Origin of the sequence: Micromonospora sp. NPDC050784 (assembly GCF_044456765.1) — a bacterium.
In the GTDB taxonomy this organism is placed as follows: Bacteria; Actinomycetota; Actinomycetes; order Mycobacteriales; family Micromonosporaceae; genus Micromonospora; species Micromonospora foliorum.
The window spans coordinates 362928-411896 of sequence record NZ_JBITGG010000003.1 but is presented as its reverse complement, the minus strand read 5'-3'; the positions used below and the strand labels follow the sequence as shown (position 1 = coordinate 411896).

At 72.3% G+C, this 48969-nt stretch carries 39 protein-coding genes and 1 pseudogene; 25 read left to right on the top strand and 15 right to left on the bottom strand.

Features of this window, described 5'->3' with window-relative positions:
• The 5 genes and pseudogenes from ACIBD9_RS06335 to ispG all read left to right on the top strand — a co-directional run.
• Positions 1 to 98 (top strand): annotated as a pseudogene (locus tag ACIBD9_RS06335) (ABC transporter ATP-binding protein); the annotation flags it as partial.
• A gap of 94 nt (positions 99 to 192) precedes the next feature.
• Positions 193 to 837 (top strand): Uma2 family endonuclease, encoded by a 645-nt coding sequence (locus ACIBD9_RS06330; RefSeq protein ID WP_396715048.1) that lies wholly within the window; start codon positions 193 to 195, stop codon positions 835 to 837.
• A 43-nt stretch (positions 838 to 880) separates the two neighbouring features.
• Positions 881 to 2092, top strand: a complete 1212-nt coding sequence (dxr, locus tag ACIBD9_RS06325) for a 1-deoxy-D-xylulose-5-phosphate reductoisomerase (RefSeq protein WP_396715046.1) — start codon at positions 881 to 883, stop codon at positions 2090 to 2092.
• On the top strand, positions 2092 to 3342 hold the full coding sequence (locus ACIBD9_RS06320; protein ID WP_396715044.1) for a M50 family metallopeptidase: 1251 nt from the start codon (positions 2092 to 2094) through the stop codon (positions 3340 to 3342). Before dxr ends, ACIBD9_RS06320 begins: the two co-directional genes overlap by 1 nt.
• A gap of 9 nt (positions 3343 to 3351) precedes the next feature.
• Positions 3352 to 4524 (top strand): flavodoxin-dependent (E)-4-hydroxy-3-methylbut-2-enyl-diphosphate synthase, encoded by a 1173-nt coding sequence (gene ispG, locus ACIBD9_RS06315; protein WP_387168204.1) that lies wholly within the window; start codon positions 3352 to 3354, stop codon positions 4522 to 4524.
• 159 nt (positions 4525 to 4683) lie between these two features.
• On the opposite strand, the gene ACIBD9_RS06310 is transcribed toward ispG, so the two are convergent.
• Positions 4684 to 5277, bottom strand: a complete 594-nt coding sequence (locus ACIBD9_RS06310) for a PadR family transcriptional regulator (RefSeq protein WP_387168207.1) — start codon at positions 5275 to 5277, stop codon at positions 4684 to 4686.
• Positions 5278 to 5389: 112 nt separating this feature from the next.
• Here ACIBD9_RS06310 and ACIBD9_RS06305 point away from each other — a divergent pair, with 112 nt between their 5' ends.
• Together ACIBD9_RS06305 and ACIBD9_RS06300 are read left to right on the top strand one after the other, a co-directional pair.
• Positions 5390 to 6730 carry an MFS transporter gene (locus ACIBD9_RS06305; protein ID WP_396715041.1) on the top strand — a complete coding sequence of 447 codons (1341 nt, stop codon included), beginning with the start codon at positions 5390 to 5392 and terminating at the stop codon, positions 6728 to 6730.
• A complete protein-coding gene (locus tag ACIBD9_RS06300) occupies positions 6660 to 7499 on the top strand; it encodes a GNAT family N-acetyltransferase (RefSeq protein WP_396715039.1) in 840 nt (279 codons plus the stop codon). The genes ACIBD9_RS06305 and ACIBD9_RS06300 overlap by 71 nt, the downstream gene beginning before the upstream one ends.
• Before the next feature lie 596 nt (positions 7500 to 8095).
• Here the strand turns inward: ACIBD9_RS06300 and ACIBD9_RS06295 are convergent.
• A complete protein-coding gene (locus ACIBD9_RS06295; RefSeq protein WP_396715037.1) occupies positions 8096 to 8659 on the bottom strand; it encodes a hypothetical protein in 564 nt (187 codons plus the stop codon).
• A gap of 1194 nt (positions 8660 to 9853) precedes the next feature.
• Between ACIBD9_RS06295 and ACIBD9_RS06290 the strand changes: the two genes are divergently transcribed.
• Positions 9854 to 13435, top strand: coding sequence for an ATP-binding cassette domain-containing protein (locus tag ACIBD9_RS06290; protein ID WP_396715035.1), 3582 nt, complete (start codon positions 9854 to 9856; stop codon positions 13433 to 13435).
• A 49-nt stretch (positions 13436 to 13484) separates the two neighbouring features.
• On the opposite strand, the gene ACIBD9_RS06285 is transcribed toward ACIBD9_RS06290, so the two are convergent.
• The 4 genes from ACIBD9_RS06285 to ACIBD9_RS06270 form a co-directional block, all read right to left on the bottom strand.
• Positions 13485 to 14552: an NADH:flavin oxidoreductase/NADH oxidase gene (locus ACIBD9_RS06285; protein ID WP_396715033.1), complete on the bottom strand. Its 1068-nt coding sequence runs from the start codon at positions 14550 to 14552 to the stop codon at positions 13485 to 13487.
• Positions 14553 to 14621: 69 nt separating this feature from the next.
• The gene (locus ACIBD9_RS06280; protein WP_396715088.1) at positions 14622 to 15914 is read right to left on the bottom strand and encodes a dicarboxylate/amino acid:cation symporter; all 1293 of its coding nucleotides are present in this window, start codon (positions 15912 to 15914) and stop codon (positions 14622 to 14624) included.
• 168 nt (positions 15915 to 16082) lie between these two features.
• Entirely contained in the window at positions 16083 to 16766 is a 684-nt protein-coding gene (locus ACIBD9_RS06275; RefSeq protein ID WP_396715031.1) for a DUF998 domain-containing protein, read from the bottom strand.
• On the bottom strand, positions 16759 to 17724 hold the full coding sequence (locus ACIBD9_RS06270) for a glutathione S-transferase family protein (protein WP_396715029.1): 966 nt from the start codon (positions 17722 to 17724) through the stop codon (positions 16759 to 16761). Before ACIBD9_RS06270 ends, ACIBD9_RS06275 begins: the two co-directional genes overlap by 8 nt.
• 107 nt (positions 17725 to 17831) lie before the next feature.
• On the opposite strand from ACIBD9_RS06270, the gene pcaF reads away from it, so the two are divergent.
• The 5 genes from pcaF (at position 17832) to ACIBD9_RS06245 (ending at position 24737) form a co-directional block, all read left to right on the top strand.
• Positions 17832 to 19037, top strand: coding sequence for a 3-oxoadipyl-CoA thiolase (gene pcaF / locus ACIBD9_RS06265; protein WP_396715027.1), 1206 nt, complete (start codon positions 17832 to 17834; stop codon positions 19035 to 19037).
• Between the two features lie 110 nt (positions 19038 to 19147).
• Positions 19148 to 19960 (top strand): SAM-dependent methyltransferase, encoded by an 813-nt coding sequence (locus ACIBD9_RS06260; protein ID WP_396715025.1) that lies wholly within the window; start codon positions 19148 to 19150, stop codon positions 19958 to 19960.
• A gap of 4 nt (positions 19961 to 19964) precedes the next feature.
• The gene (locus ACIBD9_RS06255; RefSeq protein ID WP_396715023.1) at positions 19965 to 22130 is read left to right on the top strand and encodes a putative bifunctional diguanylate cyclase/phosphodiesterase; all 2166 of its coding nucleotides are present in this window, start codon (positions 19965 to 19967) and stop codon (positions 22128 to 22130) included.
• A 166-nt stretch (positions 22131 to 22296) separates the two neighbouring features.
• The gene (locus tag ACIBD9_RS06250) at positions 22297 to 22797 is read left to right on the top strand and encodes a DUF456 domain-containing protein (protein WP_396715021.1); all 501 of its coding nucleotides are present in this window, start codon (positions 22297 to 22299) and stop codon (positions 22795 to 22797) included.
• Between the two features lie 353 nt (positions 22798 to 23150).
• A complete protein-coding gene (locus ACIBD9_RS06245) occupies positions 23151 to 24737 on the top strand; it encodes an amino acid permease (protein ID WP_396715019.1) in 1587 nt (528 codons plus the stop codon).
• A gap of 18 nt (positions 24738 to 24755) precedes the next feature.
• Here ACIBD9_RS06245 and ACIBD9_RS06240 read toward each other — a convergent pair whose 3' ends face one another.
• Positions 24756 to 25901, bottom strand: coding sequence for a PQQ-dependent sugar dehydrogenase (locus ACIBD9_RS06240; RefSeq protein WP_396715017.1), 1146 nt, complete (start codon positions 25899 to 25901; stop codon positions 24756 to 24758).
• A gap of 91 nt (positions 25902 to 25992) precedes the next feature.
• Here ACIBD9_RS06240 and ACIBD9_RS06235 point away from each other — a divergent pair, with 91 nt between their 5' ends.
• From ACIBD9_RS06235 to ACIBD9_RS06210, 6 genes are all read left to right on the top strand, one after another.
• A complete protein-coding gene (locus ACIBD9_RS06235) occupies positions 25993 to 27357 on the top strand; it encodes a glutamine synthetase family protein (protein WP_396715015.1) in 1365 nt (454 codons plus the stop codon).
• 126 nt (positions 27358 to 27483) lie between these two features.
• Positions 27484 to 28830: an aldehyde dehydrogenase family protein gene (locus ACIBD9_RS06230; protein ID WP_396715086.1), complete on the top strand. Its 1347-nt coding sequence runs from the start codon at positions 27484 to 27486 to the stop codon at positions 28828 to 28830.
• 5 nt (positions 28831 to 28835) lie between these two features.
• Positions 28836 to 29603, top strand: a complete 768-nt coding sequence (locus tag ACIBD9_RS06225; protein ID WP_030489498.1) for a 3-oxoacyl-ACP reductase — start codon at positions 28836 to 28838, stop codon at positions 29601 to 29603.
• A gap of 53 nt (positions 29604 to 29656) precedes the next feature.
• Positions 29657 to 30352 carry a gamma-glutamyl-gamma-aminobutyrate hydrolase family protein gene (locus ACIBD9_RS06220; protein WP_396715084.1) on the top strand — a complete coding sequence of 232 codons (696 nt, stop codon included), beginning with the start codon at positions 29657 to 29659 and terminating at the stop codon, positions 30350 to 30352.
• A 47-nt stretch (positions 30353 to 30399) separates the two neighbouring features.
• On the top strand, positions 30400 to 30951 hold the full coding sequence (locus ACIBD9_RS06215; protein WP_396715013.1) for a pyridoxamine 5'-phosphate oxidase family protein: 552 nt from the start codon (positions 30400 to 30402) through the stop codon (positions 30949 to 30951).
• 193 nt (positions 30952 to 31144) lie between these two features.
• Positions 31145 to 34804 (top strand): SpoIIE family protein phosphatase, encoded by a 3660-nt coding sequence (locus ACIBD9_RS06210; RefSeq protein ID WP_396715011.1) that lies wholly within the window; start codon positions 31145 to 31147, stop codon positions 34802 to 34804.
• A gap of 64 nt (positions 34805 to 34868) precedes the next feature.
• Here ACIBD9_RS06210 and ACIBD9_RS06205 read toward each other — a convergent pair whose 3' ends face one another.
• Positions 34869 to 35183, bottom strand: a complete 315-nt coding sequence (locus ACIBD9_RS06205) for an STAS domain-containing protein (RefSeq protein ID WP_396715009.1) — start codon at positions 35181 to 35183, stop codon at positions 34869 to 34871.
• A gap of 95 nt (positions 35184 to 35278) precedes the next feature.
• On the opposite strand from ACIBD9_RS06205, the gene map reads away from it, so the two are divergent.
• Together map and ACIBD9_RS06195 are read left to right on the top strand one after the other, a co-directional pair.
• Positions 35279 to 36136: a type I methionyl aminopeptidase gene (map, locus tag ACIBD9_RS06200; protein ID WP_396715007.1), complete on the top strand. Its 858-nt coding sequence runs from the start codon at positions 35279 to 35281 to the stop codon at positions 36134 to 36136.
• Between the two features lie 114 nt (positions 36137 to 36250).
• On the top strand, positions 36251 to 36964 hold the full coding sequence (locus ACIBD9_RS06195; protein ID WP_396715005.1) for a VIT1/CCC1 transporter family protein: 714 nt from the start codon (positions 36251 to 36253) through the stop codon (positions 36962 to 36964).
• Positions 36965 to 36970: 6 nt separating this feature from the next.
• On the opposite strand, the gene ACIBD9_RS06190 is transcribed toward ACIBD9_RS06195, so the two are convergent.
• From ACIBD9_RS06190 to ACIBD9_RS06160, 7 genes are all read right to left on the bottom strand, one after another.
• Positions 36971 to 37699, bottom strand: a complete 729-nt coding sequence (locus tag ACIBD9_RS06190; protein WP_396715003.1) for a nucleotidyltransferase domain-containing protein — start codon at positions 37697 to 37699, stop codon at positions 36971 to 36973.
• 151 nt (positions 37700 to 37850) lie between these two features.
• The gene (locus tag ACIBD9_RS06185; protein ID WP_396715001.1) at positions 37851 to 38351 is read right to left on the bottom strand and encodes a nitroreductase/quinone reductase family protein; all 501 of its coding nucleotides are present in this window, start codon (positions 38349 to 38351) and stop codon (positions 37851 to 37853) included.
• Between the two features lie 66 nt (positions 38352 to 38417).
• The gene (locus ACIBD9_RS06180) at positions 38418 to 41195 is read right to left on the bottom strand and encodes an FtsX-like permease family protein (RefSeq protein WP_396714999.1); all 2778 of its coding nucleotides are present in this window, start codon (positions 41193 to 41195) and stop codon (positions 38418 to 38420) included.
• A complete protein-coding gene (locus ACIBD9_RS06175) occupies positions 41192 to 41950 on the bottom strand; it encodes an ABC transporter ATP-binding protein (RefSeq protein WP_396714997.1) in 759 nt (252 codons plus the stop codon). The genes ACIBD9_RS06180 and ACIBD9_RS06175 overlap by 4 nt, the downstream gene beginning before the upstream one ends.
• Complete coding sequence (locus ACIBD9_RS06170; protein WP_238662051.1) at positions 41923 to 42525, bottom strand: PadR family transcriptional regulator; 603 nt, start codon at positions 42523 to 42525, stop codon at positions 41923 to 41925. The genes ACIBD9_RS06175 and ACIBD9_RS06170 overlap by 28 nt, the downstream gene beginning before the upstream one ends.
• A gap of 52 nt (positions 42526 to 42577) precedes the next feature.
• The gene (locus ACIBD9_RS06165; protein ID WP_396714994.1) at positions 42578 to 43015 is read right to left on the bottom strand and encodes a ferritin-like domain-containing protein; all 438 of its coding nucleotides are present in this window, start codon (positions 43013 to 43015) and stop codon (positions 42578 to 42580) included.
• Positions 43012 to 43425, bottom strand: coding sequence for a hypothetical protein (locus ACIBD9_RS06160; RefSeq protein ID WP_396715082.1), 414 nt, complete (start codon positions 43423 to 43425; stop codon positions 43012 to 43014). Before ACIBD9_RS06160 ends, ACIBD9_RS06165 begins: the two co-directional genes overlap by 4 nt.
• Positions 43426 to 43694: 269 nt before the next feature.
• Here ACIBD9_RS06160 and rimP point away from each other — a divergent pair, with 269 nt between their 5' ends.
• From rimP to infB, 4 genes are all read left to right on the top strand, one after another.
• Positions 43695 to 44384 (top strand): ribosome maturation factor RimP, encoded by a 690-nt coding sequence (gene rimP, locus ACIBD9_RS06155; RefSeq protein WP_396714992.1) that lies wholly within the window; start codon positions 43695 to 43697, stop codon positions 44382 to 44384.
• Positions 44381 to 45424: a transcription termination factor NusA gene (gene nusA, locus ACIBD9_RS06150; RefSeq protein WP_387174052.1), complete on the top strand. Its 1044-nt coding sequence runs from the start codon at positions 44381 to 44383 to the stop codon at positions 45422 to 45424. Before rimP ends, nusA begins: the two co-directional genes overlap by 4 nt.
• Before the next feature lie 16 nt (positions 45425 to 45440).
• Complete coding sequence (locus tag ACIBD9_RS06145) at positions 45441 to 45773, top strand: YlxR family protein (RefSeq protein ID WP_387174050.1); 333 nt, start codon at positions 45441 to 45443, stop codon at positions 45771 to 45773.
• A 93-nt stretch (positions 45774 to 45866) separates the two neighbouring features.
• On the top strand, positions 45867 to 48887 hold the full coding sequence (infB, locus tag ACIBD9_RS06140; RefSeq protein ID WP_396714990.1) for a translation initiation factor IF-2: 3021 nt from the start codon (positions 45867 to 45869) through the stop codon (positions 48885 to 48887).
• The last annotated feature ends 82 nt before the right edge of the window (positions 48888 to 48969 follow it).

Below are 48969 nucleotides of genomic sequence, written 5' to 3'. Positions count from 1 at the left end.
GTGAGGCGGTGCTGCACCTGCTGCGCCGCCGGATCGACGCGGGTGCCGCCGGAGTGCTGGTCACCCACGAGGCGCGGCACGCGGGCTGGGCCGACAGGCAATCTGTCGCACCCCGTGTGCGATGCCGTGCCCCGCGGGGCTGCGCGACTAGGCTGACCTGAGCAGGATCGTCCGCTGAGGGGGTGAGCCCGGATGGCCCAGGCAGCGTTCGCGCCGGAACCGGCGCCGCAGCACACCGAGCCGTCGTTCGACGTGCTGCGGTGGCACGACGAGCCGTGGACCGCGCAGCTCGCCCTCGACCTGTTGCCGGAGACCAACGGCCCCAAGGTTGAGGTCCTGAGCGGAAGCGTGATCGTGACACCACATGCCGGGTACGACCATCAAGACGCAGAGCTGGGTCTCGCCTATCTCCTCAAGCAGGCGGCCCGTCAGGCGAAGCTGTGGCTCTATCTTGAGACCAACATCGTCTCGGGCAGCGATCTCTTCATCCCGGACATCGTCATCCTCGACGCTCCCGGCGGCGGTCGAACGACGATGGATATCAGGCACGCCGTGCTTCTCGGGGAGATCGTCTCGCCCGGAAACCGGCGCAAGGACATCATCGACCGCCCGCGTGAGTATGCCGCCGCCAGCGTGCCCTTCTTCCTCCGGGTCGACCTGCGCAATCGGGTGCCGACCATCGCGTTGTACGAGCTGACCGAGGGGGAATACCGGCCGGTGGCTGCCGCTGCGGCCGGAACGCGCTTCGTCATGCGGGAGCCGTTCGAGTTCTCCATCGACCCGGCCGACCTGCTCGGGGAGGAAGCGCCGCCAGAAGCGTCGGAGGGGGACGCCTGAGGCTCCCAGCGGGCGTACAGCGGCAGTGGGGAAGAATGGCCTCGTGACTTCCCCCCGCGACCTCGTTCTGCTCGGGTCCACAGGCTCGATCGGCACCCAGGCGATCGACATCGTCCGGCGTAACCCGGACCGGTTCCGGGTGGTCGCCGTGGGTGCCGGCGGCGGCAACGTCGAGCTGCTCGCCACCCAGGCCCTCGAACTGGGCGTCGAGGCGGTCGGAGTGGCCAAGGCGTCCGCCGCGCAGGACCTGCAACTCGCGTTCTACGCCGAGGCGAGCCGGCGCGGGTGGGCCACCGGTGACTTCAAGCTTCCCAAGATCGTGGCCGGCCCGGACGCGATGACCGAGCTGGCCCAGTGGCCGTGCGACATCGTGCTCAACGGGGTGGTCGGCTCGCTGGGCCTCGCTCCTACGCTGGCCGCGCTGCGCGGTGGTCGTACTCTCGCGTTGGCCAACAAGGAGTCGCTCGTGGCCGGCGGCCCGCTGGTCAAGGCCGCGGTGACGCGGCCGGGGCAGATCGTCCCGGTCGACTCGGAGCACTCGGCGCTGGCGCAGTGCCTGCGCTCCGGGACGCGCGGTGAGGTGCGCCGGCTGATCGTCACGGCCAGCGGCGGCCCGTTCCGGGGTCGGCGGCGGGACGAGTTGACGCAGGTCACACCCGAGCAGGCGCTCGCCCACCCGACCTGGACCATGGGGCCGGTCGTCACTATCAACTCCGCCACCATGGTCAACAAGGCGCTGGAGGTGATCGAGGCGCACGAGCTGTTCGATGTGCCCTACGCCGACATCACCGTGATGGTGCACCCGCAGTCGGTGATCCACTCGATGGTCGAGTTCGTCGACGGGTCGACGATCGCCCAGGCCAGCCCACCGGACATGCGGCTGCCGATCGCGCTCGGCATGGGCTGGCCGGACCGGGTGCCCGAGGCCGCCACCGCCGTCGACTGGACGGCCGCGCACACCTGGGAGTTCGCGCCGCTCGACGACGAGGCGTTCCCGGCCGTCGCGCTGGCCAAGGCCGCCGGGGAGACCGGGCGCTGCCGGCCGGCGATCTACAACGCGGCGAACGAGGAGTGCGTGGCCGCGTTCGTGGCGGGCCGGCTGCCGTTCCTCGGCATCGTCGACACCCTCGGTCGAGTGTTGGACGAGGCTCCGGACTTCGACGAACCAGGTACCGTCGAGGACGTGCTCGCGGCCGAGTCGTGGGCACGCGCGCACGCGCAGGAGATCATCGCGGGTTCGGTGGAAGGAGCTTGATGTCGTACCTGCTCGGGGTGGTCCTCTTCGCCCTGGCCATTCTCATCTCGGTGAGTCTGCACGAGGCGGGGCACCTGCTGACCGCCAAGATGTTCGGGATGAAGGTCACCAAGTACTTCGTCGGCTTCGGCCCCACCATCTGGTCGTTCAAGCGGGGTGAGACCGAGTACGGCGTCAAGGGCATCCCCCTCGGCGGCTTCTGCAAGATCGTCGGGATGACGCCGCAGGACGACGACGTCGAGCCGGGCGACGAGTCGCGGGTGATGTGGCGCTACCCGGTCTGGAAGCGGACGATCGTGATGGCCGCCGGGTCGATCACGCACTTCGCGCTCGCCCTGGTCACGATCTGGATCCTCGCCGTCTCCGCCGGCCTGCCCAACCCCGACTTCCCGACCACCGACGCGCAGGCCCGCCAGGAGCCCGCCGTCATCCAGCTCAGTGAGTGCGTCGTTCCGGAGAACGCGGTGCGGGCGTGCACCCCCGCCGACGCGGCCAGCCCGGCCGCCCAGGCACAACTGCGCAGCGGTGACCGGATCACCTCGGTCAACGGCACCCCGATCAACTCCTACGGCGACCTGCTCACCACGCTGCGCGGGCTCAAGCCGGGCGACACCGCGCAGATCGCGTACGTCCGCGACGGGCAGCCGGGCACCACCAGCACGGTCCTCGCGCAGACCCAGCGTCCGCCGCTGAACGACCCCAACGGCGCCGCCGGGCCGGTGGCCGCGCTCGGCGTCGGGCTCGTCCCCAGCACACCCACCCGCGTGACGTACGGCCCGGTCGGCGCCTTCGGCGCCACCGCCGACTTCACCGGTCAACTGGCCGTCGGCACCGCCCAGGCGCTCCAGCGTCTCCCGCAGAAGGTCCCCGCCCTGTGGACCGCCCTCACCGGCGGCGAGCGGGACGTCGACACCCCGATCAGCGTGGTCGGCGCCAGCCGACTCGGCGGCGAGGCCGTGGAGAACAACGCCTGGCTGGTCTTCTTCATGCTCTTCGTGTCGCTGAACTTCTTCATCGGCGTGTTCAACCTGCTGCCGCTGCTCCCGGTGGACGGCGGCCACATCGCCATCGCCTGGTTCGAACGGGCCCGCTCCTGGGTCTACGCGCGGATCGGCCGGGCCGACCCCGGCCGGGTGGACTACCTCAAACTGATGCCCTTCACGTACGCGGTGATCCTGATCGGTGGCGCGTTCACGCTGCTGACCATCGCCGCGGACGTCGTCAACCCGATCACGCTCTTCTCAAGGTGAGTGCCTGAAGTGACCGCTATCAGTCTCGGTATGCCCGCCGTGCCGCCTCCGCCGCTCGCTCCCCGTCGGGCCAGCCGCCAGATCATGGTCGGTTCGGTCCCGGTCGGTGGTGGTGCGCCGGTGTCCGTGCAGTCGATGACCACGACCCTCACCTCCGACATCAACGCGACCCTCCAGCAGATCGCCGAGCTGACCGCGTCCGGCTGCCAGATCGTCCGGGTGGCGGTGCCGTCCCAGGACGACGTCGAGGCGCTGCCCGCGATCGCCAAGAAGTCGCAGATCCCGGTGATCGCCGACATCCACTTCCAGCCCAAGTACGTCTTCGCGGCGATCGACGCCGGCTGCGCGGCGGTCCGGGTCAACCCGGGCAACATCCGGCAGTTCGACGACAAGGTCAAGGAGATCGCTCGGGCCGCGGGGGCGGCGGGGGTGCCGATCCGGATCGGCGTCAACGCCGGCTCGTTGGACAAGCGCCTGCTGGCCAAGTACGGCAAGGCCACCGCCGAAGCGCTTGTCGAGTCGGCGCTGTGGGAGTGCTCGCTGTTCGAGGAGCACGGCTTCCGCGACATCAAGATCTCGGTCAAGCACAACGACCCGGTCGTGATGATCCGGGCGTACCGGCAGCTCGCCGAGCAGTGCGACTACCCGCTGCACCTCGGCGTCACCGAGGCCGGGCCCGCGTTCCAGGGCACCATCAAGTCGGCGGTCGCCTTCGGCGCGCTGCTGGCCGAGGGGATCGGCGACACGATCCGGGTGTCGCTGTCCGCGCCGCCGGTCGAGGAGATCAAGGTCGGCAACCAGATCCTCGAGTCCCTCGGTCTGCGCGAGCGGGGCCTGGAGATCGTCTCGTGCCCGTCCTGCGGGCGGGCCCAGGTGGACGTCTACAAGCTCGCCGAGGAGGTCACCGCCGGCCTGGAAGGGCTCCCGGTGCCGTTGCGCGTCGCCGTCATGGGCTGCGTGGTCAACGGTCCGGGTGAGGCCCGAGAGGCCGACCTCGGCGTCGCCTCCGGCAACGGCAAGGGCCAGATCTTCGTCAAGGGGCAGGTCGTCAAGACGGTGCCCGAGGCGCAGATCGTCGAGACGCTGATCGAGGAGGCGCTGCGGATCGCCGACGAGATGGGCGCCGAGCTCCCCGAGGAGCTGCGCGGGCTGGTCACCGGCCCGACCGTCACCGTGCACTGATCTTCCAGGTGGAAAAGCGGCCGTTCCCCGTGCGGGGAACGGCCGCTGTGCGTTTGTGCTGATCTTGCGTTTTCGCGCTGTGCTGCTCGTGCTGTGCTGCGGCCTGGCGCTGTGGTGCTCGTGCGCTGGTCCGGCCTGGCGCTGCGGTGCAGGCCGGCGTCACTCGGATTCGGCGAGGATCGCGTACAGCTTGCGCCGGGTCTCGTCGAGCACCTGGGCGGCCCGCTCGCGCTGGTCGTCGGTGCCGTTCATCATCACCTGACGCAGCGCGTTCATCGCCTGCGCGCCGGAGTCGCGGATGTCGTGCCAACTGCTCACCGAGCCCTGGGCGACGTCCGCCCACGGCGGGGTCTGCGCGGCCTCGGTGGCCTCCGCCTGACCGGCCTCGGTGACCGTGAACCGCTTCCGCCCACCACCGGACTCCTCGGTGCTGGCGACGATCACGCCCTCGTCCTCCAGTAGCTGGAGGGTGGGGTAGATCGAGCCCGGGCTCGGCCGCCACGCACCGCCGGTGCGGGAGTCGATCTCCTGGATCATCTCGTAGCCGTGCATCGGCCGCTCGGTCAGCAGGGCCAACACGGAGGCTCGGACGTTGGGGCGTCGGCCCCGACCCCGTCCACGGCCCCGGCCGCCCCAGGGGCCGCCGTGTCCGTGCTCGTGGCCATGACCGTGTGGACCGGGCGGGACCGGCGGGAAGCCGAACCCCCGCATCCGGGCCTCGTGCATCGGGTGGTGCTGTCGGTGGAACCTCATCGGGTTCTTCCTCTCGTAGGACTATCGCTGATGCATCAACGATATATCGGCAATGCATCGCCGACAACCCCGATTTACCAAACCGTACGTACGTCTTGTTAGGGTGTCGGTCATGCGCCTGCTACCCCCACCGGGCCCGGCCCGGGTCCTCACCGTCGGCACCCTGGTCAAGACCGTCGGGCGGGGCCTCTGGCTCGTCGCCAGCGCGCTCTTCCTCACCCGGTCGGTCGGCCTGTCGGCGACCCAGGTGGGCATCGGGCTGACCATCTCGGCCCTGGTCGGCGTGCTGGCCAGCACCCCGAGCGGCTACCTGGCCGACCGCGTCGGCCCGCGCGGCGTGCAGGTCGGCGCGCTGTTCGCCGCCGGCACCCTGACCGTCGGCCTGATCGCCGTCCGGTCGTTCCCCACGTTCGTGCTGGTGGGGGCGGCCACCGCGCTCGCCGACGCGGTCGAGCGCGGCGCCCGCGGCGCGCTGATCGCCGGAGCGATCCCGGCCGACCAGCGGGTCCGCACCCGCGCCTACCTGCGAGCCACCACCAACGTCGGGATCTCCGTCGGCGCCGTCCTCGGCGGCTTCGCCATCGCCGCCGACACCCGAACCGGGTACGTCGCGCTGATCCTGGCCGCCGCCGTGGCGTCACTGGCCGCGGCGGTGGTCTTCCTCCGGCTGCCCGCCGTCGCCCCGGTCGCCGCCCCGGCGCAGGGCCCTCGGCTGGTCGCCCTACGGGACCGCCCGTTTCTCGTCTTCACCCTGGTCGACGGGCTGATGTCGATGCACTTCAGCCTGCTCACCATCGCCCTGCCGCTGTGGATCGCCGGCCACACCCGGGCCCCCATCTGGATGATCTCCGCGTTGACGTTGGTCAACACCGTGCTGGTGGTGCTCCTTCAGGTACGCGCAGCGCGTACCGCCGTCACCCTGCCCGGAGCCGCCCGCGCCGCCCGTCGAGCGGGCGTGGCCATCGCCCTGGCCTGCGTACTCTTCGCCGCCAGCGGCGCGCTGCCCACCGCCGGCGCGGTGGGCCTGCTCGGCCTCGGGGCGGTCGCGCACGTCACCGGGGAGCTGTGGCACTCCGCCGCCGGCTGGGGGATCTCCTTCGGGCTGGCGCCAGCGGACGCCCAGGGGCAGTACCAGGGGACATACGGCATGGGCTACGAACTGGGCAAGATGCTCGCGCCGGTGGTGGTGACCACCCTCGCGCTCGGCTGGGGCGTGCCGGGCTGGCTCGTGCTCGGTGCCCTGTTTCTCCTGCTCGGAGCCCTGGTGCCCCCGGTCGTCCGGTGGGCCGGGCGGACCCGGCCGACCAGTGGGCCCGCAGAACCGGGACCGGCCTCGGCACTCGACCGGCGGAGCGGGGGGTCGATCTGGCAGGCTGATAGTCGTGCTGACGGTGCCGGTACGCCAACTGGGGGAATCGGAGCGCCGCGCGGTCGAGCGACTGCTCGACCATGACCCGTTCGCGGGCGCGCAGGTCGCCGAGCGGATCGCCGCGCGCGGACTCTCCTGGTGGCGGGCCGAGGGCAGAATCCTGGGGTACGGGGCCCGCCGCAACCTCGAATCACTCTGCTGGCTCGGCGGCAACCTCACCCCGGTGCTGGCCAGCGAAGCCGCGGTGGCTGCCTTCGCCGACCTGCTCGCCGGCGAGGAACGGCTCTGCTCCTCCATCGTCGGCCGGGCCGACGCCGTCCTCGGGCTGTGGGACCGGCTCTCCGACACCTGGGGGCCAGCACGAGACGTCCGCCCCAACCAGCCACTGCTGGTCACCGACACGCTGCCACCCGTACCGGCCGACCCGGAGGTACGCCAGGTTCGTTCCGGCGAGGTCGACCGGCTCTTCCCAGCGGCGGTGGCCATGTACACCGAGGAGGTCGGCGTATCCCCGCTGGCCGAGGACGGCGGACGCAGCTACCGCCGGCGGGTCAACGACCTGGTCCGGACCGGTCGCGCGTACGCCCGCGTCGTCGACGGCAAGGTTGTCTTCAAGGCCGAGCTGGCCGTGGTGACCAAGCGGACGGCGCAGATCCAGGGCGTCTGGGTGGCACCCGAGTGGCGAGGCCGCGGAATCGCCACCGCCGCCATGGCAGCCGTGGTCCGCGACGCCCTGCTGCGGGTCGCCCCCACCGTCAGCCTGTACGTCAACGATTTCAACCTCCCGGCCCGCCGCGTCTACGAGCGCTGCGGCTTCCAACCGATCGGCACCCTGGCCACCGTCCTCTTCTGACGGGTCGGCTTCGGGTGCGCCTGCGGTGCGTCCCCCTGGTTCAGGCCGCTTGGCCGCTTAACCGCGGCCGCTTTGCCACTTGGCGATCGGCCGCTGGCTGCTGGCTGTTTTGTCGCTTGGCCGCTGGCGCTTGGCCGCTTGGCCGCTTGGCCGCTGGCGGCTGGCCTCTTGGCCGCTTGGCTCCTGGCCGCTTGGCCGCTGGCGAGGGCGCCGTGGGCGCCTTGCACTACCTGCTTGACGTGTCGGTTGGCGGGCAACGCCAGATCCGGCTGCGCTGCGGGTATGGGCATGCCGAACTGCCCCGGCGCAGGCGGAGGGCGTCGACCAACCAGCATCCGCTCGCAGATCTTGGACAGTTTCCGTTCTGCGCGAACGGAAACTGTCCAAGATCTCGCGGGCAGCCACCCACCGAACCGTGCCATCCGCCCCCGGCGGGTACGCGGCGGCGCGGCATCCGCGGTCAGCGACCAGCATCCACGTGCCTCCCGCGCACGGAAATGGAAGTGGACGTGCCGCTGGCCGGCACCCCGGATTGGGGGTGCCGGCCAGCGGTCGGTGTCGTTCTGTGGTCTTGCCGTGCGGTGGTGGTGCGGTGGTCAGCTGTTCCAGTGCTGGGCGACGAGGTCGGTGGCTTGCTGTTCCCACTGGGCGTAGGCGTCCGGGTAGGCCGATACCTGCACGGTCTGCGCGGCGTCGGTCAGCGGCATGTCCTGCCACCCGTCGACCTGCTTCAGCCCCTTGAGGAACGCGGTGGTGGAGTACTCGGGGTCGGTGATCTGCTCCGGCGTGCCCCAACCACTGGACGGGCGCTGCTGGAACAGGCCCAGCGAGTCGTGGTCGTTCATGTCGCCGAGGTGACCCAGGTTCTCCAGCTTCGACTCCTGCAGGCTCGTCGCGATCGAGATCACCGCGGCCCGCTCCGGGAGGCCGGCCTTCTTCGTGGCGGCGATGATCGCCTTGACGTTGGCGGTCTGCTCGTCGTTCAGGGTGATGTGGGACTGGTCGCCCTGCGGCTTCGGCGCGTTGGTCTGCACCGCCACCGCGACCGGCTTGGCGTCCACGGCCGGGTTGGCGTGCGCGGCGACCGGGCCGGCGAAGACACCACCGGCGAACGCGAGACCAGCAACAGACAACATGCTCTTACGGAAGATCGTGTTCATCAGGGGTAGCTCCTTCGGGGGTAGAACACCCCAACCGCCAAAAAGGGGGGAACGGCGGCGAGGGTGTGAGCACCTCGTCCGGCGCTGCACAAACAAGAGGGAAAGTCTTTGGGGGTTGACGCCTACCGGGCGTCGGGGTCGGCGACCTGGCGAGCGGGGGCTCGTGGCGCCGGGTCCCCGTGTAACGACCGGGGGCCGGGGGTCATTCCGGGGTTGGCCCACCTGCCGGGCACTCTCGTCGAGGCTGCGGCTGCGGTCGTTCGTCGGGACTACAACGACCCGGGGGCCGGGGCCATTCCCGGGGGCGGCCCACCTGCCGGCACCCTCATCGAGGCGGTGCCCGTCGGTCGTTCGTGCGGACTGCAACGACCGGGCGGAGGCTGGCATTCCAACCTGCGTGACCGCCCCGACGGGCGGGGGCTGGTTGGTGGTGCTGCGATCGTCAGGGTATGTAACGACCCCGGCCCGGCCACGATTCCAGCCCACGGGTGCACTCGGTCACCAACCACACCGCCCAGGGTCGGACAAAACACCCACACCGCGCCCGGCCGTGGCGTTGAATCGCCCCTCATCCGACGTGATCCACTCGGGTTCACGGAAGTCGGGGCATTCCGGACGCCCGGACACCCCGACTTCCTGAAACCCGAGTCGATCAAGAAGTTCGATGGCGGCACGACGTGGCGGAATTCGAAATAATCGGACAAAACCTTCGCCGAGCGTTCAGTCTAGCGTCCGCCGAGCCCTGTCGAGCCTTCGCCGGGCGCTCCGCCGAGCGTCCCCAAAGTGCTTCCGAGTCTGCCGTCGAGCGTGCCGCGGGGCGTCCCCCGGGCCGGGCCGCCGGGCGTCGCTCGGGCCGGGCCGCCGGGCGTCGCTCGGGCCGGGCCGCCGGGCGTCCCCGGGCATGCCGCCGGGCGTGCCGCCGGGTGTCCGCTGGGTGTGCCGTCGAGCGTGCACGTCGCCTGGGCGACGTGCGGTGCGGCGGGTGCGGGTGTGGGACGGGTTGTCGCCGTTGGCCGGCGGCGGGGCGGGGTCTGAGCCGGTGGCCGCATGTCTACGGCGCGGTCGGCGTCGCTCACCACACCGGCCGCTGGCTGAACTGCCGGACGCCCTGCTCAGGGCCGGAAAATCGGTTGAATTGGTGGGTTGGTGCCGGCAGGCTGAGGTCTCCGCCACCCACGTCCCGGAGGACTTTCCATGCGCCTGCTCCGTGATCTGTGGGGCACCTCGACCCGCCGTATGACGATCGTGGCCGTTCTGATCGTGTTGGGCGCCGCGGGGCAGGCGGGCGCGTCGGCGCTGGCCGGCGCGGTGCTGGTGCATCGTTCGGCTGGCTTCTTCGCCGTCCTGGCCGCGGCTCTGGTCGCCGTGGTCCTCAGCGACCTGGCGGTGAGTCTGCTGATGGCCGGCCTGACTGCCGACTGGTCGGCGGACGTGCGGCGTCGGCTCTGTCGCGTCGCGCTCGGGCAGGACTTGCCCACCCTGGAGACCACTCCGGTGGGCGAGTTGCTGGACCGGATCGACGGGGACGTCTATCAGGTGGCGTCGGCGGTTCGTAACCAGGGCACCCGGCTCGCCCAGGGCCTCTGCGTCGGTCTGTTGTCGATGGTCGTGGCGCTGTTCGTGTGGTGGCCGGCGGGGATCGCGATGCTGCTGCTCACGGTGGTGCTGGCGGTCGGTCTGCGTCGGCCCACGGCGCGGATCGGCCCGGCCCGGATGGCCGAGGAGGAGGCGTGGTCCGACCTGGCCGCCGTGATGGAGGAGGCGGTGCACGGTCAGGACGATGTACGCACCAGTCTGGCGCGGCCGTACGTGCTGCGGTTGTACGCCCGGCGGGCCGCTGCCGTGCTGTCCCGGGGCACCGTGGTCTGGGTGTTGTCCGCCCGGGTGGCGACGGTGGCCACCGCGACGATCCGGGCCGGCATCGGCGTGGTGGTGCTCGGCGGGGCCTGGGCCTTGGCCACCGATCGGATCGACGCCGCCCGGCTCACCGCCATCTGGCTGCTCGCCCTGGCCTTCGGGGCGACAGCGGAACACGTCAGCCGGATGGTGCCGGAGATCCAGGAGGCTCTTGGTGCGTGGGCGCGGGTGCAGTTGCTCTATCAGGCCCGGCAGGAGCCGGTGGGCGGGGCCAGCCCGAGCGAGGGTGACCTGCGCATTCGGGACCTCACGTTCGCCTACGGGGAGAGTGGCCGGGGGGCGGCGCTGCGCGGGCTCAGCCTCACCTTCGCCCGCGGTCGCTCGTACGCGCTGATCGGACGCACCGGGTCGGGCAAGTCGACGCTGGCGAAGGTGCTCACCCGGGCGGTCGACGTGCCGCCGGGCACAGTCTTCCTCGGCGGTACCGACCTGTGCGACCTCGACGTGGAGCAGTTGCGCCGCTGGGTGGCGTTGGTGCCGCAGCGTACGGAGATCCTGGCCGGCACGCTTGCCGAGAACGTGGCGCTCTTCGACCCGGAGTTGCTCGACGCGGCGGCTCGGGCGCTCGACGAGCTGGGCCTGGCCGGTTGGATCGCCGAGCTGCCGGACGGGTTGACGACCCGGCTGGGGGAGGGCGGGCACGTGCTCTCCGCCGGTCAGGAACAGTTGGTGGCGTTCGCCCGGATCCTGGTCCGGGAGCCGCACGTGGTGATCCTCGACGAGGCCACCGCGCGGCTGGACCCGGTCACCGAGGCGCGGGTGCAGCGGGCCACCGAACGACTGCTGCGCGACCGGATCGGCATCGTCATCGCACACCGACTCTCCTCCGTACGCCGCTGTGACGAGGTGGTCGTCCTGGCCGACGGCGCGGTGGTCGAGGCCGGTCCGCTGGAGACGTCGACGCGCTTCGCCGAACTGTTGGCGACCAGCCACGCCGCCGCGTACGCCACGGTGGTGCCGGCCGGTCGCACCGGCACCGACCTGCTGGTCGGCCCCGGGCCGACCGACCCCTGGCCGACCGAGCCGGCGCCCGCGCGGGGCGAGCCGGTCGCGGCGAACGAGCAGGCCGCCGCCTGGCCGACCGAGCCGACACCCACGCGGGCCGAGCGGGAGACACCGCCCGACGGCACGCAGGGCGCGGTCGGGCCGACCCGGGCCGACCCGCCGCCACTGCCGCCGGAGCCGCCGGCCCGGACGCTGCGGGAGATCTTCCGACTCTGCACCAACGATCCCCGGTACGGGGCAACCGCGATCGTGTTGTTCCTCGGGCTCAGCCTGCTCGGGCTGGACGGTCCGGTGCTGCCCTGGCTCTGGGCGGACCTGGTCGACGGGACCGGCAACCCGTACCTGCCGGCGGTGGGGATCGTCGCCGGGCTGCTTGTCACCCTGCCGCTGCCGTTCTACACCCATGTCTGGTTCCCGCAGTGGTGGGTGCGGCAGATGCTGCGGATCGGTCTTCGCCTGGTGCACGGTCAGACCGGGCCGCGCCGGGTCAGCTCACACACGCCCGCCGAGGTGGTGGCGCAGGGTGGGGACACCGAGCGGGTGGTTCAGCTCGCCGACAACGTGTTGGACCAGACCGTCGCGCTGGTGCTCGTGGTGGCCATGACGGCGGTCACCGGCAGCGTCGTACCCGGGTTGTTCTTCCTCGGCACGATGGTCGTCTCCGGGCTGGCCGCGACGTTGTTCGGGCCGAAACTGGAGCGGGCGGCCCGGGCGACGGTGGCGGCGCGGGCCTCCTTCGCCACGGCGCTGGTGTCGGCGCTCTCCGCGGCGCGGACGGTGAAGCTCGCCGGCGCGACGACGGCGGTGCTGCGCCACCTGGCGGGCCTGGACGTGCTGCGCAGCGACCGGCAGCGGCGGGAGATCTCGGTGCAGGTGTGGGCGCGTTCCACACCGTCGATGGCCAGCGGGCTGTTGCCGATCGGCGCCTGGGCGCTCTACCTGAACGGTTCGCTCTCCGCCGGGGCGGTGCTGGTGGCCGTCTCCACCCTGGGTGCGGCCCGCTGGTTCGCCTGGACGACGGCGTCGTTGATCTCGCAGCTGCCCTCGGCGCGGGTCTGGACCCGGCGCACGGCGGCGATGACCGGGGTGAGCGCGTACTCCGCGGGGGTGCCGGAGGTCGACCTGACCGCCGGGACGGCGCCCGCGCCGACCATGCCGCCCCGGCATCCGCTGCGCCGGCTGGAGCTGCGCGGCTTCGGGGTGGTGCACTCCGACGGGACGGTGGCCGTCCGGGACGTGGACCTGACCGTGCAGCGGGGGCAGTTGGTGCTTGTCGTCGGGCCGGTGGGGTCGGGCAAGTCCTCGTTGCTGCGGGGGCTGGCCGGGATCGTGCACCACACAGGCGAGCTGGCCTGGAACGGTGACCCGGTGACCGAGCCGGAGCTGTTCCTGCGCCCGAACCAGGTCGGTTACGTCGGTCAGTTGCCCCGGGTGCTCTCCGGCACGGTGGCCGACAACATCGCCCTCGGGCACCAGGTGGACGCGGCCGGGGCGGTCAGCACCGCCCAGCTCGACCATGACCTGGCCGCCGCCGGTGGTGGACTGGGCCTGCTCATCGGGCACAAGGGCACCCGGCTCTCCGGCGGGCAGTTGCAGCGGTTGGCGTTGGCCCGGGCGCTGGCTCCCCGTACCGAACTGCTGGTCGCCGACGACGTGTCGTCGGCGCTGGACGTCACCACCGAGCTCGCGCTGTGGCAGGCGTTGCGCGGCCACGGGGTGACAGTGGTCGGCTCGACCGCGAAGCGCGCCGCGTTGGTCCGGGCCGACCACGTGGTGGTGTTGCTCGGCGGCACCGTGGCGGCCCAGGGCACCTGGCAGGACCTGGAGGGCGACTGGTCGCACCTGGCCGGTTGACCGACGGCCGGTCGGCCGCTCACGCGGCGGCCGCCCGACCGGCCGGGGGTCAGGCGGCGCGGGCGTACTGGGCGGGCCCGGAGTACGCGACACCGAGCTTCGCGGCTGCCCGGCGCGGCCAGTACGGGTCGCGCAGCAACTCCCGGCCCAGCAGCACCAGGTCGGCCTCGCCGCCGGCGACGATCTGCTCGGCGTGCTCGGGCTCCACGATCAGGCCCACCGCGCCGGTCGGCACGCCGGCCTCGCGGCGGATCTGGGCGGCCAGCGGCACCTGGTAGCCGGGGCCGAGCGGGACGCGCTGGTCCGTGCTCACCCCGCCGGAGGATGCGTCGACCAGGTCGACGCCGACGCCGGCCAGCTCACCGGCGAGCACCACGCTGTCCTCGATCGTCCAGCCGCCCTCGACCCAGTCGGTGGCGGAGATCCGGGTCAGCACCGGGACGTCCTCGCCGACCGCGGCGCGCACCGCGCGGGCCACCTCCAGGGTGAGTCGCATCCGGGCGGCCCGGTCGCCGCCGTACGAGTCGGTGCGGTGGTTGGTGAGCGGCGAGAGGAACTCGTTGAGCAGGTAGCCGTGAGCGGCGTGGATCTCCACGGCGGCGAAGCCGGCGTCCAGCGCGCGTTCGGCGCCGGCCGCGAACGCCTCGACCACACCGGCGATGCCGGCCTCGTCGAGGCTGGTCGGCGTCCGGTAGCCGGCGATGAACGGCTCCGGGCCGGGGGCGACGGGCGTCCAGCCGCCCTCGGCGTCCGGCACGCCACCGCGCTCCGGCGCCCACGGCCGGTAGGTGGAGGCCTTGAAGCCGGCGTGCGCGAGCTGCACGGCCGGCACCGCGCCGTGGGCGGCGACGAACGCGGTCACCGGTCGCCAGGCGTCGACGTGCGCACCCGACCAGAGGCCGGTGTCCTGGGGGCTGATCCGGCCCTCGGGGAGGACGGCGGTGGCCTCGGTCAGCACCAGGCCGGCGCCGCCGACCGCGCGACTGCCGAGGTGGATCAGGTGCCAGTCGGTGGGCAGACCGTCGGGGTCGGCGGAGTACTGGCACATCGGCGCCATGGCGATCCGGTTGGGCAGGGTGACCCCGCGCAGGGCCAGGGGAGCGAACAGGGAACTCATGGGGTGATCCTCTCCGACACGGCGACGGGCCCCCGGGGAGAGGGGCCCGTCGTCGTACTGGTGAACCGTTCAGGCAGGAACGGGGCTGAGCTCGGGCCGGGGGTCGGCGACCGGCTCCGGCTCGGTCAGGTCACGCCGGCCGGCGGACTCGTACGCGGCGCGGTCGAGAGTGCCCTCGCGGGCGGCGACCACCGTCGGCACCAGTGCCTGCCCCGCGACGTTGGTGGCGGTGCGGATCATGTCCAGGATCGGGTCGATGGCCAGCAGCAGGCCGGCGCCGGCCAGCGGCAGGCCCAGCGTGCTGAGGGTCAGGGTGAGCATCACGATCGCGCCGGTCAGGCCGGCGGTGGCCGCCGAGCCGACCACCGAGACGAAGGCGATCAGCAGATAGTCGCCGACGCCGAGGTGCACGCCGAACACCTGGGCCACGAAGATCGCGGCGAGGGCCGGGTAGATGGCGGCGCAACCGTCCATCTTCGTGGTCGCGCCGAAGGGCACCGCGAACGAGGCGTACTCGCGGGGCACGCCGAGACGCTCGACGGAGCGCTGGGTCACCGGCATGGTGCCGACCGAGGAGCGGGACACGAAGGCCAGCTGGATCGCCGGCCAGGCGCCGGCGAAGAAGCGCAGCGGGTTGAGGCGGCCGGCGAGGATCAGCACCAGCGGGTAGACCACGAACAGCACGATGGCGCAGCCGACGTAGACGGCGGTGGTGAACTTCGCGAGGGGTGCCAGCAGGTCCCAGCCGTACGAGGCGACGGCGTTGCCGATCAGGCCGAGGGTGCCGATCGGGGCAAGTCGGATGACCCACCAGAGCGCCTTCTGGACGATCTCCAGCAGGGAGCGGTTGAGCGCCACGAACGGTTCGGCGGCCTCGCCGACCAGCAGGGCCGCGGCGCCGATGACGACGGCGAGGAAGACGATCTGGAGGACGTTGCCCTCGACGAACGCGCCGACCGGGTTGGTGGGCACGATGCCGGTGAGGAAGTCGGTCCACGAGCCGGTGTTCTTCGGCGGTGCCGCACCGCCCAGGTCGAGGGTCACGCCCTTGCCCGGGTTGGTGAGCAGGCCGAGGCCGATGCCGATGCTCACCGCGATCAGCGCGGTGATGCCGAACCACATCAGGGTCTTGAGGGCCAGCCGGGCGGCGTTGGCGACGCCGCGCAGGCTGACCACGCTGACCACGATGGCGGTGAAGACCAGTGGCGGCACGGCCAGCTTGAGCAGCTGGACGAAGAGGCTACCGACGGTGTGCAGGGTGCTGGTCAGCCAGCTCAGGTCGTTGGTGCGGGCCAGGAAGCCCAGCGCGACGCCGAGCACGAGGCCGAGCAGGATCTGCACGGAGAAGGGAATTTTGCGCAGGCTGAAGGGCATGGGGAGAGATCCAATTGTCCGGTCCGATCGGGGCAGGCGTAGGAACGCGGCTAGCCCGGACAGATGCCACTGGCCTGCAGTCGGAGATCGACATACAGGCGGACAGTGAGGCCCCAGACGTTGGTCATCGTTCGCCGACGATACGCCGATTCCCGCTCATCGGAAGGACCAGGCGGCGTGAGGCTCCTTACAGAGGGCCAGGGCGGTGGCGGTGCTCAGGCCCCACAGCACCGCCAGGGCGAGGATCAGCCGCTCCAGCACCCCCACCACCGGGCCCCGGCCGATCACGAGCATCGCCAGCCCCACCGTGGCGCAGAGCGGCAGGGACAGCACGGCGGCGGCGGCGGCCAGTCGACGCACCGTCGGGCCGGCCGGCCCGGAGACGGCAAGCGTGATCATGGCGAAGACCACCGCCGCGGTCGCCACGATGCTCGCGCCGCCGTGCACCAGGTCCGCCGTCGTCGCGCGCTCGAACGGCGGCAGCGGGCAGCCGTCGGAACAGGTCACCGCCCCGGACACGGCGGTGAACACGGCCGCGGTGGCGAGCAGCGCCGGGGCCGCCGCCCACACCCCGGGGGGCAGTGCCGCGCCGATCAGCAGCAACGCGCCGGCGAGGGCCAGGATCCCGATCCGGTACGTCGCGGCATGGGCGCTGCCGGCGATGCCCGCCTCGCTGACGTACCCGGTGAACCCTGGACCGGGACCGGTGACCACGGCGAGCGTCACCGCCACCGCGCCGGCCAGCGCGCAGCCGGCCGCGGCGGACCCGGCGACCCGGCGGGCGACGTCGCCGCGGGCCCTCGGCACGCTCGGGGCGGCCGGCCGACCCGGCTCAGCCACGCCCGTGCGGTGTGCGCCAGCCGGACTCGTCCGGCCCGAGTGGCACGATGCCGCTGGGATTGATCTCCCGGTGCGTGCCGTAGTAGTGCCGCTTGATGTGGTCGAAGTCCACCGTCTCGCCGAAACCCGGCGTCTGGAACAGGTCCCGGGCGTACGCCCAGAGCACCGGCATCTCGGTCAGCTTGTTGCGGTTGCACTTGAAGTGCCCGTGGTACGCGGCGTCGAAGCGGACCAACGTGGTGAACAGCCGTACGTCGGCCTCGGTGATCGCGTCACCCATCAGGTAGCGCTGCCCGGCCAACCGCTCGGAGAGCGCGTCCAGCCGGGCGAAGAGCGCCCGATACGCCTCGTCGTACGCCTCCTGGGAGGTGGCGAACCCGCACCGGTAGACGCCGTTGTTCACGTCGGCGTGTATCTCGGCCATCAGCGCGTCCATCTCGGGGCGCAGTTCGACCGGGTACAGGTCCGGCGCCCCCGCACGGTGCAGCGGCCGCCACTCGGTGGAGAGGTCGAGGGTGAGCTGCGGATAGTCGTTGGTGACCACCCGGCCGGTCAGGGTGTCGACGAGCGCCGGCACGGTCACCCGGCCGGTGTAGTCCGGGTCGGTGACCAGGTACGCCTCGGAGAGGAAACTCACGCCGAGGGCCGGGTCGAAGCCGTCCGGGTCGAGGGCGAACGCCCAGCCCCGCTCGTCCCGGATCGGGTCGACGGTGCCCAGCGAGATCGCGTCGTCCAGCCCGAGCAGGCCACGCACGATCCTCGCCCGGTGTGCCCACGGGCAGGCGCGGCACCAGATCAGCCGGTAGCGGCCGGCCTCCAGGGGCCAACGGTCCTGCTCGTCCGGGCCGCCGCCGGGTGGGGAGGTCGAGTCGGCGGTGACCCGACCGGTGAACCTGTTCGGCTGGCGGACGAACGCGCCACCGCCGCTGGTCTCTGCGCTGAACTGGGCCCGGGCCATGCCGTCAACCTATCCGCTGCCGGCGCGGATATCCTGGCGGCCGGCAGCCCTCGCGACCCGGTGGGCGTGCCCCACCCCCCGCCGTCTGCACCCCCTAAGGACTCGCGATGACCGTGGCATACCTGGTGGCCGGTGTCCGCACCCCGATCGGTCGGTACGCGGGCGCGCTGGCCGGCGTCCGCCCCGACGACCTGGCCGCGCACGTGATCCGTGAGCTGGTCGCCCGCCACCCGTCGGTGGACTGGGCCCGGGTGGACGACGTCGTGCTCGGCTGCGCCAACCAGGCCGGCGAGGACAACCGCAACGTGGCCCGGATGGCGGCGCTGCTGGCCGGCCTGCCCGAGGAGGTGCCCGGCAGCACGGTCAACCGGCTCTGCGGCTCGGGCCTGGACGCGCTCGCCACCGCCGCCCGATCCATCGTCGCCGGGGACGCGGAGCTGGTGATCGCCGGCGGGGTGGAGAGCATGAGCCGGGCGCCGTTCGTCATGCCGAAGGCGACGTCGGCGTACTCCCGCTCGGCCGAGGTGTACGACACCACCCTCGGCTGGCGGTTGGTGAACCCGTTGATGCGCGACGGGTGGGGGGTCGACTCGATGCCGGAGACGGCGGAAAACGTGGCCGCCGAGTACGGCGTCAGCCGGGCCGAGCAGGACGCCTTCGCGTACCGCTCGCAGCAGCGCGCGGCCAAGGCGCAGGCCGACGGCCGCTTCGCCGAGGAGATCGTCGCGGTGTCCGTGCCGGCCGGTCGACGGGAGACCCGACTGGTCGAGGTCGACGAGCACCCCCGGGAGACCTCTCTGGAGAAGTTGGCCGCGCTGCCCACCCCGTTCCGCGACGGCGGCACGGTGACCGCCGGCAACTCCTCGGGCGTCAACGACGGCGCGGTCGCGCTGCTGGTGGCCAGCGAGGCGGCGGTCTCCCGGTACGGCCTGACCCCGCTGGCCCGGATCGTGGGCGCGGCGACGGCCGGTGTGCCGCCCCGGATCATGGGGATCGGCCCGGTGCCGGCCACCCGCAAGCTGCTCGACCGCGTCGGCGTCGAGGTGAACGCGGTGGACGTGGTGGAGCTGAACGAGGCGTTCGCCGCGCAGTCCGTCGCGGTGCTGCGCGAGCTGGGGCTGCCCGTGGACGCCGACCACGTCAACCCGAACGGTGGGGCCATCGCGCTCGGGCACCCGCTCGGTGCCAGCGGCGCGCGGCTGGCGTTGACCGCCGCCCTGGAGCTGCGCCGTCGCGGCGGGCGCCGGGCCCTGGCCACCATGTGCATCGGCGTTGGTCAAGGCATCTCGCTGTTGCTGGAGTCAGCCGCCTAGAGTGGTCCACACCACACGACCCGCGGGTCGACCGGTGCCCACGCGTGCCCGCGGCACGCCCCGACGCCGGTGCCGTCCCGCGCCGCGGCGATGAACTGGGGAGCACGCTGATGCCGGACGGACTGCCGACCGAGATCGATCTGACCAGGCCGAGCGCGGCCCGGGTGTACGACTACTTTCTGGGTGGGGCACACAACTTCGAGATCGACCGGAAGCTGGCCGAGCAGATCGCCAGCATGACCCCGAATCTCGCCGCCACCATGCGTTCCGGCCGGGACTTCCTGCGCCGGGCCGTCCGGGTGCTGCTCGACGCCGGCATCGACCAGTTCCTCGACATCGGCTCCGGAATTCCCACCGTGGGCAACGTGCACGAGGTGGCGCAGGGGGTGAACCCCAAGGCCCGCGTGGTGTACGTCGACATCGACCCGGTGGCCGTCGCGCACAGCCGTGAGCTGCTCGCCGGCAACGACCTGACCGGGGTCATCCACGCCGACCTGCGTGAGCCGGAGCAGATCCTCGCCGAGACCCGACAGCTCGGGCTGATCGACTTCAGTCGACCGATGGGCATCCTGCTGGCCGGGGTGGTGCACTTCATCCCGGACGCCGACCGACCCGAGGCGATCCTGGCCACCCTGCGGGACGTCGCCGCACCGGGCAGCTTCCTGGTCATCTCGCACTCCACCTTCGAGGACCAGCCGCAGGAGATGCTGGACGCCCAGCGCCTCTCCGCCCGTACCGACACCGAGATCACCCTGCGCTCCCGCGCACAGGTCACCGGCTTCTTCGGCGACTGGACCGTCCTGGAACCGGGCGTGGTGCACATGCCGCTCTGGCGCCCCGACTCACCGTCCGACGTGGACGAGCGCCCGGAGCGGTTCGGCGCCTTCGGGGGCGTCGCCCGGTACGACCAGCCCGCCGGCTGATCCCGTGGCCGCCGTCCCCGACCCCGCCGGGGTCGCCGCCGGCCGGGCCGACCCCCAGGGGTACGCCGCCGACTGGGCCCGCGCGGTGCGCCGCCTCGGTTTCGTGCCGCTGAGCCTGGCGGAGACCGAGCGGCTGCTGTTGGTGCACACGATCCGGCTGGCCCAGGCGGTACGGGCGGAGCCGTTCACCGCCCGCCCGGCCGAGGAGGTCGGGCGGGCCCTGGTGGAGGCGCACCTCACCGAGCCGCAGGCCCTGGAGTGGACGCTGCACGCGCTCGGTGCCACCTTCGGGCGGCGGGTCCTTGGCGACGGCGACCGGCCGGCGGACCTCGCCGACCGGATCGCGGCGGTGCAGGGCGGCCTGGCCGCCGGGTTCGCCCGCGCGTTGCGCGACCGCACCTTCAGCCAGCAGGAGCGGATCGCCCGGTCGGCCTGGCAGGCGCGCGACGAGGTCGAGCAGGCGCTGCGTGAGAGCGAGGCGCGGTTCCGGGCGGTGTTCACCGGTGCCGCGATCGGGATTGGGATCGCCGGTGTGGACGGCCGGATCATCGACGTCAACCAGGCCTTCGCCGACATGCTCGGCTACTCGATCGAGGAGTTGCGCGAGATCAACGTCGCGGCGCTGTTCCACGCCGACGACGCCGCCGGGATGTGGGAGCTCTACCAGGAGCTGATCGAGGGCAAGCACGACGCGGTCCGGGTGGAGAAGCGCTACTACCGCAAGGACGGCAGCGTGGTCTGGACGGACCTGGCCGTTTCGCTGATCCGGCACGAGGGCCGGCCGCGATTCACGGTCGCGATGATCGAGGACATCACCGAGCGGTACGAACTCCAGCAGCGGCTGCGCTTCCAGGCGCTGCACGACCCGCTGACCGGACTGCCCAACCGGACGCTGTTCTTCGAGACGTTGGGACGGGTGCTCGACACCGCGGGCGTCGGGCAGCGGGTCGGGGTGTGCTTCCTCGACCTGGACGGCTTCAAGGCGATCAACGACAGTCTCGGCCACGACCTCGGTGACCGGCTGCTCGTGATGATCGGCCGGAGGCTGGCCGCGTGCGTGGCCGACCATGGCCACCTGGTCGCCCGGATGGGGGGCGACGAGTTCGTGATCCTCGTCGACGGAGGGGACGACACCGACGACGTGGTCGCCGTCGCGGAGGCCGCGCTGGCGGCCGTCGCGGCCCCGGTCCACGTCGGTGAGCACCAACTGGCCGTCTCGGCCAGTGTGGGCATCGTGCAGTGCCCCGCCTCGGAGACCACCGCGTCGGAGCTGATGAAGGCCGCGGACACCACGCTCTACTGGGCCAAGGCGGCGGGTCGGGGCCGGTGGGCGGTCTACGACCCCGAGCGCGGCGCCCGGGACATCGCCCGCTCGGCGCTTGTCGCCGGACTGCCCGCCGCACTGGACCGGGGCGAGTTCGTGCTGCACTACCAGCCGATCGTGTCGCTGCTGGAGGGCACCATGCTCGCGGTGGAGGCGTTGGTTCGTTGGGAGCACCCGGAGCTGGGCCTGATCGGGCCGGACCGGTTCATCGGCCTGGCCGAGGAGACCGGCCTGATCGTCCGGCTCGGCGAGTGGGTGCTGCGGCGGGCCTGCGCGGACGCCGAACGGTGGTGGCGGGAGTTCCCGGACGCCCGGCTGGTGGTCAGCGTCAACCTGGCCGCGCGGCAGGCCGACGAACCGGCCATCGTGGATACCGTCGCCGACGCGTTGCAGACCAGCGGGCTGCCCGCCGAGCTGCTCCAACTGGAGCTGACCGAGAGCGCCGTGATGGGCAGTGCCGGTGAACCGTTGCGCAGCCTGCACCGGCTCGCCGCGCTCGGCGTCCGGCTGGCCGTGGACGACTTCGGCACCGGGTACTCAAACCTGGCGTACCTGCGCCGGTTGCCGATCCACTGCCTGAAGCTCGCCGGCCCGTTCGTCGAGGGCATCCGCGCGGACGGCGCCGACGTGGCCGCCGACCACCGCGACGAACGGATCGTCGACGCGTTGGTCCGGTTGGCGCACGCGTTGGAGCTGTGGGTCACGGCCGAGGCGGTGGAGACCGACGTGCAGGCGGAACGGCTGCGGGCGCTGCGCTGCGACACCGGGCAGGGCCGGTACTTCGGCTCGCCGGCCCCGGCCGAAGCCATCACCTCCCGGCTGCGCAACGGCGGAGCGTTGGCGTGAGCGAGCGCGGCGGCGAGGTGGCGGCGTGAGCGAGCGCGGCGGAGGGGTGGCGGCGTGAGCGAGCGCGGCGAGCGAACCGGCAGGCACAACGGCGTGGCGCGAAGCGGAGTGCTGGCGTGAGTGGGGGACCGTTCCGGTCCGGATGGTGGCGACGGAGGGTGGCGGCGTGGACCTGACGGACTCGCAGACGGCGGTGACCGTGGTGGCCGGGCTGGCCATCCTGGCCGGGTTGGCCGGTGTGGTGGTGCCCGGCCTGCCGGCGCTGCCGCTGTGCTGGGGCGGCGTGCTGGTCTGGGCCGTCTTCGGCGGCGCCGGCCCGGGTGGCTGGGCGGTGTTCGCCGCAGCCACCCTGGTCGCCGCGGGTGGCACTGTGATCAAGTACGCGTGGCCGGGCCGGAACCTGAAGCGCACCGGTGTGCCGACGTCCACGCTGCTCGCCGGGGGAGTGCTCGGCATCATCGGGTTCTTCGTGGTGCCGGTCGTCGGGCTGGTGCTCGGCTTCGTGGCCGGGGTGTGGGCGGCGGAACGCCTACGGCTGGGCAGCAACCAGCTGGCCTGGCCGTCCACCGTGCAGGCCCTCAAAGCCGCCGGCCTGTCGATGCTTGTGGAGTTCCTGGCCGGCCTGGTAGTCGCAGCCCTCTGGGTAACCGGCCTCCTCCTAACCTGACCCACGCCCCTTTCCGCGTTGATCAAGAGCTTTCGGTCAGCTGGGGCCAGAAATCTGACGCAAATCTCTTGATCACGAGGGGAGGTGGGGCGCGGGGCACTTTTTGGGTACGGCGGATTGCCCGTACGTGAGAGAGAGGCGTGCCCCGCGCCACCGTGGTCGGGCGGTCCGAGCGCCCGGGTGGGCCCTGATCGGGCCTGGTCACCGGTCCAGGATGCGGGCCGGGGCGGCCGGACGGCAACGCAATTAGTCCGACGGCGGTGAGATTCCCACCGACTACGTATTGACCGCCTTGATCGGCCGGGACGACACTTTGCCCACTCGCACGCGGAACCACCTCAGGGAGGTGTGCAGTGGCCACGACCCCCGTGCCGACCGCCGAGCAACCAATGGACGAGGATGCCCGACGGCTCGCTGAACTCGGCTACAAACAGGAGTTGCGCCGCAAGTGGAGTGGCTTCTCCAACTTCGCCATCTCCTTCTCGATCATCTCGATCCTGGCCGGCTGCTTCACCACCTTCGGCCAGGCATGGAACAACGGCGGCCCGGTCGCGATCTCCTGGGGCTGGCCGCTGATCTCGCTGTTCATCCTGATCATCGGCTTCTGCATGGCGGAGCTGGTGTCGGCGTACCCGACCGCGGGCGGGATCTACTGGTGGGCGGCGACCATGGGCCGCCCGGTGCACGGCTGGTTCACCGGCTGGCTGAACCTGATCGGTCTGGTGGCGGTCACCGCCTCGGTCGACTACGGCTGCGCGACGTTCCTCAACCTCACCCTGTCGGCGCTCTTCGACGGCTGGGCCGGGACGCTGCGGCAGGCGTTCGTGCTCTTCGTGATCATCCTGGTGCTGCACGGGCTGATCAACATCTTCGGACACCGGATCATCGACGTACTCCAGAACGTCTCGGTCTGGTGGCACGTGGCCGGCGCGGCCGTGGTGGTGGCCATCCTGGTCTTCGTGCCCGACAACCACCAGAGCTTCCAGTTCGTGTTCACCGAGCGGTTCAACAACTCCGGCTTCGGGAACGGGGACATCGGCGGGCTGACGTTCTGGTTCTACGTGCTGCCGCTGGGTTTTCTGCTGACCCAGTACACGATCACCGGCTTCGACGCCTGCGCGCACGTCTCCGAGGAGACCCGGGGCGCCTCGCAGGCGGCGGCCCGCGGACTCTGGCAGTCGATCTTCTACTCGGCGGTCGGCGGCTGGATCCTGCTGCTGGCGTTCCTCTTCGCGGCCACCGACGTCGAGGCGGTCAACGCCGCGGGCGGCTTCTCCGGCGCCATCTTCGAGTCCGCGCTGACCCCGGTCTTCTTCAAGATCGTCATCATCATCTCCACCATCGGGCAGTTCTTCTGCGGCATGAGTTGCGTGACCTCGATGAGCCGGATGGCGTACGCGTTCAGCCGGGACCGGGCCGTACCCGGATGGCGGTTGTGGTCGAGGGTCGACCGCAACGGCACCCCGGTCAACGCGATCATCGGCGCCACCCTGGCCGGTCTGGTGTTGACCCTGCCGGCGCTCTACGAGAGCTCCGCCGGTATCCCGATCGCCTTCTACGCGGTCGTCTCCGTCGCGGTGCTCGGGCTCTACCTGTCGTTCCTCATCCCGATCGCGCTCCGGCTGCGGATGGGCGACCGGTTCGTTCCCGGGCCGTGGACGCTGGGCCGCAAGTACAAGCTGTTCGGCTGGGTCGCGGTGATCGAGATCGCGATCATCGCCGTCTACTTCGTGCTGCCGATCGTGCCCGCCGGGGTGCCCGGCAACGACGGGTTCACCTGGTCGGCGGTGAACTACGCGCCGCTCGCCGTCGGCGGGGTGCTGCTGGTGGTCGCCGTCTGGTGGTACGCCTCGGCCCGCAAGTGGTTCACCGGCCCGGTCCGTACCGTTGAGGAGCCGGCGGACGAACGACGGTCGGCGGCGGTAGACGGGTCGGAATGACCGGTGCCCCGCTGCGGATCAGGGCTGCGCGGCATCGACGGCGTGGGATCCGGCACGGCCGGCGGGCGGCGGCTGCCGCTCGCCGGCCGTGAAGCGCAGAACGCGGTCATCCGCTGGCGTCGGCGTGCCATTGGCGTCGCGGTTGCTGGTGGTCACCCAGAGCGAGCCGTCCCGGGCGGCGACGACGGTACGGAGGCGGCCGTAGACGCCCACGAGCTCGGCGACCGGGGTGCCGACCTGCCCGGACGCGCTCACCGGCACGGCCCAGAGCCGGGTTCCCCGCAGAGCGGCGACGAACAGGGTGCCGTTGGTGAACGCGGCACCACTCGGCGACGCCTGCGCCGGCGGCCAGACGACCACCGGGGCGCGGAATCGGGGGTCGTTGCTCGGGCCCTCCACGATCGGCCAGCCGTAGTTGCCGCCGCGGACGATGACGTTTACCTCGTCCCAGGTTGCCTGGCCGAACTCGGTGGCGAAGAGACGACCGCGCGGGTCCCACGCCAGCCCCTGCACGTTGCGGTGCCCGTAGCTGTAGACAGGCGAGCCGGGGAACGGGTTGTCCGCCGGGATGCCGCCGTTCGGCCGGATCCGCAGGATCTTGCCGTTGCGGCTGGCCAGGTTCTGCGCGTTGGAGGCGACACCGGCGTCACCGATGCCGGCGTAGAGCAGCCCGTCCGGGCCGAAGGCGATCCGACCACCGTTGTGCACCGACGCCCGCGTGAGCCCGCTGAGGATCACCTGCTGGGTCTGCGGCGCGCTGAGCCGGAATCGCGTGATCCGGATGTCGGAGGCGGTGGTGAAGCAGACGTACACCCACCGGTCCAGCCAGTAGCGGGGGGAGACGGCCAGGCCGAGCAGCCCCGCCTCGCCCCCCGCGACGACGCCGGGAATCTGGGCGACCTGCACGGGCGGCTGGCCTGGTCGTATCCGCACCACCGTGCCCCGGTCGCGCTGCGCCACAAGGGCGCTGCCGTCCGGGAGGAAGTCGAGCCCCCAGGGGACGTCGAGCCCCGTCGCCACGACCTCCGGGTCCGCGAAGTCGAAGCCGCCCGCACCCAGTGCGACAACCGGACCAGGCGCCGCCTGCACCTCCGCCTCGGCCTGCACCGTCGTGCCCAACCCGGTGACGAGGACCGCGACGGTCAGGATTGCTCGAAGACGCATGACAGCTCCTCGCGTGGTTTGCCGCCGACCGGGCCGGGGGCATTGACGGTGATCCGGATTGCCAGTAGACCTTGGTGATGGAGGCCCCCTGATGAGCAGAACGCCGTTTTCGCTGGAAGAGTTGCGGGTCGCCGTCCAAGCCGGTGAGATCGACACCGTGGTGCTGGCCCTGGTCGACATGCAGGGCCGCTTGCAGGGCAAACGGTTTCACGCGCCGTTCTTCCTCGATCAGGTGGCCGAGAACGGCAGCGAGGGTTGCAACTACCTGCTCGCCGTTGACGTCGACATGAACACCGTCGACGGGTACGCGATGTCGAGTTGGGAACGCGGCTACGGCGACTTCGCGATGGTGCCGGACTTCGCCACCCTGCGCCGGGTGCCCTGGCAGCCCGGCTCCGCCCTCCTGCTGGCCGACCTGACCTGGCTCGATGGCTCGGGTGACGTGGTCGCCTCGCCCCGGCAGATCCTGCGCCGGCAACTGGACCGGCTGGCCGAGCACGGGCTGACCGCGTACGCCGGCACCGAGCTGGAGTTCGTGCTGTTCCGCGACTCGTACGAGGACGCCTGGCAGCGTGGCTACCGCGACCTGACCCCGGCCAACCAGTACAACGTCGACTACTCGCTGCTCGGCACCGCCCGGGTGGAGCCGCTGCTGCGCCGCATCCGCGTTGAGATGGCCGGCGCCGGGCTCACCCCGGAGAGCGCCAAGGGCGAGTGCAACCTCGGCCAACACGAGATCGCGTTCCGGTACGACGAGGCGGTGGCCTGCGCGGACCACCACGTGATCTACAAGAACGGCGCCAAGGAGATCGCCGCCCAGGAGGGGCTGGCGATCACCTTCATGGCCAAGCCGAACGAGCGGGAGGGCAACTCCTGCCATATCCACTTCTCGCTACGGGACTCGTCCGGCTCGTCGGCGATGCTCGGCGACGGGCCGGCGCACCTGTCGCAGACCGGGCAGCGGGTGCTCGCCGGGCTGCTGGCCACCATGCGGGAATTCAGCCTGCTCTTCGCCCCGAACATCAACTCCTACAAGCGCTACCAGCCGGGGTCGTTCGCCCCGACCGCGCTGCGCTGGGGCGTCGACAACCGCACCTGCGCGTTGCGGGTGGTCGGGCACGGGCAGGGCATGCGGGTGGAGAACCGGGTGCCCGGCGCCGACGTCAACCCGTACCTGGCGATCGCCGGGCTGGTCGCCGGGGCGCTGCACGGCATCGACGGTGAGCTGGAGTTGGGCGCGGAGTGCACCGGCAACGCGTACGACGACCCGGAGGCCGAGCGCGTCCCCGGCACCCTGCGCGACGCCCTGGCCCTGTGGGAGGGCTCGACGGTGGCCCGGGAGGCGTTCGGCCCCGAGGTGGTGGCCCACTACGCCAACCAGGCGAGGGTCGAGTTGGCGGCCTTCGACGCGGCGGTGACGGACTGGGAGCTGACCCGTGGCTTCGAACGCCTCTGACTCCGCACCCCACCGCCGCGTCGATCGTGGAGTCGTGGTGGGCGGAAAGTCCGGCGAGACGCCTTTCGTGCGGCACCACAGCTCCATGATCGACCGGGATATCGAGGGGTGGGGCGTGTGACGGTTCTGGTGGACCCGGCTCGCGGGGTGGGTTTTCGGGAGGTTGCGGCGGCCACGATTGAGGACGTGGATGCGGCGATTGCCGCCGCCGCGGCGGCGTTCGAGACGTGGCGTCGGGTGGGGGCGGGGGATCGGGCGCGGTTGTTGCGACGGTTCGCCGCCGTCGTCGACGCCCGTCTCGACGAGTTGGCCGCGCTGGAGGTGCGCAACTCCGGGCACACCATCGGCAACGCCCGGTGGGAGGCGGGCAACGTCCGCGACGTCCTGGACTACTACGCCGGCGCGCCCGAGCGGCTGACCGGGCGGCAGATCCCGGTGCCCGGCGGGTTGGACGTCACCTTCCACGAGCCACTCGGTGTGGTCGGCGTGATCGTGCCCTGGAACTTTCCGATGCCCATCGCCGCCTGGGGGTTCGTTCCGGCGCTCGCCGCCGGCAACACAGTGGTGCTCAAGCCCGCCGAGTTGACCCCGCTCACCGCGCTGCGCCTGGCCGAGCTGGCCCGCGAGGCGGGCCTGCCCGACGGCGTCTTCACCGTCATCCCGGGCCAGGGCTCGGTGGTGGGGGAGCGGTTCGTGAGTCACCCGGCGGTTCGCAAGATCTGCTTCACCGGCTCCACCGAGGTCGGCACCCGGATCATGGCCGGCTGCGCCGCCCAGGTGAAGCGACTCACCCTGGAGTTGGGCGGCAAGAGCGCGAACATCGTGTTCGCCGACGCCGACCTGGAACGCGCCGCCGCGACCGCGCCGGGCGCGGTCTTCGACAACGCCGGCCAGGACTGCTGCGCACGGTCGCGGATCCTCATCCAGCGGTCGGTGTACGACCGGTTCCTGGAGCTGCTCGAACCGGCGGTACGCGCGGTACGCGTCGAGGACCCGTCCCGGGACACCGCCGAGATGGGTCCGCTGATCTCCGCCGCCCAACGCGACCGGGTCGCCGGTTACCTCGCCGGGGCGACTGTCGCCTTCACCGGCTCCTGCCCCGACGGCCCCGGGTTCTGGCACGCGCCCACGGTGCTGCTGGCCGACTCGCCGGCCGACCGGCACTGGCGGGAGGAGATCTTCGGCCCGGTCGTCTCGGTGCTGCCGTTCGACGACGAGGCGGACGCGGTCCGGCTCGCCAACGACACCGAGTACGGCCTCTCCGGCTCGATCTGGACCCGGGACGTCGGTCGGGCCCTGCGCCTGGCCCGTGCCGTCGACTCGGGCAACCTCAGCGTCAACTCGCACTCCTCGGTGCGCTACTGGACCCCGTTCGGCGGGATGAAGCGCTCCGGGCTCGGCCGTGAGCTGGGCCCGGACGCGCTGCACTCCTTCACCGACGTCAAGAACGTGTTCATCGCGACAGAGGAGTGACGCCAGTGCAGGGTCGGTTGCAGGACCGGGTGGCCGTGGTCACCGGAGCGGGCAGCGGCATCGGGTTGGCCACCGTGCGGCGGTTCGCCGCCGAGGGGGCCCGGGTGGTCTGCGTGGACATCGACGCGGCGGCCGGTACGAAGGCCGCCGAGGAGTGCGGCGGCGAGTTCGTGGCCACCGACGTGGCCGACGAGTCGGCGGTACGCGACCTGTTCGACGGGGTGGCCGACCGGCACGGCCGGGTGGACATCGCGTTCAACAACGCCGGCATCTCACCGCCGGACGACGACTCCATCCTGGACACCGGCCTGGACGCGTGGGAGCGGGTGTTGCGGGTCAACACCACGAGCGTCTACCTGTGCTGCAAGTACGCCATTCCGCACATGCGTCGACAGGGCAAGGGGTCGATCATCAACACCGCCTCGTTCGTGGCGTTGATGGGTGCGGCGACGTCGCAGATCGCGTACACCGCGAGCAAGGGCGGGGTGCTCGCGATGACCCGGGAGCTGGGAGTGCAGTTCGCCCGCGAGGGCATCCGGGTCAACGCGCTCTGCCCCGGCCCGGTGGCCACCCCGTTGCTGCTGGAGCTCTTCGCCGCCGACCCGGAGCGGGCCGCCCGTCGGCTGGTGCACGTGCCGATGGGTCGCTTCGGGCAACCGGAGGAGATCGCCGCCGCGGTGGCGTTCCTGGCCAGCGACGACGCCTCGTTCATGACCGCCGCGCAGTTCGTGGTCGACGGTGGGATCACGGGCGCCTACGTCACCCCGCTGTGAGCGCGAGGAGTGAGCCGGGTTTGCGAGCCCCGCAGTCGCGAACCGTGCCAGGCCTGACGAGGCCCCTGATCGGGGTCAGCGCGTACGTCGAACCCGCCGACTGGGCCGTTTGGCGGGGGGTGCGGGCGGTGCTGGTGCCGGAGGCGTACTCGCTGGCGGTGACGGCCGCGGGTGGCCGGGCGGTGGTGCTGCCGCCGGACGACGTGGACGCGGACGTGGTGGCCGTCCTCGACGGGTTGTTGTTGGCCGGTGGCGCGGACGTCGGCCCGGGGCGGTACGGCCAGCCGGCCGACCCGCGTACCGAGGACCGGCCGGACCGGGACGCGGGTGAGCTGGCCCTGTTGGCCGCCGCGCTCGCCGCCGGGCTGCCGGTGCTGGGCGTGTGTCGGGGGATGCAGCTGCTCGCGGTCGCGTACGGCGGCACCCTGCACCAGCACCTGCCCGACGTGGTGGGTCACGAGGCGCACCGCCCGGCGCCCGCCGTCTACGGGGCCCACGCGGTGCGGTTCGCGCCGGGGAGCCTGGCCGCCTCGGTGTTGGCGGGGGTCGACCAGGTCAACTCGTACCACCACCAGGCGGTCGCCGATCCGGGCCGGCTCACGGTGACCGGTTGGGCGGAAGACGGTGTGGTCGAGGCGGTCGAGGACCAGACCCGGCCGTTCGTGCTCGGGGTGCAGTGGCATCCGGAGAACGAGGCGGATCCCCGCCCGATCACGGCCCTGGTGCGGGCGGCTGACCGGGGGGTGTGACTGAGATCGCCCCCGCCCGTCGACGAGACCGGTGGGAGGATCGGCGGATGGGCAAGGTGTATCCGGAGATCGACGGTCGGCTGCGTGACTTCATCGTGGCCCAGCCGCTCTTCTTCGTGGCGACCGCCCCGTCCGGGGTCGAGGGGCACGTCAACGTGTCGCCGAAGGGCATGCGGGGCACGTTCGTGATCCTCGGCCCGCACCGGGTGGCTTACCTCGACTATCACGGCAGTGGGGCGGAGACCATCGCCCACCTGCGGGACAACGGCCGGATCACGCTGATGTTCTGCGCCTTCGACGGCCCGCCGAAGATCGTCCGGTTGCACGGTCGGGGCAGCAGCGTCGCGGTGACCGAGGAGGCCTTCGCCGAACGGCTCGCCGAGTTTCCGGCACCGCCGGACGTGCACGCAGTCCGGGCGGTCATCACGGTCGAGGTGGAGCGGGTCAGTGACTCCTGCGGATATGCGGTGCCACTGATGGACTTCCGGGCCGAACGCGATCTGTTACTCACCTCACACTCCCGCCGTAGCGCCGAGGATCTGGTCGCCTACCGGGCCACCAAGAACGCGGCGAGCATCGACGGACTGCCGGTCTTCTGACTCGTCAAAGCGTTCCGCTACCGCCGTTGCGACGCCGCCGTCCACCCGCACTGTCCGGTGCCCGACGGCTCCGGCGTACGTAACCAGCGTCCATCGCTCGTAATGCGTTACGTTGCTGGTCCGCTTGGGTACAAGTCGGAGCACGGCGGGTGAAGATCAACGGTCGAGGGGTACGGCCGGAGCGGGAGGCTGCATGAGCTCGGCCCAGGGGGGCGCGGACATCGGGCATGCCGCCCTGTCCGGCCGCGAGACCCCACCGATGCTGGCGGCCGCGTTCGCGGCCGGCGGCGAGATGGGCGAGCGGCTCGCCTCCTTCGACTGGTCCTCCGGCCCGCTGGGTGAGCCCGGTGAGTGGTCCCCGGCGCTCTCCAACGCGGTCGCGATGATGCTCGCCTCCAGCTCGCCGATCGTCATGTTCTGGGGCGACGAGCAGTTCGCCTTCTACAACGACGCCTACCGGCCGACCATCGGTGCCAAACACCCGGACGTGATCGGCCAGCCGGCCCGCTCGTACTGGGCGGAGACCTGGGCGGTGCTCGGCCCGCTGCTCGACAGCGTCCGGAGTACCGGACGCTCGTATCGGGGCGAGGACCACCCCTTTCTGCTGGACCGTTACGGCTTCGTCGAGCAGACCTACTTCAACGTCTCGTACGACCCGATCCGAGGTGACGACGGCTCGGTCAGTGGCGTCTACTGCATCGTCAGCGAGACCACCGGGCGGGTGCTCGGCGAGCGCCGGCTGCGGGCGCTGTCCGAGCTGGGTGCCGAGCTGACCGACATCGGCAGCGCCGCGGAACTGGGCCGGACCGCCGCCGAGGTGCTCGGCCGGCACCGGGCGGACGTGCCGTTCGCCTTGATCTACCTGGCTGACGACAGCGACCAGGTCACCCTGGCCGGCTGCGCCGGCACCACCCCGCCCAGCTCCGACGTCCCGTCGGAGCTGCTGGCCCGGTTGGCCGCCGATGGCGCGCCCGTCACGGTCGAGGTGGCCGCTCTGCTCGACGTCCTGCCGGTCGACGCCGCCGACCAGGCCCTCGTGCTGCCGCTCACGGCGACCAACCAGACGGTCGGCGCGCTGGTCGTCGGCGTGGCCCGCCAGCTGCCGCTCGGCGACGACTACCGCGACTTCCTCGGCCTGGTCGCCGCCCAGATCTCCCGGGCGGTCGGCACCCAGCGGGCGTACGAGCAGGAACGGGCCCGCGCCGCCGAGCTGGCCGCGCTGGACCGGGCGAAGACCAACTTCTTCGCCAACGTCAGCCACGAGTTCCGCACCCCGCTGACCCTGGTGCTCGGCCCGCTGGAGGACATGCTGGCCGACCCGGAGCTGCCCGCCAGCGAAACCGACCGGCTCAACATGATGCACCGCAACGCGCTGCGTCTGCTCAAGCTGGTCAACACCGTGCTGGACTTCTCCCGACTGGAGTCCGGCCGGCTCGCCGCCCGCTACCAGCCCACCGACCTCGCCGGTTACACCGCCCGGCTGGCCAGCACCTTCCGCTCGGCCACCGCTCGGGCCGGGTTGCGACTGGTGGTGGACTGTCCGCCGCTGCCGATGCCGGTCTTCGTCGACCGGGACATGTGGGAAAAGATCGTTCTCAACCTGGTGTCGAACGCGGTCAAGTTCACCTTCGACGGCGAGATCCGGGTGCGGATCCGGGCCGTGGAGGGCGCGGCCCGGCTGGAGGTGACGGACACCGGCGTCGGCATCGTGCCGGACGAGCTGCCGCACGTCTTCGAACGGTTCCACCGGGTGCCCGGGGTGCGGGCACGCACCCACGAAGGCACCGGCATCGGCCTCGCGCTGGTCCGGGAGCTGGTTGAGATGCACGGCGGTGAGGTCGGGTTGACCAGCCAGGTCGACGAGGGCAGCACCTTCACGGTGACCGTCCCGTTCGGCTCGGCGCACCTGCCGGCGGACCGGGTGGCGGCGTTCGACCCGCTGCCCGTGGGTGAGCCCGAGCAGGCCCGGCTCTTCGTGGCGGAGACCGCGCTGTGGGCCGGTGTCGCGCCGGCGTCCGACTTCGACCGTCCGCCGGCGAAGGGCACCTCGGCCGGCCGGATCCTGGTCGTCGACGACAACGCCGACCTGCAGGAGCACGTCAGTCGGCTGCTCTCCCCGACCTGGGACGTGGTCACCGCGAACGACGGGCTCGATGCCCTGCCGCTGGCCCGCGAGGGCGGGTTCGACCTGGTGCTCAGCGACGTGATGATGCCCCGGCTGGACGGGTTCGGGCTGGTGAGTGCGTTGCGCGCGGACCCGCGTACCCGGCATGTGCCGATCGTGCTGCTCTCCGCCCGCGCCGGCTCCGCGGAGGCCGTCGCCGGTCTCGCCGTCGGCGCCGACGACTACCTCACCAAGCCGTTCTCCGCGCAGGAGCTGATCGCCCGGGTGCGGGCCAACGTGGAGCTGGGCCAGCTGCGCGGGCAGATCATCCGCCGGCTCCGGGCGCTGGCCGACGCGGCGGTGGCGGTGAACACCGCCCGGTCGACCGCCGACGTGCTCCAGGTCGCCGCCCGGCACGCGTTGAGCCTCGCCGAGGCGGCACGGGTGGTCGTCACCGCTGCCGAGGCGCGCTTCGAGGCGGACGGCGGCGGCACCACCGCGGCCGACCCGTCCTTCGTGGCCGAGCTGACCGGCACCACCGGCAAGCAGCTCGGTGACCTGCAGGTCTGGCGGGCCGATGGCGACGAGGCGCAGGCCGACGACGCCGCGCTGACCCAGCTGGCCCGGCTCGTCGGGGTGCGACTGGAGAACGCCCAGCTCTACGAAGCCGAACACCGCATCGCCACCACCCTGCAGCACAGTCTGCTGCCCCGGTCGCTGCCCCAACTGCCCGGCGCGGTGGTGGCCAGCCGCTACCTGCCCGGCAGCGCCGACGTCGAGGTCGGCGGCGACTGGTACGACGCGATCGCGCTGAACGGCGACGAGCTGGTGCTGGTCATCGGCGACGTGGTCGGTAAGGGCGTCCGGGCGGCCGCGGCGATGGGGCAGCTGCGCAACGCGCTGCGCGCGTACGTGCTGGAGGGCTTCGACCCGGGTGAGTCGCTGACCCGGCTCAACCGGCTGGTCGGCTCCACCGAGGGCCGCTCCTTCGCGACAGTGGTCTGCCTGCTGTTCAACCCCCGCACCGGTCGGCTGCGGTACGCGAGCGCCGGTCACCCGTCCCCACTGTTGATCACCGGAGGCGACGTGGCGTTTCTGCACGATCGAGCGCTCGGTCCACCGGTCGGCGCTCTCCCCGGCGCGACGTACGAGTCGGTCGAGGGCGAGTTGGCGGCCAGCAGTCGACTGCTGCTCTACACCGACGGGCTGATCGAGGACCGTCAGCTCGGCATCGATGCCTCCCTGGCCCAGCTCCGCATCGACGCGGCCACCCCGAGTGAGCACGTGGTCGACCTGATCGACGCGGTCGTCGAGCGGGTCACCGGCCGGCCGCGCCGCGACGACGTGGCGGTCCTCGCCCTGGAGGCGGCGGAGCTGAACCGCTTCTCGCTGCGGCTACCGGCGGACCCGACCCGGCTCAGCGTGCTGCGAAAGCGGCTGGAGGACTTCCTGGTCGCGCACTCGGTCGGCGAGACCGACCTGTTCGACCTGACCGTCGCCGTCTCCGAGGCCGCCGCCAACGCCATCGAGCACCCGATCCAACCCGCCGAGGCCATGATCAGTGTGGAGGTGGCCATCGAGGGTCGGACGGTGACCGCCACGGTGCGCGACAGCGGGCAGTGGCGGGAGTCGACCGGCTCCGGCTTCCGGGGCCGCGGCCTGGCCCTGATCAAGGCGCTGGGCGACCTGTCGGTACGGCGTACCGATGAGGGCACCGAGGTGACGTTGCGCCGGCAGCTGCAGGACTGACCGCGCGCCCGGCGGGCGCCGACAGGCCTTGAGCGCCTGGCCTCCGCTCGGCTCGACGCCGGCCCTAGGCCGGTTCGAGCCAGCTCTGCCCGCCGAGGCCGGAGATCTCCAGCACGCGACGGACCTGCCGGGACGGACGAACGGTGAGCGTGCCCGGAAACTGCTGGGCGAGCCGGACCAGGGCGTGGATGGCGGCCGAGTCGAAGAAGGTGACCAAGCTCAGGTCGAGCGTGATCTTCCCGGCGGGCTCGCGCAGCGCCGTCTGGAGCATCGTGTCCGCGGTCGCCATGTCGACCTCGCCGGCCACCACGACGTGGAGGTGGTCACCGTCGATCTCGGCGCTGGCGGAGAAGACGGGCGGTGCTCCCCCTTGATCCACGCTGACACCATGGCACAGCCACCCTGGCAGGGCAACAACCTCCACCGGACGGCCGTGGCGCGGGTCACCAGCGGTCCCGGCGATAGGCTTGCGGCATGACCGTCCGTCCGCCGCTGACACCAGGCACGCTCACCCCGATGCGACCGGTGCCATCCCAGATCGCCCGACCGGAGTACGTGGGCAAGAAGCGCCCGCGGGAGTGGCGCGGCTCGCACGTGCAGACGCCGGAGACCATCGAGAAGATGCGGATCGCCAGCCGGCTCGCCGCCCAGGCGACCCAGCTCGCCGGCGAGCACTGCAAGCCCGGCGTGACCACCGACGAGATCGACAAGGTGGTGCACGAGTTCCTCTGCGACCACGGCGCGTACCCGTCGACGCTGGGTTACAAGGGCTTCCCGAAGTCCTGCTGCACCAGCCTCAACGAGGTCATCTGCCACGGCATCCCGGACTCCACGGTCCTGCAGGACGGCGACATCATCAACGTCGACGTGACCGCGTACATCGGTGGGGTGCACGGAGACACCGACGCCACCTTCTGCGTCGGCGAGGTCAGCGAGGAGGCCCGGCTGCTGGTCGAGCGGACCCACGAGGCGATGATGCGCGGCATCCGCGCCGTCGCCCCGGGGCGCCAGATCAACGTGGTGGGCCGCGTCATCGAGTCGTACGCCAAGCGGTTCGGGTACGGCGTGGTCCGCGACTTCACCGGCCACGGCATCGGCGAGGCCTTCCACAGCGGCCTCTACGTGCCGCACTACGACAGCCCGCGCCCCACGGACATCATGGAGCCGGGCATGACGTTCACCATCGAGCCGATGATCACCCTCGGCACCTACCAGTACGACATGTGGGACGACGGGTGGACCGTGGTCACCAAGGACCGGAAGTGGACGGCGCAGTTCGAGCACACCATCGTGGTGACCGACGACGGCCACGAGATCCTGACCCTTCCGTGAGCGCGAGGAACGCAGCGAAGCGGAGTCCCGCAGTCGCGAACGAAGGGCAAGCGCCGTGAGCGCGAGGAACGCAGCGAAGCGAAGTCCCGCAGTCGCGAACGAAGGGCAGGCGCCGTGACCGACACCCCAGCGGCGCTGCGCGAGGCGCACCACGCCGACGTCTCCGGCGGCTGGCTACGCCCGGCCGTCTTCGGGGCGATGGACGGCCTGGTCACCAACATCGCCCTGATCGCCGGCGTCGGCGGGGGCGGGGTGTCGGCCCGCAGCATCGTGCTCACCGGCAGCGCCGGCCTGGTGGCCGGGGCGATCTCCATGGGGCTCGGCGAGTACACAAGCGTGCGCTCCGCCAACGAGCAGGTCGCCGCCGAGGTGGCCAAGGAGCGACGGGAACTGGAACGGCACCCCGAGGCCGAGGCCCGGGAGCTGGCCGACGCGTGGGTGGCCCGGGGCCTGCCCCGGGACCTCGCCACCCAGGTCGCCGAGGCGGTGCGGCGCGACCCGGAGGAGGCGCTGCGGGTGCACGTCCGCGAGGAGTTGGGCGTCGACCCCGACGACCAGCCCAGCCCGTGGGCCGCGGCGATCTCGTCGTTCCTGTTCTTCTCGGTCGGCGCGCTGGTCCCGCTGTTGCCGTACCTGCTCGGTGCCACCGAACTGTGGCTGGCGCTCGCCGTAGGCGGGCTCGGGCTGTTCGCCGCCGGTGCCGTGGTGGCCCGCTTCACCCGCCGTCCCTGGTGGACCAGCGGGCTGCGCCAGCTGCTGCTGGGCGCCGCCGCGGCCGGCGCCACCTACCTGATCGGCTCGCTGATCGGCGTACCGGGCGGGCTGTGACGCACCTCAGGTGCTGAGCAGCTCGTCGATCGTGCCGTCGACCGCACGACCACGGGCGGCCAACTCCTCGGCCTGCCGGGCCAGCACCACACCCACCTCGGTCATGTCCGCCCCGGCCAACCCGGTACGTCGCACCGCGTCCCCCGGGTCACGGAAGTAGGTGCGGCTCAGCAGGCCGGTCACCGTGGCCGCCGCCAGCCGGGCCTCACCGAGCATCAGCAGAGCCTGATCGGTCTCGTACCACTCGGCGAGCCGGGCCGCCCGGGAGTGCGCCGCGCTGCCCCGGTACCACGCCTGCCGGGCCGCGTTGCTGAACTCCGCCGGCCGGGCCCGAGCCAACCGGCCCAGATGCTCGTCGCGTAGCGTCCGCAACCAGCCCGTCGGATCGTGCAACGCCTGCGTGGTGACGTACCGGTCGGCGGTCAGCGGCCAGAGCGGGGAGAGCACCCGGGCCTGGGCCAGGTAGTCCTCGGCGGCGGCCACGGTCAGGTCGACGAGCACCCCGTCCACCCGCCGGGTCGCCGGCGGCGGCCCGGTCCCGGGTCGATAGGTGACCACCAGCATTCCCGCCTCGCGGTCGCCACCACCGTCGTCGTCACCGTGCGCCAGGGGCCCGTGCACCGCTATCGCGAGCGCATCGGCCGGACACCGCCGCCGGACCGCCTCGGCGACCCGCTCCGCGACCGTCCACCGTCGATCCTCCAGACCCCGGTCGACACCGGCCCGCTCGCTCACGGGACCAGCTCTGCTCGCGGCTGCGGGGCTCGCAACCCCGGCTCACTCCTCGCGCTCACGGGACCGCCTTTGCTCGCGGCTGCGGGGCTCGCAACCCCGGCTCACTCCTCGCGCTCACGGGACCACCTCGCCTTGGCTACCGTGCGTCAGCCTAGCCAGCCGACGGCGGAGGGTCGGGCGCGGCGCGCCCGGTCGGGGACAGCCGGAAGATGTGGATCTCCCGGCCGCCGGCCCGCTGCACGTACGTGCGGTACGCGGGCCACTCGGTGACCAGCAACTCCCACAACCGGTCCCGTTCGGCGCCGGACGCCCGCTCGGCGCGCACCGCGACCCGCCGCCCCTTCACGTCCACCTCCGCGGCGGGATCGGCGAGCAGGTTCATCGCCCAACCGGGGTGCTGGGTCTGCCCCCAGTTGGAGCCGATCACCACGTACGCGTCGCCGTCGGGCACGAAGACCAGCGGATTGCTGCGGGGCTTACCGGAACGGCGGCCGGTCGTGGTGATCACCAGGGACGGGACCAGGCCCAGCGCGACCACCCGGCCCCGGGTGAGGCGACCGACCACCCGGTCGGCGGGGACCAACAGACGCGCCGCCGCGCCGAACCAACGATGATGACCGAGCCGACGGGTGACTCTTCCCAGCACTGACACGCCGATCAGTCTGCCGGCTGCCCGGCCCCGGCGGCAGCCCTGCGCGGCCCGCGTCCGGCGGATCGGTCAGTCCAGTCGTCGTTCGATTGGCAGCCGGGCCCGGGTGAACAGGCCCGCCCCGAGCATCGCCACCACCGGCACCAGCACCAGGACCCCGAGCGCGGGCCACGGCACCAGAAAGGGGTACGGATCGGGTATCGGCCAGGCGTTGGCGTACTGCCGGTTCACCGAGACCAGCACGATCGCGGCGGTGCCGAGGCCGGCCACGATGCCGAGCACCGAACCGAGACCGGCGATGACTCCGGCCTGGCAGATCGCCAGCAGCCGGCGTACCGCCGGGGCCGCGCCGACGGCCGCGAGGGTGGTCAGCTCGGCGCGCCCCTCGGCGGCGGCGAGCGCGGTCGCGATCCCGGCCGCCCCCACCGTGATCAGCCCGGCCGCCGCCGCGAGCAGCAGAAGCAGCGGCGAGACGTCACGTGGGCCGCCGCTGTACTCCACGCTCAGCGAGAACGTCCCGAAGGGCCGCAGGGCGGCGGCGAACCGTGCCTGTTGCTCCTCGTCGGGCGCTGTGGTGGTGCCGATCACCCAGCCGGTCGCGGACCAGCTCAAACCGAGTTGCCGGGCCGCGGCGGCGGACAGCAGCAGGCGGGACTGGCCGGTCGCCCGGGGCAGCGCGTACCCCGGCAGGTCGCGGACGGTGATCGGCAGGTCCGGCCCGTCCGCCACCTCCCTGACTCGGACGGTCACTAGGCCGTCGTGCAGGTAGCGCGGGTCGGTCACCACCACGCCGCCCGCGCGCAGCACCGCCGTGGCGGCGGCGGTCGTCGCCGCGTCCACGCCGGTGAGCAGGGGTAGTGCGGTTCCGTCGTCCACCCCGGCCTCCACGTAGCCGCCGAAGTAGTCCGCCTCTCGGATCCGGCAGCGTGGGTCGGCTCGGGCCTGCTGGCGCTGCGACTCGGAGAGTTGGTCCCCGGGCTGCCAGGGGCAGACCTCGTGCGGCGGGAGCACCGGCGCGATGTCGCAGTAGCCGGTGTCCGTGGCCCCGCAGGCCGGTGTCCGCACCGGGGCGACCGCGCCGGCCCCGAGTTGGTTCCGGGCCGCGTCGGTGATCTGGGCCAGTGTGGGCTGCCGGGTCGAGTCGTTCGGGTTGACCAGTACGTGGCCGATCGGCAGCGCCGGCCGGTAGGCGCGCGCGTCGCGGGCGCCGTCGCTGGCCAGGTATCCGCCGAGGGCGACGCTGCTGGCGACGGCGGCCATCACGGCGCAGATGGCTGGTGCCGCGGCGGCCCGGTTGCGGCTGGCGTCGCGCAGCGCGATCCGTGGTGCCAGCGGCAACACCCGGCCGAGTCGGGCCAGCGCCCCGAGCAGCGTGGGCGTGCAGCACACCAGGCCCAACTCACCGAGGATCAACCCGGTGAGGATCACCGCCGGGGAGGTTCGGGTGGCCCCGAACGCCGCCAGCCCGGCCCCGCCGACCACCAGCGCCAGTCCGAGGGCCAACCACCGGCCCCGGGACGTCGCGGGGGTGCGTCGCCCGGCCAGCCCGGCGCTGACGTCCTGGCGGGCGGCGGTCCAGGCCGGTGCCAGCGCGGCGAGCACCCCGGCCAACACCGCGACGCCACCGAGCAGGACCAGCGCGGTCGGCCAGCAGCGGTAGCCGCCGAAGCGGGCGCTGAAGACGTACTGCTCCATCAGCGGGCGACCGGCGAACGCCGCGCCCACGCCGACCAGCAGGCCGGCGGCGGCCCCCAACACACCCAGCACCACACCGTCGGCCAGCACGACCCGGCGGAGCTGGGCGGCGTCCCCGCCCGCCACCGCGACCAACGCCAGGTCCCGCCGCCGACGACGGACACCGACGGCGAAGGCCGGCCCGACCAGCAGGACGACCTCCAGCAGCCCGAGGCCGGCGATGAGGACACCGGTGCTCAGGTCGTTGGCGCCGTCCCGCGTGATCGACCCGAACCACGTCCGGTTCGCGGCGGTCCCGGAGCCGCTCGGCTGTCGGCTGGTGACCACCACCCCCCGGTCGTTGAGTCGGGACACCAGCGCTGCGTCCACCGCTCCGGGCAGGTCCGCCAGCCAGACGCTGTCCGGCTCCGGACCGCTCGCCGGCACGGCCCCCGGGTGCAGCGCCACCACCGGCCCGAGATCGTCGGGAAACTCGACCACCCCCACCACCGTGTACGCCCTGCTCCCGTCGGCGGTGGCCACGGCGTGGCCGAGGCGCAGGTCGAGGCGGCGCAGCGCCGCCGGACTGACCGCGACCTCACCGGGTTGCTGCGGCGCCCGACCGGCTCGGAACCGCACCAGCCCGCGGGCCAGCGGGTCGGTGAGGTCCAGCACCCGACCGTTCACGACCTCGTCGCGGCGCGGGCCGCGCAGGGTCAGCGGGACGCGCGGACGCAGCTCGGTGACCCGGCTGCCCGGCCCCAGCAGTGCGGTCAGCTGGGCAGCGGTGACCTTCCCGGGGAGCTCGCCGTCGCGGGTGTACCAGCCCTCACCCCACTCGTCCTGCCCCACCGGGGCGTTGGCGATCCACTGCAGCTGCGCGTCGGCCACGCCGAGCCGGCGGTCGACGCGTTCCGCCGGGGTCAGCTCGGCCATGTCGTAGCTCGCCGCCAGGAAGGCCAGCGCCGCGACCGGCATGGCGATCATCGCGAGCACCAGGGCGGTCCGCCGTCGGGACCGGCGTGACTCCCGCCGGGCGATCCGCAGCGCCGTCCGCCAGGAGCCGGTCAGCTCGGCGAACCGCCGTCGGCCGACCGGGGCGGGCGACGTGACCGGCCGCGGCGTCGCGGTGTCGGCCCGAGCGGCGGCCCGCGTCAGGCGGCGGATGGTCACCGGTCGCTGCCGGACAGCAACTGCTCGACACTGCCCAACGGTGCCGTCGTGTCGACCAGCACGCCGTCGCGGAGGAACACCACCCGGTCGGCCCAGCCCGCGTGCCGCGCCTCGTGGGTGACCAGCACTCCGGCGGCACCCGCGTCGATCCGGCGGCGCAGCAGGTGCAGCACCGCCTCACCGGTCTGGGAGTCCAGCGCCCCGGTGGGCTCGTCGGCGAGGACCAGCCGGCGTTCGCCCACCAGCGCGCGGGCGATCGCCACCCGCTGCTGCTGCCCACCGGAGAGCTGGTCCGGGAAGCGGTCACCCAACGCGGGCAGCCCCACCTCGGTGAGCGCGGCCTTGGCCAGTGCGCGGGCCCGACGTCCGCTGGTCCCGTCGAGTTCCAGGGGGAGCGCCACGTTCTCCAGTGCGCTCAGACTGCCCAACAGGTTGAGCTGCTGGAAGATGTAGCCGATCCGACGGCGGCGCAGCTGGGCCAGCCCGCGGCGGTCCAACGCCCCCAGCGGTTGCCCCTCGACCCGGACCTCGCCGCCGGTCGGGCGGTCCAACCCACCGGCGAGAGCCAGCAGGGTCGATTTACCGGAGCCGGACGGCCCCATCACGGCGACCAACTCGCCTGGCCGGACGACTAGACTCACGCCGCGTAGCGCGTGCACCGCCGCCGGCCCGGCGCCGTGGGTGCGGTGGACGGCGCGTAGGTCCAGCACCGCGTCGTCCGACCCGCTCACCGTCGCGCCTCCTCGCCGGCCCATCGAGCCGCGTCCCGCGCGTCGTCGTCACCGGATCGGGGAGCGGGAGGCGCCGGGCCGCTGGGTTGGTGCCGGACCAGACTGGTCTCGCAGTGGTCCAGCCAGCGCACCTCGGCCTCGGCCTGGAACACCATCGAGTCCAGCACCAGGCGCCAGGGGAGGTCCTCCGGCCGGTTGCTGCCGTACTTCAACCGGGTCAGCTCCTGCAGGGCCCGCATCGTCGCGCTGCGTTGGGCCTGCACCACCGACCGGACGTCGACCCCGGGTGTGGTCAGCGCCAGCGCCAGCTTGATCGCCAGCTCGTCGCGGGGTCGGTCGGTACGGCTGATCGGGGTGGCGAACCACAGCGCCAGGTCCGCCCGGCCGGCGTCGGTGATCTCGTACGGGCGCTGCCCGGCCTCGCTCTCCGGCAGCGGGCGCACCAGACCGTCCCGTTCCAGCCGGGACAGCGTGGTGTAGACCTGCCCGATGTTCAGCGGCCAGGTCGAGCCGGTCGACTCCTCGAACGCGGCGCGCAGCTGGTAGCCGTACATCTGGCCGCGTTCGAGCAGAGCGAGCAACCCGTGACGGATGGACATGGCAACGGAGTATGCATACCTGGTATGCGCACCGCAACCGGAGCGGACCGGTTCAGGCCGGTCGCCCGGGAAACGCGACAGTCAGCGGGGTCAGCCCGGCGGTCTTGCGCCACCGGGTGGCCCGCACGGCGTACTCGACCAGGGCGGCCAGCGCCTGGTCCCGGTCGGCGCCGGTGGTGGACGCCAGGGCGGCCCGCCAGTGCGCGGCCGTGCGCTCCTCCACCTCGGCGGCGAGTCGCAGGGCGCTCGCCCGGTCGGTGACCGGGAACGGCAGGGCGTAGCCGGCGCGGTCCGGCGGGACGACGCCGCCCGCCGTGGTGAGCTGCACCACGAGGGCGTCACGTCGGCGTCGGTGCGCGGCCTCCGCCTGGCGTGCCGCGTCCCGGGCCGCTCCGCTGAGCCGGACGCCGATTCGTCCGTAGGCGTAGATGGCCGCGTACTCGGCGGACAGGGCGGCGGCGAGCGCCTCCCCGGCGGACGGCTGCCTCACTTCAGTGCCTCCTGGTGAGTGGCCCGGGCGGCGACGATCGAGCCGAGCAGTGCCGCCCGCTCGGCGGGGGCCGCGGCGCAGGCGGCGGTGGCGGACTGCTGGGCGGTCTTCTCCAGCGCCCGCAGGGCGGCGCGCGCGCCGTTCGGGTCGGCCGCCGGGGCGGTGGTCGGGGCGGCGGAGGCCGCCGACGGCAGGGTCACGCCGATCAGCCGGGCCAGCTCGGTGGCGTGCGCGGTGTGCGTCTCGGCGATCGGGTTGAGCCGGTCGGCGAGCTCGGGATGGGCGGCCACGCTCGCCCGGTACGCGGCGGCCAGCGCGAGCGACTCGTCCATCGTCGGCCGCAGCGGGTCGGGCGTTGGGGCTGGTTGGTCGTCGCGGTCGAAAAGATCACAGCCGGTCAGTGGCGTCACGGTGCCGCCGAGCACCAGCAGCGCCCCGGCACTCAGGAGCTTTCGCCGGGAATGTCCGGATGCTTGGTCGCGCTGCGTCGTTCTGCCGATCCCCACCGGCCAAGTCAACACCATGCGCGCCGCTCCGGGGGTCATCGGCGTCGGTGCGCCGCCCGGTCCGCCACCGGGCAGGCGCGTTACGCTCTGCGCAACCACCGGCGTGTCCACTCCGGTGGCGTGCCGGCATGGCGGGACGACCGGTCACCGTCGACCAGGGAGAGGGTGCGGAGATGACGCAGCGTGGCCGTGCCACCAGGCCGACGGGTCGACCCCGCGGTGCCGCGGGTCCCCGCGGCGGTGACCTCGCCGCGCGGCGGGACCGACTGCGGGCCGTGATCGAACCGGTGGTCAACGGCGCCGGTTACGACCTGGAGGACCTGTCGGTTTCCCGGGCCGGCCGCCGGCACGTGGTGCGGGTGATGGTGGACACCGACGGCGGGATCGACCTGGACGCCGTCGCGGACGTCTCCCGCGCGGTCTCGGCCGCGCTGGACGCCGCGGAGGAGACCGGTGGCGACATCGTCGCCGGCGAGTACCAGCTGGAAGTCAGCTCGCCCGGCGTCGACCGGCCCCTCACCCTGCCCCGCCACTGGCGGCGCAACGTGGGCCGACTGGTCAAGGTCACCGTCCGGGGCGCGACCGCGCTGCCCGGCCAGCGGGGCGAGCAGCCCGCCGGTGACCGTCAGCTGACCGGCCGGGTGGTCGCGGCCGACGACGAGGGCGTGCACCTGGAGACCGACGACGGCCGCGCCGCCTGGGCGTACGCCCAGCTGGGCCCCGGCCGCGTGCAGGTCGAGTTCACCCGGCTCGCCGAGCTCGGTGAGCCGGACGACGAGTTCGACGACGCGGATGATTCCGACGAGATCGACGATTCAGACGACATCGACGACGAAGATGATGTGGAGGACGAGGAGAGGTGAACATCGACCTCGCGGCGCTGCGCGCACTCGAGCGCGAGCGGGAGATCCCGTTCGACACGATTCTCGCGGCGATCGAGACCGCGTTGCTGACCGCCTACCGGCACACCGACGGAGCCGAACCGCACGCCCGGGTGGAGATCGACCGTAAGTCGGGCGCCGCCCTGGTGTACGCGCAGGAGATGGACGACGACGGCAGCCTGGTGCGGGAGTGGGACGACACCCCGCACGACTTCGGCCGGATCGCCGCCATGACCGCCAAGCAGGTGATCCTCCAGCGGTTGCGGGAGGCCACCGACGAGGTGCACTTCGGTGAGTACGTGGGCCGCGAGGGTGACCTCGTGACCGGCGTGGTGCAGGCACACGAGACGCGCACCGAGAAGGGCATCGTCAGCGTCGACCTGGGCAAGCTGGAGGGCGTGCTGCCGCAGTCCGAGCAGGTGCCCGGCGAGCGGTACGCGCACGGCGAGCGGGTCCGCTGCGTCGTGGTGCACGTGGCCAAGGGCATGCGTGGGCCGCAGATCACCCTGTCCCGGTCGCACCCGGCTCTGGTCAAGAAGCTGTTCGCCCTGGAGGTGCCGGAGATCGCCGACGGCACCGTGGAGATCGGCGCGATCGCCCGTGAGGCGGGCCATCGCACGAAGATCGCCGTCCGCTCCACCACCCCCGGGGTGAACGCCAAGGGCGCCTGCATCGGCCCGATGGGTCAGCGGGTGCGTGCGGTGATGAGCGAGCTACACGGTGAGAAGATCGACATCATCGACTGGTCGGACGACCCGGCCACGTTCGTCGGTAACGCTTTGTCGCCGGCCAAGGCGCTGCGGGTCGAGGTGGTCGACCTGGCCGGTCGGGCCGCCCGGGTGACCGTTCCCGACTTCCAGCTCTCGCTGGCGATCGGTCGGGAGGGGCAGAATGCCCGACTCGCGGCCCGATTGACCGGTTGGCGGATCGATATTCGCTCCGATGCGGAGCAGACGGCGCCGGCGGCGCGTGGGGTAACTGATCACGTGCGGGAGCCGGGCGGCGCGATCTCGGGGAGCTAGGGGTAGACTTCCTCCAGTGGTACGACGCGCGCAGCCGGAGCGCACCTGTGTGGGTTGCCGGCAACGTGCGCCGGCCAGCGAATTGCTGCGGATCGTCGCGGTCAGAAACGAGGCTGGTCACAGCCTCCGGCCTGATCCGCTCCGCAGGCTGCCGGGTCGGGGAGCGAACATGCACCCGGATCCGGCCTGCTTCGCGCTGGCGGTGCGGCGCCGCGCCTTCGGGCGTGCGCTGCGCAGCACCGAGGTCCTCGACCACGGTGCGCTGGCGGAGCACGTCGATGCGCCAACCACTACGTCCGGTCAGCCCGACCGGGCGAGGGTCGCTAGCAGGGTAGGACGACCGACATGAGCACACGATGAAGTCCCTGAAATGACCAGGCTTCAAGTGCACGAGTGAGGTCGCTGCGGGTGCTGCCCGCACGACCTCGGAGTGAGGAGTGCAGTGGCAGGCAAGGCCCGCGTACACGAGCTTGCAAAAGAGCTCGGGGTCGAGAGTAAGACCGTTCTCGCCAAGCTGAAGGAAATGGGCGAGTTCGTGAAGTCCGCGTCCAGCACCGTCGAGGCGCCCGTCGCCCGGCGGCTGCGTAACGCATTCGTCGCGTCCGCCGGAGCCCCGGCTCCGGCCGCCCCGTCGGCGCCCGCGTCGACGCCGGCTTCGACCCCGACCCCGACGCCAACCCCGACCCCGGGCGCGCCCCGGGTCTCGGCCAAGCCGATGCCGCCTCGGCGGCCGGCCGCGCCGGCACCCGGTCCGAAGCCCAAGGGTCCGGTTCCCGGTGCGACGCAGTCGGCGACCCCGGTCGCCAAGCCGGCGAGTGCCCACGACATCGAGGTGGCGGCCGCGGAGGCGCGTGCCGCCGCGCTGAAGGCTGAGCAGGAGGCCGCGGTCAAGGCCGCGCAGGCCGCCCGCCAGCAGCAGCGGGAGAACCCCGTCCGCCGGGAGCCCCCGGCAGACGGCGGTAACCGCCCCGGCCCTCGGCCGGGTCCCGCGGCGATGCCGCCCCGTCCCGGTTCGCCGGCAGCTCGTCCGAGCACGCCGGCTCCCGGTCCGGGTGCCCGGCCGGGCGGTCGCCCGCCGGCGCGCGGTGCTGGTAACAACCCGTTCGGCATCCAGGGTGGCCAGCAGCAGCGGCCCCCGGCCGCCGGTGCGGGTGGCCCTCGGCCGAACAGCCCGGCGGGTATGCCGCCGCGGCCCAGCCCGAACTCCATGCCGCCGCGGCCCAGCCCGGCGTCCATGCCGAGCCAGCGTCCGGCTGCCGGTCGCCCCGGTCCCGGTGGCGCTGGTCGTCCCGGCGGTGGCGCTGGTCGTCCCGGTGGCGGCGGTGGCGGCGGCTTCCGTGGCGGTCCCGGCGGTGGCGCCGGTGGCGGCGGCGGTTACCGCGGCGGCCCTGGTGGCGGCGCGGGTGCCGGCGGTGGCGGTGGCTACCGTGGCGGTCCCGGCGGCGGTGCGGGTGCTCCCGGTGGCGGTTTCCGTCCGGGTGGTCCGGCCGGTGGCGGCGGTCGTCCGGGTGCGGGCGGTCGTGGCCGTGGCGGCGGTGCCGCGGGTGCCTTCGGGCGTCCGGGTGGTCGGCCGACGCGCGGTCGCAAGTCCAAGAAGCAGCGCAGACAGGAGTTCGACAACCTGTCGGCTCCGACCATGAGCTCGGGTGCTCCCCGGGGTCAGGGTCAGATCGTCAGGCTCTCCCGTGGCGCCTCGCTGTCCGACTTCGCGGACAAGATCAACGCCAACCCGGGTTCGCTGGTCCAGGAGATGTTCAACCTGGGCGAGATGGTGACCGCGACCCAGTCCTGTTCTGACGACACCCTGCACCTGCTGGGTGAGCACCTGGGCTTCGACATCCAGATCGTCAGCCCGGAGGACGAGGACCGCGAGCTGCTCGCGCAGTTCAACATCGACCTCGACGCGGAGGTGGCCGAGGAGCGTCTGGTCAGCCGTGCGCCGGTGGTGACCGTCATGGGTCACGTCGACCACGGTAAGACCAAGCTGCTCGACGCCATCCGTAAGGCGAACGTCGTGGCCGGTGAGGCGGGTGGCATCACCCAGCACATCGGTGCCTACCAGGTCCACGTCCCGCACGAGGGCGAGGACCGGGCGGTCACCTTCATCGACACCCCGGGTCACGAGGCGTTCACCGCCATGCGTGCTCGTGGTGCCCAGGTCACGGACATCGTGATCCTGGTCGTCGCGGCCGACGACGGTGTGATGCCGCAGACCATCGAGGCGTTGAACCACGCCAAGGCGGCCGACGTGCCGATCGTGGTCGCGGTCAACAAGGTCGACAAGCCGGACGCCAACCCGGACAAGGTCCGCCAGCAGCTGACCGAGTACGGCCTGGTCGCCGAGGAGTACGGCGGCGAGACCATGTTCGTCAACGTGGCCGCCAAGCCGGGCATCGGCATCGAGGAGTTGCTCGAGGCTGTCCTGCTGACTGCCGACGCGTCGCTGGAGCTGACCGCTCCGATCGACGGGCCGGCGCAGGGTGTGGCCATCGAGGCACACCTGGACAAGGGCCGCGGTGCGGTGGCGACGGTGCTGGTGCAGAAGGGCACCCTGCGGGCGGGCGACTCGATCGTCGCCGGTGGGGCGCACGGCCGGGTCCGGGCCATGCTCGACGAGAACGGCAACCAGCTCACCGAGGCTGGGCCGGCGCGTCCGGTCATGGTGCTGGGTCTGACGGCGCCGCCCGGCGCGGGAGACACGTTCCTGGCCGCGGCGGACGACCGCACGGTGCGGCAGATCGCCGAGCAGCGGCAGGCACGGCGGCGGGCGGCGTCCTTCGCCAACTCCCGTGGTCGGGCCACCCTCGAGACGCTCATGGAGCAGCTCAAGGAGGGCGAGAAGACCTCGCTCAACCTCATCCTCAAGGGCGATGTCTCCGGTTCGGTGGAGGCTCTCGAGGACGCGCTGTTCAACCTCGACATCCCCGAGGAGGTCCAGCTCAAGGTCCTCGACCGGGGCGTCGGCGCGATCACCGAGAGCAACGTCATGCTCGCGAGCGCCTCGTCCGAGCCGGTCACGATCATCGGCTTCAACGTGCGGGCCTCGAACAAGGTCCGTGAGATGGCCGACCGCGAGGGCGTGGAGATCCGGTACTACACCGTCATCTACCAGGCCATCGAGGAGATCGAGGCAGCGCTCAAGGGCCTGCTCAAGCCGGAGTACGAGGAGGCCGAGCTGGGCACCGCGGAGATCCGCGATGTCTTCCGCTCGTCCAAGATCGGCAACATCTCCGGTTGCATCGTCCGGTCGGGCATCATCCGACGCAACGCGAAGGCTCGCCTGCTTCGGGACGGGGCGGTCGTGGCGGACAACCTCACGATCACCTCGCTCAAGCGGTTCAAGGACGACGCCACCGAGGTCCGCGAGGGCTTCGAGTGCGGTCTGACCCTGGGTGGTTACAACAACGTCCAGGTCGGCGACGTCATCGAGACCTTCGAGATGCGGGAGAAGGTTCGCGCCTGATCCGGCAGTGACGCGCTGATCAAGGGGTTTACGCCGACTGGCGTAAACCCCTTGATCATGCGGGGCGGGTTGGCGGTATCGT

Bases quoted from the DNA above. Each gene is read 5' to 3' on its own strand.
- rimP (WP_396714992.1), top strand. From the start codon at position 43,695: ATGACGCAGCGTGGCCGTGCCACCAGGCCGACGGGTCGACCCCGCGGT.
- ACIBD9_RS06240 (WP_396715017.1), bottom strand. From the start codon at position 25,901: ATGCGTCTTCGAGCAATCCTGACCGTCGCGGTCCTCGTCACCGGGTTG.
- ACIBD9_RS06175 (WP_396714997.1), bottom strand. From the start codon at position 41,950: ATGGGCCGGCGAGGAGGCGCGACGGTGAGCGGGTCGGACGACGCGGTG.
- ACIBD9_RS06170 (WP_238662051.1), bottom strand. From the start codon at position 42,525: ATGTCCATCCGTCACGGGTTGCTCGCTCTGCTCGAACGCGGCCAGATG.
- ACIBD9_RS06270 (WP_396715029.1), bottom strand. From the start codon at position 17,724: ATGGCCCGGGCCCAGTTCAGCGCAGAGACCAGCGGCGGTGGCGCGTTC.
- ACIBD9_RS06295 (WP_396715037.1), bottom strand. From the start codon at position 8,659: ATGAACACGATCTTCCGTAAGAGCATGTTGTCTGTTGCTGGTCTCGCG.
- ACIBD9_RS06215 (WP_396715013.1), top strand. From the start codon at position 30,400: ATGGGCAAGGTGTATCCGGAGATCGACGGTCGGCTGCGTGACTTCATC.
- ACIBD9_RS06285 (WP_396715033.1), bottom strand. From the start codon at position 14,552: ATGAGTTCCCTGTTCGCTCCCCTGGCCCTGCGCGGGGTCACCCTGCCC.
- ACIBD9_RS06260 (WP_396715025.1), top strand. From the start codon at position 19,148: ATGCCGGACGGACTGCCGACCGAGATCGATCTGACCAGGCCGAGCGCG.
- ACIBD9_RS06235 (WP_396715015.1), top strand. From the start codon at position 25,993: ATGAGCAGAACGCCGTTTTCGCTGGAAGAGTTGCGGGTCGCCGTCCAA.
- ACIBD9_RS06320 (WP_396715044.1), top strand. From the start codon at position 2,092: ATGTCGTACCTGCTCGGGGTGGTCCTCTTCGCCCTGGCCATTCTCATC.
- ACIBD9_RS06305 (WP_396715041.1), top strand. From the start codon at position 5,390: ATGCGCCTGCTACCCCCACCGGGCCCGGCCCGGGTCCTCACCGTCGGC.
- ACIBD9_RS06310 (WP_387168207.1), bottom strand. From the start codon at position 5,277: ATGAGGTTCCACCGACAGCACCACCCGATGCACGAGGCCCGGATGCGG.
- pcaF (WP_396715027.1), top strand. From the start codon at position 17,832: ATGACCGTGGCATACCTGGTGGCCGGTGTCCGCACCCCGATCGGTCGG.
- ACIBD9_RS06210 (WP_396715011.1), top strand. From the start codon at position 31,145: ATGAGCTCGGCCCAGGGGGGCGCGGACATCGGGCATGCCGCCCTGTCC.
- ACIBD9_RS06330 (WP_396715048.1), top strand. From the start codon at position 193: ATGGCCCAGGCAGCGTTCGCGCCGGAACCGGCGCCGCAGCACACCGAG.
- ACIBD9_RS06290 (WP_396715035.1), top strand. From the start codon at position 9,854: ATGCGCCTGCTCCGTGATCTGTGGGGCACCTCGACCCGCCGTATGACG.
- map (WP_396715007.1), top strand. From the start codon at position 35,279: ATGACCGTCCGTCCGCCGCTGACACCAGGCACGCTCACCCCGATGCGA.